The sequence below is a fragment of the Faunimonas sp. B44 genome, from assembly GCF_052655945.1.
In genome coordinates this window covers 57377-115047 of record NZ_JBQYEX010000006.1, presented here as the reverse complement: position 1 = coordinate 115047, position 57671 = coordinate 57377, and the positions used below count along the sequence as shown (strand labels likewise).

The 57671-nt window shown below is 70.4% G+C and carries 38 protein-coding genes (1 of these 38 cut by a window edge); 15 read left to right on the top strand and 23 right to left on the bottom strand.

The annotated features are described in order from the left end of the window. From ACUN0C_RS12955 to ACUN0C_RS12910, 10 genes are all read right to left on the bottom strand, one after another. On the bottom strand, positions 1-80 hold the 5' end (the start) of the coding sequence (locus ACUN0C_RS12955) for an amidase (protein WP_445466797.1). It extends 1315 nt beyond the left edge of the window; 80 of the gene's 1395 nt are visible here — the first part of the coding sequence; its start codon is at positions 78-80; its stop codon lies beyond the left edge, outside the window. Next, positions 70-1494 carry a TRAP transporter large permease gene (locus ACUN0C_RS12950; RefSeq protein WP_445466796.1) on the bottom strand — a complete coding sequence of 475 codons (1425 nt, stop codon included), beginning with the start codon at positions 1492-1494 and terminating at the stop codon, positions 70-72. The genes ACUN0C_RS12955 and ACUN0C_RS12950 overlap by 11 nt, the downstream gene beginning before the upstream one ends. After that, positions 1491-2150: a TRAP transporter small permease subunit gene (locus ACUN0C_RS12945; protein WP_445466795.1), complete on the bottom strand. Its 660-nt coding sequence runs from the start codon at positions 2148-2150 to the stop codon at positions 1491-1493. Before ACUN0C_RS12945 ends, ACUN0C_RS12950 begins: the two co-directional genes overlap by 4 nt. A 66-nt stretch (positions 2151-2216) precedes the next feature. Next, on the bottom strand, positions 2217-3350 hold the full coding sequence (locus ACUN0C_RS12940; protein WP_445466794.1) for a TRAP transporter substrate-binding protein: 1134 nt from the start codon (positions 3348-3350) through the stop codon (positions 2217-2219). A gap of 220 nt (positions 3351-3570) precedes the next feature. Continuing rightward, a complete protein-coding gene (gene cydB / locus ACUN0C_RS12935) occupies positions 3571-4569 on the bottom strand; it encodes a cytochrome d ubiquinol oxidase subunit II (RefSeq protein ID WP_445466793.1) in 999 nt (332 codons plus the stop codon). 10 nt (positions 4570-4579) lie between these two features. Continuing rightward, positions 4580-5977 (bottom strand): cytochrome ubiquinol oxidase subunit I, encoded by a 1398-nt coding sequence (locus tag ACUN0C_RS12930; RefSeq protein ID WP_445466792.1) that lies wholly within the window; start codon positions 5975-5977, stop codon positions 4580-4582. A gap of 167 nt (positions 5978-6144) precedes the next feature. Further along, entirely contained in the window at positions 6145-7383 is a 1239-nt protein-coding gene (locus tag ACUN0C_RS12925) for a DUF3618 domain-containing protein (protein WP_445466791.1), read from the bottom strand. Further along, positions 7380-7793 (bottom strand): phage holin family protein, encoded by a 414-nt coding sequence (locus tag ACUN0C_RS12920; protein WP_445466790.1) that lies wholly within the window; start codon positions 7791-7793, stop codon positions 7380-7382. The genes ACUN0C_RS12925 and ACUN0C_RS12920 overlap by 4 nt, the downstream gene beginning before the upstream one ends. After that, on the bottom strand, positions 7777-8946 hold the full coding sequence (locus ACUN0C_RS12915) for a hypothetical protein (protein ID WP_445466789.1): 1170 nt from the start codon (positions 8944-8946) through the stop codon (positions 7777-7779). The genes ACUN0C_RS12920 and ACUN0C_RS12915 overlap by 17 nt, the downstream gene beginning before the upstream one ends. 326 nt (positions 8947-9272) lie before the next feature. Beyond that, the gene (locus tag ACUN0C_RS12910) at positions 9273-9734 is read right to left on the bottom strand and encodes a MarR family winged helix-turn-helix transcriptional regulator (protein WP_445466788.1); all 462 of its coding nucleotides are present in this window, start codon (positions 9732-9734) and stop codon (positions 9273-9275) included. Positions 9735-10088: 354 nt separating this feature from the next. Here ACUN0C_RS12910 and ACUN0C_RS12905 point away from each other — a divergent pair, with 354 nt between their 5' ends. The 8 genes from ACUN0C_RS12905 (at position 10089) to treY (ending at position 27730) form a co-directional block, all read left to right on the top strand. Then, the gene (locus ACUN0C_RS12905) at positions 10089-11642 is read left to right on the top strand and encodes an alpha,alpha-trehalose-phosphate synthase (UDP-forming) (RefSeq protein WP_445466787.1); all 1554 of its coding nucleotides are present in this window, start codon (positions 10089-10091) and stop codon (positions 11640-11642) included. A 76-nt stretch (positions 11643-11718) separates the two neighbouring features. Then, positions 11719-13665, top strand: a complete 1947-nt coding sequence (locus ACUN0C_RS12900; protein ID WP_445466786.1) for an alpha-1,4-glucan--maltose-1-phosphate maltosyltransferase — start codon at positions 11719-11721, stop codon at positions 13663-13665. Then, the gene (gene treS / locus ACUN0C_RS12895; protein ID WP_445466785.1) at positions 13665-16985 is read left to right on the top strand and encodes a maltose alpha-D-glucosyltransferase; all 3321 of its coding nucleotides are present in this window, start codon (positions 13665-13667) and stop codon (positions 16983-16985) included. Before ACUN0C_RS12900 ends, treS begins: the two co-directional genes overlap by 1 nt. Continuing rightward, positions 16982-19204, top strand: coding sequence for a 1,4-alpha-glucan branching protein GlgB (gene glgB / locus ACUN0C_RS12890; RefSeq protein WP_445466784.1), 2223 nt, complete (start codon positions 16982-16984; stop codon positions 19202-19204). Before treS ends, glgB begins: the two co-directional genes overlap by 4 nt. Before the next feature lie 15 nt (positions 19205-19219). Then, positions 19220-21334, top strand: a complete 2115-nt coding sequence (gene glgX, locus ACUN0C_RS12885) for a glycogen debranching protein GlgX (RefSeq protein ID WP_445466783.1) — start codon at positions 19220-19222, stop codon at positions 21332-21334. Next, positions 21331-23175: a malto-oligosyltrehalose trehalohydrolase gene (gene treZ, locus ACUN0C_RS12880; RefSeq protein ID WP_445466782.1), complete on the top strand. Its 1845-nt coding sequence runs from the start codon at positions 21331-21333 to the stop codon at positions 23173-23175. The genes glgX and treZ overlap by 4 nt, the downstream gene beginning before the upstream one ends. Beyond that, on the top strand, positions 23172-25046 hold the full coding sequence (gene malQ, locus ACUN0C_RS12875) for a 4-alpha-glucanotransferase (RefSeq protein ID WP_445466781.1): 1875 nt from the start codon (positions 23172-23174) through the stop codon (positions 25044-25046). Before treZ ends, malQ begins: the two co-directional genes overlap by 4 nt. Then, positions 25043-27730, top strand: a complete 2688-nt coding sequence (gene treY, locus ACUN0C_RS12870; protein ID WP_445466780.1) for a malto-oligosyltrehalose synthase — start codon at positions 25043-25045, stop codon at positions 27728-27730. Before malQ ends, treY begins: the two co-directional genes overlap by 4 nt. Here treY and ACUN0C_RS12865 read toward each other — a convergent pair. The 6 genes from ACUN0C_RS12865 to ACUN0C_RS12840 form a co-directional block, all read right to left on the bottom strand. Next, entirely contained in the window at positions 27723-29042 is a 1320-nt protein-coding gene (locus ACUN0C_RS12865) for a TRAP transporter large permease (RefSeq protein ID WP_445466779.1), read from the bottom strand. The genes treY and ACUN0C_RS12865 overlap by 8 nt on opposite strands. Beyond that, positions 29039-29572: a TRAP transporter small permease gene (locus ACUN0C_RS12860; RefSeq protein ID WP_445466778.1), complete on the bottom strand. Its 534-nt coding sequence runs from the start codon at positions 29570-29572 to the stop codon at positions 29039-29041. Before ACUN0C_RS12860 ends, ACUN0C_RS12865 begins: the two co-directional genes overlap by 4 nt. Further along, on the bottom strand, positions 29569-30618 hold the full coding sequence (locus tag ACUN0C_RS12855; RefSeq protein WP_445466777.1) for a TRAP transporter substrate-binding protein: 1050 nt from the start codon (positions 30616-30618) through the stop codon (positions 29569-29571). Before ACUN0C_RS12855 ends, ACUN0C_RS12860 begins: the two co-directional genes overlap by 4 nt. Before the next feature lie 204 nt (positions 30619-30822). Further along, positions 30823-31293: a DUF1801 domain-containing protein gene (locus ACUN0C_RS12850; protein ID WP_445466776.1), complete on the bottom strand. Its 471-nt coding sequence runs from the start codon at positions 31291-31293 to the stop codon at positions 30823-30825. Positions 31294-31306: 13 nt separating this feature from the next. Then, positions 31307-31843: a DUF1801 domain-containing protein gene (locus tag ACUN0C_RS12845; protein WP_445466775.1), complete on the bottom strand. Its 537-nt coding sequence runs from the start codon at positions 31841-31843 to the stop codon at positions 31307-31309. Between the two features lie 83 nt (positions 31844-31926). Then, positions 31927-33804, bottom strand: coding sequence for an SLC13 family permease (locus ACUN0C_RS12840; RefSeq protein WP_445466774.1), 1878 nt, complete (start codon positions 33802-33804; stop codon positions 31927-31929). Between the two features lie 203 nt (positions 33805-34007). Between ACUN0C_RS12840 and ACUN0C_RS12835 the strand changes: the two genes are divergently transcribed. The 3 genes from ACUN0C_RS12835 to ACUN0C_RS12825 all read left to right on the top strand — a co-directional run bounded on the left by ACUN0C_RS12835 (position 34008) and on the right by ACUN0C_RS12825 (position 35923). Continuing rightward, positions 34008-34943, top strand: a complete 936-nt coding sequence (locus ACUN0C_RS12835; RefSeq protein WP_445466773.1) for a DUF5996 family protein — start codon at positions 34008-34010, stop codon at positions 34941-34943. A 30-nt stretch (positions 34944-34973) separates the two neighbouring features. After that, positions 34974-35279, top strand: a complete 306-nt coding sequence (locus ACUN0C_RS12830) for a GNAT family N-acetyltransferase (RefSeq protein WP_445466772.1) — start codon at positions 34974-34976, stop codon at positions 35277-35279. Positions 35280-35371: 92 nt separating this feature from the next. Next, positions 35372-35923 (top strand): NADPH-dependent FMN reductase, encoded by a 552-nt coding sequence (locus ACUN0C_RS12825; RefSeq protein WP_445466771.1) that lies wholly within the window; start codon positions 35372-35374, stop codon positions 35921-35923. A gap of 22 nt (positions 35924-35945) precedes the next feature. On the opposite strand, the gene ACUN0C_RS12820 is transcribed toward ACUN0C_RS12825, so the two are convergent. After that, positions 35946-36368: a YciI family protein gene (locus tag ACUN0C_RS12820; RefSeq protein ID WP_445466770.1), complete on the bottom strand. Its 423-nt coding sequence runs from the start codon at positions 36366-36368 to the stop codon at positions 35946-35948. Positions 36369-36584: 216 nt separating this feature from the next. Here ACUN0C_RS12820 and egtB point away from each other — a divergent pair, with 216 nt between their 5' ends. The 4 genes from egtB to pbpC all read left to right on the top strand — a co-directional run bounded on the left by egtB (position 36585) and on the right by pbpC (position 46500). Continuing rightward, positions 36585-37874, top strand: a complete 1290-nt coding sequence (gene egtB / locus ACUN0C_RS12815) for an ergothioneine biosynthesis protein EgtB (protein WP_445466769.1) — start codon at positions 36585-36587, stop codon at positions 37872-37874. Beyond that, on the top strand, positions 37871-38848 hold the full coding sequence (gene egtD, locus ACUN0C_RS12810) for an L-histidine N(alpha)-methyltransferase (RefSeq protein WP_445466768.1): 978 nt from the start codon (positions 37871-37873) through the stop codon (positions 38846-38848). Before egtB ends, egtD begins: the two co-directional genes overlap by 4 nt. Before the next feature lie 117 nt (positions 38849-38965). After that, positions 38966-44422: an alpha-2-macroglobulin family protein gene (locus tag ACUN0C_RS12805; protein WP_445466767.1), complete on the top strand. Its 5457-nt coding sequence runs from the start codon at positions 38966-38968 to the stop codon at positions 44420-44422. A gap of 8 nt (positions 44423-44430) precedes the next feature. Beyond that, on the top strand, positions 44431-46500 hold the full coding sequence (gene pbpC / locus ACUN0C_RS12800; protein WP_445466766.1) for a penicillin-binding protein 1C: 2070 nt from the start codon (positions 44431-44433) through the stop codon (positions 46498-46500). Positions 46501-46515: 15 nt separating this feature from the next. Here the strand turns inward: pbpC and ACUN0C_RS12795 are convergent, their stop codons facing one another. The 6 genes from ACUN0C_RS12795 to ACUN0C_RS12770 all read right to left on the bottom strand — a co-directional run bounded on the left by ACUN0C_RS12795 (position 46516) and on the right by ACUN0C_RS12770 (position 57617). Further along, entirely contained in the window at positions 46516-50808 is a 4293-nt protein-coding gene (locus tag ACUN0C_RS12795) for a translocation/assembly module TamB domain-containing protein (RefSeq protein ID WP_445466765.1), read from the bottom strand. A 1-nt stretch (position 50809) separates the two neighbouring features. Beyond that, positions 50810-52693, bottom strand: coding sequence for an autotransporter assembly complex protein TamA (locus tag ACUN0C_RS12790; protein WP_445466764.1), 1884 nt, complete (start codon positions 52691-52693; stop codon positions 50810-50812). A 253-nt stretch (positions 52694-52946) separates the two neighbouring features. Beyond that, the gene (locus ACUN0C_RS12785; RefSeq protein ID WP_445466763.1) at positions 52947-54467 is read right to left on the bottom strand and encodes a malonate--CoA ligase; all 1521 of its coding nucleotides are present in this window, start codon (positions 54465-54467) and stop codon (positions 52947-52949) included. Further along, positions 54464-55819 (bottom strand): malonyl-CoA decarboxylase, encoded by a 1356-nt coding sequence (locus ACUN0C_RS12780; protein WP_445466762.1) that lies wholly within the window; start codon positions 55817-55819, stop codon positions 54464-54466. Before ACUN0C_RS12780 ends, ACUN0C_RS12785 begins: the two co-directional genes overlap by 4 nt. Beyond that, complete coding sequence (locus tag ACUN0C_RS12775) at positions 55816-57135, bottom strand: TRAP transporter large permease (protein ID WP_445466761.1); 1320 nt, start codon at positions 57133-57135, stop codon at positions 55816-55818. The genes ACUN0C_RS12780 and ACUN0C_RS12775 overlap by 4 nt, the downstream gene beginning before the upstream one ends. Then, positions 57132-57617: a TRAP transporter small permease subunit gene (locus tag ACUN0C_RS12770; RefSeq protein WP_445466760.1), complete on the bottom strand. Its 486-nt coding sequence runs from the start codon at positions 57615-57617 to the stop codon at positions 57132-57134. Before ACUN0C_RS12770 ends, ACUN0C_RS12775 begins: the two co-directional genes overlap by 4 nt. Between the last annotated feature and the right edge of the window lie 54 nt (positions 57618-57671).

The following is a 57671-nucleotide window of genomic DNA, read 5'->3' as shown; positions in this document are numbered from 1 at the left end:
CCGATGCGGGCGCGCGCTTCCGAAGCGTCGAGGTCGGCGAGGGCGGCCTTCGCGGCCGGCCTTCTGCGGTCAGCGGCCATAGACAAGCGACGGCAGCCAATAGACCGTGGCGGGGAACACGTAGAGGATCACCATCGAGAAGATCACGAGGCCGAGATAGGGCATGCAGCCCTTGAAGATCTGCACGAGCTGCACGTGCGGTGGAGCTATCCCCTTGAGGTAGTAGGCCGACATCGCCATCGGCGGGGACAGGAACGAGGTCTGCAGGTTGAGCGCGATCAGGATGCCGAAGAAGAGCGGGTCGATGCCGAAATGGGCGACCAGCGGCAGGAAGATCGGCACGAAGATGATGATGATCTCCGACCATTCGAGCGGCCAGCCGAGCAGGAAGATGATGAGCTGCGCGATGATCAGGAACTGCAGCGGCGTGATGTCCATGCCGGTGACGAATTCCTTGATGAGGTGCTCGCCGCCGAGATAGGAGAACACGGACGCGAAGGTCCACGAGCCGACGAAGAGCCAGCAGACCATGGCCGAGGTGCGGACCGTCAGATAGACCGATTCCTGCAGCCGCTGCCAGGTGAGCGCGCGATACGCGGCGGCGAGGATGAGGCCGCCGAGCGCGCCGATGGCGGCGGCTTCCGAAGGCGTCGCCAGCCCGAACAGGATCGCGCCGAGCACCGACAGGATGAGCAGCGCGAGCGGGAAGAACGAGGTCAGCAGCATCATGAAGATCTGCCCGCCCGAGATCCCGGCCGTCTCCTCCTCCGAGATGGGCGGAGCGAGCTTCGGGTTCCGCCAGGCACGGAACACGACGTAGACCAGATAGAGCCCGGCGAGCATGAAGCCCGGGATCAGGGCACCGGCATAGAGGCGGACGATCGAGACGCCGGAGGTGGCGGCGTAGACGATCAGCATGATGGACGGCGGGATCAGGATGCCGAGCGTGCCGCCGGCGCAGATCACGCCTGCGGCGAAGCTCGTGTCGTAGCGGGCCCTCAGCATGGCCGGGAAGGCGAGGAGGCCCATGAGCGTGACGACCGCGCCGACGATGCCGGTCGCGGTGGCGAAGAGCGCGCAGGTGACGAGCGCGGCCACGGCGAGCGAGCCGGGCACCCGGCGGGAGGCGAGCTGCAGCGTGCTGAACAGCCGGCTGACGATGTTCGCGCGCTCGACCACGTAGCCCATGAACAGGAAGAGCGGCACCGCGGTCAGCACATCGTTCGCCATGACCGAATAGGTCTGGTTCACCAGGAGGTCGAAGACGCGGTTGTTGAGGAGCGCGCCGATCCAGGCGAACCAGTCCCCGAGGCTGCCGGGCTCGCTGTCGCCGAGCAGGCGCATGTAGATGCGGTTGGCGATCGCGGCGTCGTAATAGGCGTAGTAGCCGAAGCCCACCCCGAGCGCCATCAGCGTGAAGGCGATCGGAAAGCCGAGCATGATGATGAAGATGAAGATCCCCAGCATCATGATCGCGACCTGAGGATCTGTCATCGGGCAGGCCTCCGGCGCGGATCCGCGACAGGATCGTCGGGAAGGATGTCGGGAATTTCGACGTCGATCGCCTCGCCGCCATGGCCGAGGCGCTCACGCATGCCCTTCTCCAGCAGGAGCTTCTCGAGCTCCTGCACGTCCTGCGCATGGGGCGGCCACTCGCCGCTCCTGATGCAGATCACGCACCGGAAGACCTGCGCGATACCCTGCAGGAAGAGCAGAGCGCCGGCGACGACGATCACCGACTTGAACTGGAAGATCGGTATCCCGACCGGGCTCATGCTGCTGACTTCGAGATAGCGCCACGACCGCGAGGCATACTTCCAGCCCGCCACCATGAAGGCGATCACGCCGGGGAAGAAGAAGAGGAAATAGAGGACGAGCTCCACGGTCGCCTGCACGCGCGGGCGCCAGAGCCGGTAGACGACGTCGGCGCGCACATGGCCGTCGCGCGAAAGCGTGTAGGCGCCGGCCATCATGAACAGCGTGCCGTAGAGGATGTAGGTGAGGTCGAAGGCCCACACCGTCGGCCGGTTCAGCACGTAGCGGACGAAGACCTCGTAGCTCACGCCCAGCGTCATGATCATGATGCACCAGGCGAACGCCTTGCCCACCCAGGCGGACAGCTTGTCTGCAAAATTGATGTACGTGAGCATCCAAGCCTCGGCGCAGCCACTGCCAGGACCGGGCGCGAGCGCCCGGTCCGCAATCGGTCCCGCGGATCAGAACGTGATCTTGCCGGGGAAGTAGTGGTTGTAGGCCAGCTTGTAGTCCGGCGCGTTCATGAGGTCGAAGAAGACCACGCGCTCGGTCCACTCCTTCTGGCTGTCCATGATCTTCTGGTTGATCGAATCCTGGCCGAGCTGCTCGATCAGCTTGTCCCAGGCGGTGAGCTGGGCCTCGAGCACGGAAGTCGGCGTGCGGACGACGTTCACGCCGCCCTCCTGCAGCTTCTGCAGGTCCGAGGAGTACTGGTCCATGGCGAGCACGTAGTTCGACGTGCTCGCGGCCTCGACGGCGTACTGGAGGATCGCCTGGAGGTCGGGATCGAGGCTCTCGAAGCGGTCGCGGTTGAAGATGAACTCGAAGCTCTCGCTCGCCTGGTGGTACGAGGACAGCATGTAGTTTTTGGCCACGTCCTGCGCGCCGAAGCGCATGTCGGAGGTCGGGTTGTTGAACTCGAAGGCGTCGATCACACCGCGCTCCATCGCCGGCACGATCTCGCCGCCGGGAAGCTGGGTGACGCTCAGGCCCATGCTCTGCATGAGATCGGCGGCCAGCCCGACGGTGCGGTACTTGAGGCCGTTCATGTCCTGGGCGGACTTGACCTCGTTCTTGAACCAGCCGAGCGGCTGGGCCGGCATCGGGAAGCCGAAGAAGCCCACGATGTTGAGCCCGAGCACGTCCTGCGTCAGCTCGCGGTAGAGATCCGCGCCGCCGCCAGCATAGTACCAGGCCAGCATGTGCGCCGCGCTGCCGCCGAACACCGGTCCGGTGCCGAAGAAGGAGGCCGCCTTGTGCTTGCCGTACCAGTACACCGCCACCGTGTGGGCGCAGTCGATGATGCCGTCATGGCAGGCGTCCTGCACCTGGAAGGCGCCGACGACGGCGCCGGCCGGCAAGAGGTCGATGCGCAGCCGGTCGCCCGACATCTTGGCGACGCGGTCGCAATATTGCTGCGCCATCTCCTGGAAGACGTCCGACGCGGGCCAGGAGCTCTGCATCTTCAGCACGATCGGCGACTGCGCGGTGACGACGGCCGGAGCGGCGAGCGTGCCCGCGGCGGCGCCGGCGGCGAGCGCGCCGCCCTTCAGGAACTTGCGGCGGGATACACTCTGTGCGGTGTCTGACTTCACGGTTTCCTCCCTCAGGATTTGACTGCCCCCGACCGGCCGTTGGACCGGCCTGTTCATGCCCGGTCCGAAAACCTGAGCCTTGAAAGCAAGGGATCGCCTAGAACAGGCGGTTTGGCAAGAGCGACGACTTCAACTCAAATGAGCAATCCGCGATAGCGGCTTGGCGCGGCGCGGCACCATTCGCCTTTCGTAGCAGTCGCCCTGCCCGTGCCGATCCGGCTCAGTGATAGAAGTGCTGGTCCTCGACCTTGCCGCGGAAGACCCAATAGGAATAGGCGGTGTAGACGAGGATGATCGGGATCAGGATCGCCGTCCCGACCAGCAGGAAGCCGAGCGAGGCGTCCGGCGCCGCCGCCTGCCAGATCGTGACGGCGCCCGGCACGATGAAGGGGTAGAAGCTGATCCCGAGGCCGAGCAGCGAGAGGAAGAAGAGCGCCAGCGCGAGCAGGAAGGGCGGCCGCTCCTGGCGCTTGCCGAGCGCGGCGAGGAGCGCCACCGCAATGCCGATCACGAGCAGCGGGACCGGGGCGAGCAGCGCGAGGTTCGGCCAGGCGAACCACCGCTCCGCGACGAAGGGGCTCATCAGCGGCGTCCACAGGCTCACCACGCCGACGAAGGCGACCACGACGAGCGTCAGCGGGCGGGCGAAGCGGAACATGCGCTCCTGCAACTCGCCGCTCGTCTTGAGCAGGAGCCAGCAGGCCCCGAGCAGCGCATAGCCGGCGACGAGGGCGAGCCCGGTCGTCACGCTGAACGGCGAGAGCCAGTCCCACCAGCCGCCGGCATAGCTCCGGCCGGCGGTCTCGACGCCCTGCAGGATGGTCCCGAGCACGATCCCCTGCATGAAGGCCGCGACGTAGGAGCCGAGAACGAAGCCGGCGGTCCAGACCGGCCGGTGCCGCGGGTCGCGGTGGCGGAACTCGAAGGCGACGCCGCGGAAGATGAGCGCGAGGAGCATCGCGATGAGCGGCGCGTAGACGGCCGGCATCAGGATCGCGTAGGCGAGCGGGAAGGCCGCCATCAGCCCGCCGCCGCCGAGCACCAGCCAGGTCTCGTTGCCGTCCCACACTGGCGCGATCGATCCTATCATCCGCTCGCGCTCCTCGCTGGTGGCGACGAAGGGCGACAGGATGCCGACGCCGAGATCGAAGCCGTCGAGCACGACATAGGCGTAGACCGCGAAGGCGAGGATGAAGACCCAGACGAGGGCGAGATCCATCGCGGCCGCCTCAGTCGACGCCGTGGGTGGCCTGGACGGGCGTGATGCCCGCGGCGCGCTCGGGGCCCCTGATCTCCTCCTCCACAGCGATCTCCGGCGGCGTGGAGAACAGGCGGAGGAGGTACCAGATGCCCGCGCCGAACACGACGAAGTAGACCGCGACGAAGGCGAGGAGCGAGGCGCCGACCGCCGGCGCGGCGATCGGCGACACGGAATCGACCGTCCGCAGCAGCCCGTAGACCGTGAAGGGCTGCCGGCCGACCTCGGTGGTGATCCAGCCGGCGATGATCGCGACGAGCCCGCTCGGCCCCATGACCAGGCACCAGCGGTGGAAGCGCGGGGCCGCGAAGAGCGTGTGCTGCCAGCGCAGGTAAAGGCTGACGAGGCCCGTCGCCAGCATCAGGAAACCGATGCCGACCATCACGCGGAACCCCCAGAACACGTAAGGAAGGTTCGGCCAGTCCTCCTTCGGCCAGTGCTTCAGCCCGTTGAGCCTGCCGTCGAGCTCGTGGGTGAGGATCAGGCTGCCGAGCTTCGGCACGGCGAGCGCATAGCGGGTCGTCTCCGCCTCGGCATCGGGCCAGCCGAACAGATAGAGCGGCGCGCCCGTCACCTCGGCCTCGAAATGACCCTCCATCGCCGCCACCTTCGCCGGCTGGTGCTCGAGCGTATTCAGCCCGTGCAGGTCGCCGGCGACGATCTGGATCGGCGCCACGAGCGCCGCCATCCACATCGCCATCGAGAACATCGTGCGGACCTCCGGGCTCGCGCGGCCGCGCAGAAGGTGGAAGGCCGCCACCGCCGCGACCACGAACGCGGTCGCGAGATAGGTGGCGATCACCATGTGCACGAGGCGGTAGGGCATCGAGGGGTTGAAGATGATCGCGAGCCAGTCCTCGGGCACGAACTGGCCGAACTCGTTGATGGCGTGCCCCTGCGGCGTCTGCATCCAGCTGTTCACGACCAGGATCCAGAAGGCGGAGATCAGCGCGCCTGCGGCGACCAGCAGCGTGGCGGCGAAATGGACGAGCTTCGGCACGCGCCCGATCCCGAACAGCATGATGCCGAGGAAGCCCGCCTCCATGAAGAAGGCGGTCAGAACCTCGTAGCCCATGAGCGGCCCGATCACAGGACCGGCGCGGTCGGAAAAGGCGCTCCAGTTCGTCCCGAACTGGTAGCTCATCACGATGCCCGAGACGACGCCCATGCCGAAGGCCACGGCGAAGATCCTGACCCAGTAGCGGAAGAGGCGCATGTAGGCCTCCCGCCCCGTGACGAGCCAGAGGCCCTCCAGCACCGCGAGGTAGCTCCCGAGCCCGATGCTGAGGGCGGGGAACAGGATGTGGAAGGCCATCGTGAAGGCGAACTGGATGCGGGCGAGAACCACAGCGTCGAAGCCGTCGAACATCCCCGTCGCTCCCGCGTGAAGGCGCACCGCGCGGGCATGATGGACGCCTCACCGCCGCCTGCCAACCCCGCCGGCCGCGAGGTTGCGGCAGTACGCTCCGCCATCCGTGACCCGGACGTGCAAAAGGGTGCGCCCGCAAGCGCGCCCTCCTGTCTGGATTGGTCCGGTCAGGTCCGGCTGGTGCTGCCGAAGCCGCCGGCGCTTCCGGACGGGTTCGCACCGGAACCGGAAGCAGCGCTCGAGCCGGCCGAGGAGCCCGGCCCCGAGCCGCCGCTCGAATCGGAGGTCGGGGAGTCGGACGGCATGACCTTCTCCGCGGCGGCGCGCGCGGCACGCTCCGCCTTCTCGGCCAGCGTCAGGCCGGACTCGTCGTCCTTGCCGAACTCCGACTTCGCGGAGACGTAGGCCTCCTCCGCCATTTCCTTGCCGCGCTCCCATTGCTCGCGCGCCATGGCCTCGGCCTCGTGCTTCAGGTGATCCCGGTGCTCGCCGAGATACTCGTCCTCGACCTCGGTCGGCGGCAGGAGAGCGCCGATGGCCGCGCCGACGGCAACGCCGAGCGCGCCGACGACGAGCGGCTCCTGGTCGAGCACGTCGAGGAAGGTCCGGCGCGCGCGGCTGCCGTAATAGGCGGCGTTGCGGCTCGTCCAGTCATAGGCCTCATAGGCGGTGTCGCCGACATAGCGGCCGCCCGAAACCACGCCGTCACCGGCGTAGCGTGCGCCCGACGCGGCCGCACTGCCGGCCTGGTAGGCCCCGCTCGCCACCGTCTCTGCTGCGGAGCTCACGGCCTCGCCCACGCTGCTCGCAGCCGAGCCGACCGCCGAGGCGGCCGAGCCCACTGCGGAGGCCGCCGAACCGGCCGCCGAGCCGCCGGCGCGCAGGCCGGACTTCACGCCGCCGGTCACGCCCGAGGCGGCGGAGGACGCATGCTCGGCCACGGAGGACATCACGCCGCCACCGGCGCCGCGGCGCGACCCGTTGCCGTAACGGCGGTGATCCCCGTCGTCGGCGAAGGCTTCGGCATAGTCGCGGTAATCGACACCGCTCGGATAGGCGCCGCTGCCGCCGCCCGACTGGACGTAGTTCTTCGCGTAGCGCCGGCCCTGACGGTCGTCGCCGTCGTGCCGGAAGCGCCAATGCGGCACTTCCATGCTCGGCTGCCCGCGCCCCGACATCAGCCAAGCCAGGCCGACGCCCACCAGCATGAGCGGGATCGGATTCGCCTTCACCTGCGTGCCGAGATTGGACACCATCTCGCCGCCGCCGCTGTTCTGGAAGTAGCGTGCCGCCTCGTCCACCATCTGGCCGAGGGACATCTTGTCCTTGAGGGCCTCGACCGTGTCCTCGACATGAGCGCGGGTCATCTCGACCTCGCGTTCGATCTCTTCGGCTGACCTGTTCATCGTACCTGTTCCCTCACGAGCTCGGCATCCTTGCTAAGCTGATTTGCAGTCCGGTCGGGCGTGAGATTCGCGGCCTTCATCTGATCGGCGCCCTTCTTCAGGAGGACGACGCCGATGATTGCCACGACGACGCCGACGATGAGCGAGGCCCAGCCGGGATCCATGAGCTTGCTCAGGCCGATCACCAGCGCCTGCAGGAGGACCAGCAAGGCGGCCAGCAGGCAGATCCCGCCGGCGGCGAGCGAGCCCGCGCCGACCTGGACCTGCGTGATCTTGTCGGAGATCTCGGCTCGGATGAGCTGACCCTCCTTCCGGAACAGGGTCGACAGGTCCCGGGCGAGATCGCCCAGGAGCTGCGGGACCGAGCGCGGGTCGGAAAGGCCGGGCCGTGTCTCAGCGGGATGCGTCATTGGAGCCTCCGGTGGTCTTGCCCGGCGCGGTCGAACTGCTGCCGGTCGAACCGGACTTGTCCGGCGTCACGTTGGTGCCCGGCTCGCGAGCGACATCCGACCCGACGCCGCCCGCCTTGTGCGGGCCGGTCGCCGGGGACGATCCGGACGGCGGGCTGAAGCCGCCGGCGGAGCGCGACCCGCCGGCCGGGCTGTCGGAGCGGTGTGCGCCGCCGGCGCTGCTCGAGCCGGACAACCCGTCATTCACGCCCGTGGTCCGAGATCCGCTCGGCACGCTGCCGGCAGAGGACGACGAGGAGCCGAAGGACGAGGTGCCTTCACCGGTTCCGCCGCTCCGACCGGCGCCGCCGGAGAGCGGCGACCCCGAGGTTCCGGATGGCATGGAGGAGCCGGCGCCCATCGCGGGACCCAGTCCGGACCGCGCGGGCTGCAGGCTTCCGACGTGCGAGGACGAGCCCGCACCGCCGGAGCTGCTGCCCGAAGGCTGCGAATGGCCCGAGCTGGTGGCGCCCGCATAGGCCGCGCCCTCGCTGTAGTGCCGGGGCTGCGGGGTTCCGGCCATCCGGCCTCCGGCGGTGCCGTAGTCGAACTCGTGGCGCTGCTCCCGACGGCGACGCTCGCTCGACGCGACTGCGAAACGGCCGATCGCGACGCCGGCGAGCACCGCTCCGCCGATGAAGGCAGCCGGATTGCGGCGGCCGAAATCGCGCAGCGACCCGATCATGCCGTCGATGCTCCGGTCCGATAGCGAACGGGAGAGGCCCTCGACGCTCGACGCCGCTTCGCGGACGAGCCGCGACGCCATCGTCTGGTCGGCCTTGCTCAGCTCGTCGCTCGCCCGGCGGATCGCCGTGGCGAAGGTATCGAGCGTTCCGGCCGCGGCGTTCTTGTGCTCCTCGGCGGCGCCGAAAGCGCGCTCCTTGGCCGAGGACGCGAAGGAGGCCGCCTCTTCCGCGATGGCTTCCTTGCCGTGGCGCAGCCTGTCGCTGAGGACCTCGCCTTCGCGCCGGATCTGGCTGCGGACGGCATCGGCGTCGCGCTCGAACTCGCTCTTTCCACCGGCCCCGTGCGCGCCGCCCGCGCCGGATCCCTGCGTGCCCGCGCTTCCGGGCTTCGACCCGGAGGCGCCAGGCCCACCCATATTGCTAGCCATGTCTCACTCCCGGATTTCTGTTCTCAGCGAGCGCCAAGAAGCTGCAAGATAAAGAGGATGACGACCACGAGGCCGACCAAATAGATGATCGCGTGCAAAACCTGTCTCCCTGGACCCTCGTGTATCCGACGGAAACGTCTCTCGTCGGGAACCGGATTGTGAACAACACCGAGGCTGATCTGGTTCCGGCTAAACGCCGGGACCCGCAAAATAATCCGGGTCAACGGCCGGACGTGTCGGAACCTGGTCCGCTAAACTTTAGCTGTGTTTGAAGCATTGGGCGCGGGCACACGACAGACACGAGAGCACGCGCCGGCCGGCAGGACTCAGGCAGCGTCCGAATGCTCGATGTGCGCGTCCTGCAGAGCCCGTCCGTTCGGGCGGGACAGGTTGCGCGTGATGATCATCAGCTGCTCGGTCAGATCCCCGCGGAGCTCGACCTCCGCGAGCGCCTCCTCCTCCAGCCGCGACCAGATGCGTTCGATCTCGCGCACCTTCTCCTTCGCCTCGTCCGTCAGCGTGATGAAGGTCTTCCGGCGATCCGTGCTGGCGCCGTCGGTCTTGATCAGCCCGGAGGCGGAGAGACGGTTGACCATCTTCGTCACCGTCGGAGGTTGTATAGACAGGGCGGAAGCGGCCTCTCCCATGGTCAGGGAGCCCCGCTCGTCGAGCAGTTTGAGCAGATTGTCCTGGCCCGGGTAGAGCCCGACGCGAGACAACAGCTTCGCCGATCTCACCCTGTACGCTCGGGCAGCCTGCAGCAGTTCGAATGTGATCCTTGCGGTCATTCGCGGGACCTTGGCTTCAGCGATTTGCTGCTTTCCGTGGGATGGCTAACGGCCGATAAGCCGCGGGGTTCCGTTTCGGACCGGCGGACGAGGCCGCGGCGCGGGAGACGCCGCGGCGGACCCTCATGCCGCACGAAGAAGCGGTCGGCCGGGGTTATGCCGCCGGGCCATTGGCGCTATGGTGGCGCCGTGCCACCGCGAACCGACCATGGCCGCTCGCGGATCCGTTCTCCTCGCCAGGCGGCGGAGAATCGTTGAGCCGACGCAAGAGCGCGTGGAACTGAGGCGGCCCTGAATCTGTTCGCTCCTGAGGAGAACAAAGACACGCCACTCTAGGGGCGAGAGGGAGCGTCAATGTCTGCGCCGATGAAGCAGCCGCCGAACGGGCCGGCTTCGGACACCCAGAAGAAGCAGCGCCGGGGCCGGCTCGTCGTCGTTTCCAACCGTGTCGCCGACCTCTCTTCGGGGCTCCAGTCGGGCGGGCTCGCGGTCGCGGTCGGCGAAGCGCTCGCCAGTTCGGGCGGCGTGTGGTTCGGCTGGAGCGGCGAGCAGTACGAGGATGCCCGCCAGCGCGCGCCGGAAGTGACGCACTACGGCGACGTCCGCACCGCCACCGTCGCCCTCACCCCCGACGAGCACGAGGAGTACTATCTCGGCTTCGCCAACCGGTCGCTCTGGCCGCTGTTCCACTACCGGCTGGATCTCGCCGAGATGAGCGGCCATCTCGAGGCCTGCTATTTCTCCGTCAACAAGCGGTTCGCCGCGCAGCTCCGGCCCCTTCTGCAGGACGACGACATCCTGTGGGTGCACGACTACCATCTCATCCCGTTCGCGGCCTATCTCCGGCAGAAGCAGGTCGAGAACCTGATCGGCTTCTTCCTGCACATCCCGTTCCCGCCGCCGGAAATCATCGCGGCGCTGCCGCACCACAAGCAGTTCATGCGCACCTTCTTCGCCTACGACCTCGTGGGCTTCCAGACGGTCCGGGACCGGGAGAACTTCGCGCGCTATTGCGAGGAGCATCTCGACTGCCGGCGCTTGAACGACGGCCGGATCAAGGGCTTCGGCCGGACGATCTCGGTCGAGGCCTTCCCGATCGGCATCGACGCCGTGCAGTTCCGTGCGGAAGCGGAGAAGAACGCGCGCTCCGCCGACATGCGCGCGATGGCGCGCGGCACCGACAGCCGCAGCCTGATCATCGGCGTCGACCGGCTCGACTATTCCAAAGGTCTGCCGGAGCGGGTGCGCAGCGTCGAGGCATTGCTCGAGACCTATCCGCAATATCTCGGCAAGGTGCAGCTGGTGCAGATCGCGCCGCCGACCCGCGAAGGCGTCGACGCCTACGACAACATCCGGGAGGATCTGGAGCGCGCCGTCGGGCAGGTGAACGGCCGGTTCGGCGACCTCACCTGGTCGCCGGTCCGCTACATCCACCGCCCGGTGCCGCGGGCGGTGCTGGCGGGCCTCTTCCGCCGCAGCCGCGTCGGACTCGTCACGCCGCTGCGCGACGGCATGAACCTCGTCGCGAAGGAGTACGTAGCGGCGCAGGACCCCGACGATCCCGGCGTTCTCGTCCTGTCACAGTTCGCCGGCGCAGCCGAGCAGCTGGAAGAGGCGCTCATCATCAACCCGCACGACCCCCAGGATGTGGCGAATGCGATCAGGCGTGCACTCGAAATGCCGCTCGGCGAGCGGCGGGCCCGGCATGCGGCGCTGTGGGACAGCATCACCGCGCAGGACATCGGCTGGTGGCGCAACAGCTTCCTGGCAGCGCTCCGCTCCTCGCGAAGGCTGCCGGCAGCCGCGGCCAGACCCGCTCTGAGCGGCGACCCAATTGCCCCCGCCCGCTCCACCATCCGCTCCGAGACGATCCGATATGAAGATAAGCCCGACCCCGCAACCCTCTAGGACCGCCGACAGACCGACCACGCAAGACGCCGCAGACACCAGGAACCAGAGGCTGTTCGCGCTGGCCGCGAACAGGGTGGCGATCGAGTCGGTGGAGCCCGAGATCGACGGCGGGCGCTTCCCGGCCAAGGCGGTCGCCGGCGACCGCTTCGTCGTCGAGGCGGACATCTTCTGCGACGGCCACGACAAGATCGACGCCGCCCTCCTCCTCTGGCGCGAGGACCAGCAGGACTGGACCGAGGCGCCGATGGTCTTCGTGGACAACGACCGCTGGCGCGGCAGCGCCGTCCTCGAGGAGAACACCCGCTACCGCTACACGATCATCGCCTGGCGCGACCTCTTCGCCTCCTGGCGCGACGAGGTGTCGAAGAAGACGGCCGCGGGCCTCGATGTCACGCTCGAGCTCATCGAGGGCCGCGGGCTGATCGAGCGCACGCTCGAGGAGAGTGACCGGGTCGGCGAGCCGGACAGGCCCGTGCTGCAGCTGCTGCTGCGGCGGCTCACGCACGAGCTCGACGACGAATCGCTGCTCGCCGACCTGCTGGCGCCGGAGCTTGCCGCGATCATGAAGCGGGTCGGCCTGCGCACGAACCTCTCGCGCTATCCGAAGGAACTCGAGCTCGTCGTCGACCGGCGTGCGGCGGCCTTCAGCGCCTGGTACGAGCTGATGCCCCGCTCGATGTCCGACGATCCGGCCCGGCACGGCACCTTCGACGACGTCGTCGCCAAGCTTCCCTACGTCCGCGACCTCGGCTTCGACGTCCTCTATTTCCCGCCGATCCACCCGATCGGCCGCAAGAACCGGAAGGGCCGCAACAACAGCCTGACGGCGGCGGCCTCCGACCCGGGCAGCCCTTATGCGATCGGCTCGGATGAAGGCGGGCACGACGCCATCCATTCCGAGCTCGGCACGTTCGAGGACTTCGCGCGGCTCGTCTCGGCGGCACGCGAGCACGGCCTGGAGATCGCGCTCGACTTCGCGATCCAGTGCTCGCCGGACCATCCCTGGATCCGCGAGCACCCGGAATGGTTCGACTGGCGCCCCGACGGCACCATCAAGTTCGCCGAGAACCCGCCGAAGAAGTACGAGGACATCGTCAACGTCCACTTCTACCGCGGCGCGCTGCCCGGAATCTGGTACGCGCTGCGCGACGTGGTGCTGTTCTGGGTCGAGAGGGGCGTCCGGATCTTCCGCGTCGACAACCCGCATACCAAGCCGCTGCCGTTCTGGGAATGGATGATCCGCGACATCCAGGACCGCTATCCCGACGTCGTCTTCCTCGCCGAGGCGTTCACCCGCCCGAAGATGATGAAGCGGCTCGGCAAGGTCGGCTTCACCCAGTCCTATTCCTACTTCACCTGGCGCAACACGAAGCGGGAGCTGACGGAGTACCTGACCGAGCTGACGCGGACCGAGGCACGCCACGTCATGCGGCCGAACTTCTTCGTCAACACGCCGGACATCAACCCGTACTTCCTGCAGACGAGCGGCCGGGCCGGGTTCCGGACGCGCCTCGTGCTGGCCGCCTCGCTCGCCGGCAATTACGGCGTCTACAACGGCTTCGAGCTGTGCGAGGGGGAGGCCATTCCGGGCAAGGAAGAGTACCTCAATTCGGAGAAGTACGAGATCAAGGCCTGGGACTGGGACCGCCCGGGCCACATCCGCCCGGACATCCGCCTGATGAACCGGCTGCGGCGGCACCACCCCGCGCTGCAGCAGTTCGAGAACCTCACCTTCTACAACGCCTGGAACGACAACATTCTTTATTACGGCAAAATGACGCCGGCGAAGGACGACTTCCTGCTCTTCGCCGTCAACCTCGACCCGCACAATGCGCAGGGCGCGGACTTCGAGGTGCCGCTCTGGGAGTTCGGGCTTCCCGACGACGCCTCCATCACCGGCGAGGATCTCGTCACGGGCCAGCACTTCACCTGGCACGGCAAGGTCCAGCACGTTTGGCTCGACCCGCGCGAGCGGCCCTACGCGATCTGGCGTCTCGTCCCGCCGGGGGAGGCCGCCTGATGGACGTCAAGGCGAATGCGACAAGCGAGGCGGCCGAGGCCGCGGCGGCGGCCGGAGGGATCGAGCGCAGCGATCCCTACTGGTACAAGGACGCCGTCATCTACCAGCTGCACATCAAGGCGTTCTTCGACGGCAACAACGATGGAATTGGCGACTTCGAGGGCCTGTTCCAGAAGCTCGACTACGTCGAGAGCCTCGGCGTCAACACGATCTGGCTGCTGCCGTTCTATCCGTCGCCGCTGCGCGACGACGGCTACGACATCGCCGACTACCGCTCGATCAACCCGGCCTATGGCGACATGCGCGAATTCCGCCGCTTCGTCGCCGCCGCCCACAAGCGCGGCATCCGGGTGCTCACCGAGCTGGTCATCAATCACACCTCGGACCAGCATCCCTGGTTCCAGCGGGCGCGCACGGCCAAGCGCGGCTCCGCAGCGCGCAACTTCTACGTCTGGAGCGACACGGACGACCATTACCAGGGCACGCGGATCATCTTCCTCGACACCGAGAAGTCGAACTGGACCTGGGATCCGGTCGCGCAGCAATTCTTCTGGCACCGCTTCTATTCGCACCAGCCGGACCTGAACTTCGACAATCCGCGCGTGCTCGAGGAAGTCCTCAAGGTCATGCGCTACTGGCTGGACATGGGCGTCGACGGGCTGCGGCTGGACGCCATCCCCTACCTCGTCGAGCGCGACGGCACCAACAACGAGAACCTGCCGGAGACGCACGAGGTCCTGAAGAAGATCCGTGCCGAACTCGACGCCAAGTACCCGGACCGGATGCTGCTCGCCGAGGCCAACCAATGGCCGGAGGACACGCGCCCCTATTTCGGCGACGGCGACGAATGCCACATGGCGTTCCACTTCCCGCTGATGCCGCGCATGTACATGGCGGTCGCCCAGGAGGACCGCCATCCGATCACCGACATCATCCGCCAGACGCCGGAGATCCCCGACCCGGCGCAATGGGCGATCTTCCTGCGCAACCACGACGAGCTGACGCTCGAGATGGTGACGGAGGAGGAGCGGGACTATTTGTGGCGAACCTACGCCCGTGACGCCCGCGCCCGCATCAATCTCGGCATCCGCCGCCGGCTCGCGCCGCTCCTCGACAACGACCGGCGCAAGATCGAGCTGATGAACGCGCTGCTGATGTCGATGCCGGGCACGCCGGTCGTCTATTACGGCGACGAGCTCGGAATGGGCGACAATTACTATCTCGGCGACCGCGACGGCGTTCGGACCCCGATGCAATGGTCGGCAGACCGGAACGGCGGCTTCTCGCGCGCCAACCCGCAGCAGCTTTACCTGCCGCCGATCATGGATCCGGTCTACGGATTCGAGGCGGTCAACGTCGAGGCGCAACAGAACGAGGCCTCGTCGCTGCTCAACTGGATGCGGCGGCTCATTGCGGTCCGCAAGCAGCACAAGGCGTTCGGCCGCGGCACACTGTCCTTCCTCTACCCGCGCAACCGCAAGATCCTCGCCTATGTCCGCGAGTACCAGGACGAGCGCATCCTGTGCGTCTTCAACCTGGCCCGCTCGGCGCAGGCGGTCGAGCTCGACCTGTCGCAATGGCGCGGCGCCGTGCCGATCGAGCTTACGGGCCGGGCCGCGTTCCCGCCGCTCGGCGACCTGCCCTACATGCTGACGCTGCCGGCCTACGGCTTCTTCTGGTTCGTGCTGGCCGACGAGGCGGCGGCGCCCCGGTGGCACACGCCGGCGCCGGATCCGTTGCCCGAATTCGTGACCCTGACGGCGGCGGGCGGCAATCTCGACCGGGTGCTGGAGGGCCGCGAGCTCCGCCACCTGGAACAGGACGCGCTGCCCGAGTACCTCGCCCGCCAGCGCTGGTACGCCGGCAAGGGCGAGAAGATCGAGAGCGTGAAGGTGCGCTCGCTCGGCGAACTCGGCTCCGGCTACAGGCTCGGCCTCGTGGAGGTGGCGACCAGGCAGGGCGGCGCGCAGTGCTACTTCCTGCCCCTCACCGTCGGATGGGGGGAGAACCTGCTGCGGTTCGGCGCGCCGAAGCTCTCCTATACGCTCGCCAAGGTCCGCCACGGGCCGCGGATCGGCGCGCTCCTGGACGCCGCCAGCGACGAGGATTTCGCCCGCTGCGTCGTCACCGCCATGAAATGCGGGGCCGAGCACGCGGGGCCCGTCGGAACGATCCGCTGCGAGGGAACGGAGCGCCTGAGCACGATCGAGGATTTCGCTTCGGTGCGGCCGGTCGCCGTGGAGCAAAGCAACATCTCCATCATCCTCGGCGAGCAGGTGATGCTCAAGGTCTATCGCCGCATCCGCTACGGCGAGCAACCCGAACTGGAGATGGCGCGATTCCTGACGGAGGTGGCCGGCTTCCAGAACACGCCGGCCTATCTCGGCGCGGTGCACCATGTGCCCGGGGACGGGGAGCCGGCGGCGCTCGCATCGGCCTTCGCGTTCGTGCTCAACCAGGGCGATGCGTGGACGGTGATCGTCGAGGCGCTCGACCGGGAGCTCGACGATTTCGCCGTCAGAAGCGAGGGCGAAGGGGAGGCCGGAGCGCGGTTCTTCGGGTTCCCGCTCGATCTCGCGGGCATCCTCGGCCGGCGCACCGGCGAGATGCATGCGGCCCTCAGCACCGCGACGGACGATCCGGCCTTCGCGGCGGAGCCGGTGACGAAGGGCGACATCGAGCAATGGGTGGAGGATTCCCTCTGCGACGCGCGCGAGGCGCTCGACACGCTGGAGCGCGTGCGCACCAATCTGCCGGACTCCGCGCGCACCTTCGCGGAGCGGATCCTCGACGAACGGCTGGCCATCCTGGACGGCATAAACGCCCTGCGCGACATGGAGCCGGCCGGCAGCCGCATCCGCATCCACGGCGACTATCATCTCGGCCAGGTGCTCGTGGCGCAGGCCGACGTCATGATCATCGACTTCGAAGGGGAGCCGCAGCGCGGCCTCCACGAGCGCCGCGCGAAGTCGTCGCCGCTGCGCGACGTCGCCGGAATGCTGCGCTCGTTCGACTATGCGGCGTGGTCCACGCTCGACCGCTACCGCTCGCGCCACGGGGAGCCCAGCGAGGCGATCCGCAACCATGCCTTCGCCTGGCGCGACAAGGCCGTGCAGGACTTCCTGGCCGCCTATTGGACGAGCGTGGAAGGGGTGGCGACGGTGCCGCAGGACCAGGCGGCGCGGGAGCGGCTGCTCTCGCTCTTCCTGTCGCAGAAGGCCTTCTACGAGATCGCCTACGAGGCCGGGAACCGTCCCGGCTGGGTGTCCATTCCCGCCAGGGGTGTGCTCGACATCTACGAAACCAGGATGAACTCATGAGCGTTGCCGAAGCGACGACGGCGCTGTCGTGGAAGCCCGATCCACGGGGCATAGAGGCGCTCGTCCAGGGCCGCCACGGCGACCCGTTCGCTCTTCTCGGGATGCACGCGCGCGGCGGCGAGCCGCTCACGGTGCGCGTGTTCTGGCCGGGCGCGGAGACCGTGTGCGTCATCGACGCCAAGACGGGGAAGCAGTGCGCCGCGCTCGAGCTGCTGCACCCGTCGGGGTTCTTCGCCGGCCCCGTCTCCCGCCGCAGACAGGTGTTTCCGTACCGGCTGCGCCTCACGGCCGGCGACCGCACCTGGGAGGCGGAGGACCCTTACCGGTTCCCGCCGGTGCTCGGCGCGCTCGACGTCCACCTGATGGCCGAAGGCAGCCACCGGGAGATCTACGAGCGGCTCGGCGCCCATCCCATCACGCTCGAAGGCGTGCCGGGCGTCAGCTTCTCGGTCTGGGCCCCGAACGCCAAGCGCGTCAGCGTGGTCGGCGACTTCAACTTCTGGGACGGCCGCCGGCACCCGATGCGCAAGCGCGTCGAGGCCGGCGTCTGGGAGCTGTTCATCCCCGGCGTGGAGAAGGGCGCCCTCTACAAGTTCGAGATCCTCGGACCCGACGACCGGCTGCTGCCGCTCAAGGCGGACCCCGTGTCGTTCGCCCAGCAGCAGCCGCCCTCGACCGCCTCGATCGTCCACGGCCTCGTCGAGCGCGACTGGCAGGACAACGAATGGATGGCCGGCCGCCAGCGCCGGAACGCGCTGGACGCGCCGATCTCCATCTACGAGATCCATCTCGCCTCGTGGCGCCGCAAGGACGGCGACCGCATGATGAGCTACGACGAGATCGCGGACGAGCTGATCCCGTACCTCTGCGACATGGGTTTCACCCATGTCGAGTGCATGCCGGTCAGCGAATACCCGTTCTCCGGCTCCTGGGGCTACCAGCCGATCGGGCTCTTCGCGCCGACCAGCCGGCACGGCTCGCCCGAAGCCTTCGCGCGCTTCGTCGAGCGCCTGCACCAGGCCGGCATCGGCGTCATCATCGACTGGGTGCCGGCACATTTCCCGAGCGACGCCCACGGGCTCGCGAAGTTCGACGGCACGGCGCTCTACGAGCACGAGGATCCGCGGCTCGGGTTCCATCGCGACTGGAACACGCTGATCTACAATTTCGGCCGGCGCGAGGTCTCGAACTTCCTGCTGGCGAACGCGCTGTTCTGGCTGAAGCGCTTCCACGTCGACGCGCTGCGCGTCGATGCCGTCGCCTCCATGCTCTATCTCGACTACAGCCGCCAGCCGGGCGAATGGATCCCGAACGTCCACGGCGGCCGCGAGAACCTCGAGGCGATCGCGTTCCTGCGCAACCTGAACACGCGCGTCTTCGCCGATGCGCCCGGCTCCACCACGATGGCGGAGGAATCGACCGCCTGGCCGCAGGTGTCGCGGCCGGTCGACACGGGCGGGCTCGGCTTCGGCTACAAGTGGAACATGGGCTGGATGCACGACACGCTCCAGTACATGGAGAAGGAGCCGGTCCACCGCCGCTACCACCATCACCAGATGACGTTCGGCCTGCTCTACGCCTTCACGGAGAACTTCATCCTGCCGCTCAGCCACGACGAGGTCGTGCACGGCAAGGGCTCGCTCATCAACAAGATGCCGGGCGACCGCTGGCAGAAGTTCGCGAACCTGCGGGCCTATTACGCCTTCATGTGGACGCATCCCGGCAAGAAGCTGCTGTTCATGGGCGGCGAGTTCGGGCAGGAGCGGGAGTGGAGCCACGACCGTTCGCTCGACTGGCACCTCCTGTCCGACCCCTTCCATGCCGGGCTGAAGGGCCTCGTCGCCGATCTCAACAAGCTCTATCGCGGCAGCCGGGCGCTGCATGTCTTCGACACGGACGCGCGCGGCTTCGAGTGGATCGAGGCGAGCGATGCCGACCAGAGCGTCTTCGCCTATCTGCGCAAGGGCGGCCCGGAGGATCCGCCGGTGCTCGTCGTCTGCAACTTCACGCCGATCGTTCGCGAAGGCTTCCGGGTCGGCGTCCCGGCCGAGGGCGCGTGGATCGAGCGCCTCAACACCGATGCCTCGTTCTACGGCGGGTCCAATGTCGGGAACGGCGGGCTCGTCCACAGCGAGCCGGTGCCATGGCACGGGCGATCGCACTCGCTGAACCTCACCCTTCCCCCGCTCGCCACTCTCGTTCTAGAGCTCGCCCGCTAGGAGACGAAGCGCAGCATGGCGACCTATCGTGTCGAGCCGGGCTCGCCGCACCCGCTCGGGGCGACCTGGGACGGGTCGGGGGTGAACTTCGCGCTGTTCTCGGCCAATGCCGAGAAGGTCGAGCTCTGCCTCTTCGACCCGAAGGGAAAGCGCGAGATCGAGCGTATCGCGCTGCCCGAATATACGCACGAGGTCTGGCACGGCTACCTGCCGGACGTCGGGCCGGGCCAGCTCTACGGCTACCGCGTCCACGGCCCGTACGACCCGCGCCGCGGCCACCGCTTCAATCCGAACAAGCTGCTGATCGACCCCTACGCCAAGGAGCTCTACGGCGATCTGCGCTGGCATGACGCCCATTTCGGCTATCGCTTCGCCGCGCCGCGCGAGGACCTCACCTTCGACAAGCGCGATTCGGCTTTCGTCATGCCGAAGTCGGTGGTCATCGACACGGCCGTCACCTGGGGCGAGGACCGCAGGCCGCGCGTGCCCTGGTCGAAGACCATCATCTACGAGGCCCACGTGAAGGGCATGACGGCGCGCCATCCGGACCTGCCGGAGCAGGTGCGCGGTACGCTTGCGGGCCTAGCCGACCCGCGGGTCGTGGACCATCTCGTCAAGCTCGGGGTCACCGCAATCGAGCTCATGCCCGTCCAGGCCTTCTTCGACGACCGCTACCTCGTGAACCAGGGGCTCTCCAACTACTGGGGCTACAACACCATCAGCTATTTCTCGGTGGCGCCGCGCTACATCTCGCCGGGCGGCAACCTGCACGAGTTCAAGCTGATGGTGCGGCGCATGCACGCCGCCGGCATCGAGGTGTTCCTCGACGTCGTCTACAACCACACGGCGGAGGGCAACCATCTCGGGCCGACGCTCTCCTTCCGCGGCATCGACAATGCGAGCTACTACCTGCTCGGCCAGGACCCGCGCTTCTACTTCGACACGACGGGCTGCGGGAACACGGTGAACCTCCGCCATCCGCGCGTGCTGCAGATGGTGATGGATTCGCTGCGCTACTGGGTCGAGGAATGCCACGTCGACGGCTTCCGCTTCGACCTGGCGAGCTCGCTCGGGCGGGAGTACGACACCTTCGACCCGAACGCGGTGTTTCTCGACGCGCTGCGACAGGACCCGGTGCTCTCGCGCGCCAAGACGATCGCCGAGCCCTGGGACATCGGGCCGAACGGCTACCAGGTGGGCAATTTCCCGCCGGGCTGGGCGGAATGGAACGACCGCTACCGCGACGACGTCCGCAGCTACGTGAAGGGCGACCTCGGCCAGGTGCCCGCCTTCTCGCGGGCGCTGCTCGGCTCCTCCGACCTCTTCGAGAAGCGCGGGCGCAAGCCGTGGGCGAGCGTCAACTTCGTGACCGCCCATGACGGCTTCACGCTCAGCGACCTCTATGCCTACAACGAGAAGCACAACGAGGCGAACCTCGAGGCGAACCGCGACGGACACGACGACAACCGCAGCTGGAACTGCGGCGTCGAAGGGCCGACGGACGACGTCGCCATCCTCGACCTGCGCGACCGCATGCGGCGGAACGCGATGACGATCCTCATCGCCTCGCAGGGCACGCCGATGCTGCTGATGGGCGACGAGGTCGGCCGCACCCAATCCGGCAACAACAACGCCTATTGCCAGGACAACGAGATCGCCTGGCTGAAATGGGACGACCTCGACCCGCGCGACGAGGCGTTCTGCCGGTTCGTGCGCGGCCTCATCGCGATCAGGCGGGCGCAGCCGCTCCTGCGCCAGAACACGTATCTGCACGGCCAGCCGATCGACGCGCACGGCACGCGCAACGTGGTCTGGCTGAGGCCCGACGGCAAGGAGATGGACGTGCCGTCCTGGTCGAACCCGCATGCGCGGGTGATCGGCATGCTGCTTTGCGGCGAGACCGACCGCCTGCTCCTCGTGACCAACAGCTACCAGGGCGCGATACCGTTCCGGCTGCCGGGACCCGCGACCGCCGAAGCCTGGACGCTCCTCGTCGACACCGCCCGCGGCCTGATCGCGCCGGAGGAGGATGCCCGCCCGGCGGACAGTCAGATCACGCTCGAGGGCCGCTCCGTCCTCCTCTTCGGCGCCTCCGCTCCGACCCGCAGCATGGGATCATCCCTCCAATGACCGGATTCCGCTTCGAAACCAGCTGGGGTGCGCTTCCGCTCGATGGCGGCGGCGCGCGGTTCCGGATCTGGGCGCCGTCGCAGGCGACGATGGCGCTGCGCGCGGAGGAGCGCGGCGACGACCTGCCGATGCGCCGCGGCGAGGACGGCTGGTTCGAGATCGAGACCGACGCGGTGCCGGTCGACGGCGGCTACCGCTTCGTCCTGCCCGACGGCTTCGCCATTCCCGACCCGGCCGCGCGCGCGCAGATCGGCGACGTCCATGGCCCGAGCCGCCTCGTCGATCCGGCCGGCTACGCCTGGCGAAGCCCGGACTGGAAGGGCCGGCCGTGGGGGGAGACCGTCTTCTACGAGCTGCACACCGGCACCTTCACCGAGAAGGGCACCTTCGCGGGCATCGTCGAGAAGCTGGACCATCTCGCCGAGCTCGGCGTGACCGCGCTGGAAATCATGCCGATCGCCCAGTTCGGCGGCAACCGCGGCTGGGGCTATGACGGCGTCCTCCTCTACGCGCCGCATGTCGCCTATGGCGGGCCGGAGGGTCTGAAGGCGCTCGTCGACGCCGCGCACGAGCGCGGCCTGATGATGTTCCTCGACGTCGTCTACAACCATTTCGGGCCGGACGGCAGCTACCTGCACCTCTTCGCGCCCGAGTTCTTCCACCCCGAGCGGCAGACGCCCTGGGGCGGCGCGATCGCCTACGAGAAGCCGGCGGTGCGCAGCTTCTTCATCGAGAACGCGCTCTACTGGCTCGAGGAGTACCGTTTCGACGGCCTGCGGCTCGACGCCATCGACCAGATCGACGTGCACAGCGAGGAGCCGATCCTCGACGAGCTCGGCGCCGCGATCCGCGCCCGCGTCACCGACCGCCAGGTCCACCTCACGACGGAGGACGAACGCAACATCACCCGCCTCCATCAGCGCGACGAGGACGGCCGGCCGCGGCTCTACAGCGCGGAATGGAACGACGACTTCCACCACGTGGCGCACGTCATCGCGACCGGAGAGGGCGAGGGCTATTACGCCGACTACACGCGCGACCACGCCGCCAAGCTCGCCAGGGCGCTTTCGAGCGGCTTCGTCTACCAGGGCGAGCCGTCGGCCTACAAGGGCGGCGAGGCGCGCGGCGAGCCGAGCGCCTTCCTGCCGCCGACCGCCTTCGTGAACTTCCTCCAGAACCACGACCAGATCGGCAACCGCGCCTTCGCCGAGCGGCTCACCATGCTCGCGCCGGCGCGGGTGCTGGAGGTGCTCACCGCGATCCTGCTGCTCAGCCCCGCGATCCCCCTCCTCTACATGGGCGAGGAATGGGGCGAGACGCGCTCCTTCGCGTTCTTCACGGACTTCCACGGCGAGCTCGGCGACGCGGTCCGCGAGGGCCGCCGAAACGAGTTCAGGCAATGGCCGGAATTCGCCAGCGAGGAGAACCGCGCCCACATCCCGGACCCGAACGCGGAGAGCACGTTCCTGGCGTCGAAGATCGACTGGGATCTCCGCTTCGACCCGGCGCACGGGCGGCGGCTGGCCCTCTTCAAGCGCCTTCTGAAGCTGAGGCGCGAGGAGATCGCGCCCCGGCTCGCCGGCATCGCCGGCGAGTCCGGCGCCGCGACCATGCTGGGCGGCGACGCCTTCGCGGTGCGCTGGCGGATGGGCGACGGCTCCGTCCTGTCGCTCTACGCGAATTTCGAGCAGGAGCCCTGCGCGATCGCCGATCCGCCCGGCGGGCGCCTGCTCCACCAGTCCCGGCCCGGCACCGACGAGGCGCTTCGGGCGCGATCGCTGCCGCCCGTGTCCGCCGCATTCTACCTCGAACAGGGCGTGAAGGCGCTGCCCGGAACATGACTGCGCTGCTCGACCGCCTCGCAGAGCTCTACGGGATCGAGAGGACCTATCTCGGCATCGACGGAAGCCGGCACGAGGTGAGCGACGACGCCAGGCGGGCGACGCTCGAGGCGATGGGCGTTCCCGCCGGCACCGAAGCCGAGCTGCGCCGGGGGATCGACGAGGCCACGCCCGTCCATGTCGGCAGCATGGCAGCGCCGGAAGGGCCGCGGTGCTTCGTGCCGGACTGGCTGAAGGACGGCCGCACCTGGGGCATGACCTGCCAGCTCTACGCGCTGCGCTCCGACCGCAACTGGGGGATCGGCGATTTCGAGGATCTCGCGCGCCTCGCCGAGGCCGCGGCCCGCGAGGGTGCCGACCTGCTCGGCGTCAATCCGCTCCACGCGCTGTTCCTGTCCGAGGCGCGCCGCTGCAGCCCGTTCTCGCCCTCCAATCGCCAGTTCCTGAACCCGCTCTACATCGCCGTCGACAGGCTGGCGGGCGCAGAAGGGCTGGAGGTCGACGAGGCCGAGCTCGACGAGCTCCGCAGCGCGGACCACGTCCTCTACCCGCTCGTCGCGAAAGCGAAGCTGCGGGCGCTCGAGGAGCTCTTCGAGCGGTCGCAGGCGGATGCCTCGGCCGAGGAGGCATTCCAGGCCTTTCTCGCGCACCACGGGCAGTCCCTCTATCTCCACGCCCTGTTCGAGGCCATCTCGGAACGGATGGTGGCCGAGGGCCACTGGAGCGGCTGGCACACCTGGCCGGAGCCCTATCGCGACCATGCGGGCGAAACCGTCCGTGCCTTCGCGGAGGAGAACGCCGACCGGGTGACCTTCCATGCCTGGCTGCAGTTCGTCGCCGACCGGCAGCTCGCCGACGCGCAGCGCCGCGCGCGCGCCGCGGGCATGCGGATCGGCCTTTATGTCGACCTCGCGGTCGGCGTCGCGGCCGACGGATCGGCGACCTGGTCGGATCCCGAGCTCACGGTGCCGGACGCGCGGATCGGCGCCCCGCCCGACTATTTCAACGCCGCCGGCCAGGACTGGGGGATCGCGCCGCTTTCGCCGGCGACGCTGGAGAAGCGGCGCTTCGCGCCCTACCACGAGGCGCTCGACGACGTCGTGTGCCATGCCGGCGCGGTCCGCATCGACCACGCGATGAGCCTCTACCGGCTCTACTGGATCCCGGACCGGTTCTCCGCCAAGGACGGCGTCTATGTCCGCTACCCCTTCCCGGACCTCCTGCGCGGGCTCGCCGAAGTCTCCCAGGAGCGCCAAACCCTCGTCATCGGGGAGGACCTGGGCGTGGTGCCGGAGGGCTTCCGCGAGGTGATGGCGGCGATGGAGATCCACTCCTACCGGGTGTTCTTCTTCGAGCGCAGGAACGACCACTTCCTGCCGCCTTCCGCCTATCCCCAGGCCGCGATGGCCTGCATCTCGATCCACGACCTGCCGTCGCTCGCCGGCTGGTGGACCGGCAGGGATCTCGCCACGCGCGCCGAGATCGGCCTGATCGAACCCGCCAAGCTGCCGCGCGAGCGGGACGAGCGGGGGCACGACCGCCGGCGGGTCCTCGGCGCGCTCTCCGATGCCGGCCTGCTGCCCGAGGCGCTCGCCCCCGTCATGCGCGGCGAGGCCGAAGCGCCCGAAGAGCTGCCGCCCGAGCTCGCGGTCGCCCTCCATCGCTTCGTCGCCCGCACGCCTTCACGGCTCTTCGCCATTCCCGTCGACGACCTGATCGCCTCGCCGGACCAGGTGAACATCCCCGGCACCACGGACGAGCATCCGAACTGGCGGCAGAAGCTCCCCGTCCCGATCGAGCGGGTTGCCGACGTGCCGCTCTATCAGGCCATCTGCGCGGCCGTCCGAGAGGAAAGACCGAGAGCCGGATGAGCACGCCCACCGCGACCTACCGCCTGCAGTTCCGGAACGGCTTCGATTTCGAGAGGGCCGCCGGGCTCGCGCCCTATCTGGCGCGGCTCGGCGTCTCGCACGTCTACGCATCGCCCGTCTTCCGCGCGACGCCGGGCTCCACCCACGGCTACGACGTGGCGGATTTCGGCGAGATCGAGCCCGTCATCGGCGGAGAGCAGGGCTTCCGCGCCTTCGCCGCGGCCCTTCGGGCGGAGGGACTGGCGCTCATCCTCGACTTCGTCCCGAACCACATGGGCGCATCGTCCTTCAATCCCTGGTGGCGGGACGTGCTGGAATGGGGGCAGGCGAGCCGTTTCGCCGGCCATTTCGACATCGACTGGTCGGCCGCGAAGCTCGTCGTCCCGGCGCTCGGCGAGCCCTACGGAAAGGCGCTCGGCGACGGCCGGCTCGGCCTCGCGCTCGACCGCGCCGACGGCGGCATCTCCTTCTCCTATGACGACCTTCGCCTGCCCATCACGCCGCCCTCTTACGCGCGGGTGCTGGCCCGGCTCGACGCCGACTCCTTTCCGGAGCTCGCCCGCCGCTTCGCCATCGCCGATTCCGACACCGCGCCGGAATTGAAGGCCGAGCTCGCGCGCCTCGTCGGCGAAGGCCGCGCGGCGGCCGCGGTCGAGGAGGCGATCGAGGGCCTCGTCGCCGACCGCCAGGCGCTCCACGAGCTGCACGAGGCGCAGGCCTGGCGCCTCACCTACTGGCGCGCCGCGCGCGAGACCCTCACCTACCGCCGCTTCTTCGAGATCGCCGATCTCGTCGGCGTGAAGGTCGAGCGGCCGAAGGTGTTCGAGGACGTGCACGGGCTCCTGCTCGGCCTCGTCGCGGACGGATCGGTCGACGGCATCCGGCTCGACCACATCGACGGCCTCGCCGACCCGAAGTCGTACCTCGTCCGGCTGCAGGCCGCCATCGGGGCGGACGCGCCCTTCTGTCTCCTCGTCGAGAAGATCCTCGGCCCGGGCGAGACGCTGCGCGACGACTGGCCGGTTGCCGGTACGACGGGCTACGAGTTCATCACCGCGCTCGCCGGCCTCTTCGTCGAGCCGGCCAACCGGTCGGCAATGTCGGCCGCCTACGAGCGCTATCTCGACGCCCCGTGCGATTACGAGCGGATGGTGCTCGACACCAAGCGGCGCATCCTCGCCCGCAACCTCGCCGGCGAGCTGGAGTTCCTGCGCCAGCTCTGCGGCACGCTCGCCGCGCGCGATCCGGTCACCCGGGACATCGGCGGCGACAGCCTGCGCCGGGCGATCCTGGAGATCGCGGCCGCGCTGCCGGTCTACCGCACCTACGTCAATGTCGAGGGCGTCGCGCCGGAGGACGTTGCGCTGATCGAGAACGCGGTCGCGGCGGCCAAGGCGGGGCGCGAGGTCGAGGACGAGGGCGCGATCGACTTCATCGCCCGCATGCTCCGCCTCGACTTCGCCGATCCCGGCGACCAGGCGGCAGCGCTGGAATTCGCGGCGCGTTTCCAGCAGACGACCGGCCCGGTGATGGCGAAGGCGCTCGAGGACACCGTCTTCTACCGCTTCAACCGCCTAATCGCGCTCAACGAGGTCGGCGGCGAGCCCGACCATTTCGGCGCCGCGCCGGAAGCGTTTCACGCGGCCATGGCGACGCGGCTCGAGGACCAGCCGGGCGGGCTCAGCGCGACCGCCACCCACGATACCAAGCGCGGCGAGGATGCCCGCGCGCGGCTCTACGCGCTGAGCGAGATCCCGCAGCGCTGGTCCGCGGCGGCGGAGCGCTGGCGGATCGTGAACGCGGGGCTCCGCACCGCCTTCGACGACGGCACGGCGCCGGAGCCGGAGATGGAGTGGATGTTCTACCAGGCGCTTGCCGGCGCCTGGCCGTTCGGGCTGTCGCCTCGCGACGCGGAGGGCCTCGGCGCGCTCGCCGAGCGGATGGACGCCTACATGATCAAGGTCGTCCGCGAGGCGAAGCTGCGCACCAGCTGGACCACGCCCGCAATCGAGTACGAGGAGGCGGTGAGCCGCTTCGTTCGGCGCGCGCTCGATCCGGAACACTGGTTCGCCGCCGATTTCGTGACCGTCTGCGGCCCGATCTGGACGGCCGGGGCGCTGAACGGCCTTTCGCAGCTCGCGATGAAGCTCTGCGCGCCCGGCGTGCCGGACATCTACCAGGGGACGGAGATCTGGGACCTGAGCCTGGTCGACCCCGACAATCGCCGCCCGGTCGATTACGGCCTCCTCGAGCGCCGCCTGAACGCGATCGAGACGGATGCGACCGGCGGCAACCCGCTCGCCGACTGGCGCGACGGCACGCCGAAGCTCAGGCTGATGCGGCCCGGGCTGGCGCTGCGGCGCGAGAAGCCGTCGCTCTTCGCGGAAGGCGGCTACGTCCCGCTCGCGCTCGAGGGCGGGCATGCGGGCAAGGCGGTCGCCTTCGCACGGGTGTCCGGAGACGAGGCGGCGCTGGTCGTCGCGACGCGGCTCGCCTTCGACCTCCTCGCCGGGGCGGAGGAGCCGCTCGTGCCGCCGGAGGCGTGGGGCGACACCTGCGTGGTGCTGCCGGAGGGGCTCGCGGGCCGCGGCTTCCGCGACATCGTCACCGGCGCGGAGCATTCCGGCGACCGCCTGCGGCTCGCCGACGTGCTGGCGAGGATGCCCGCCGCGATCCTCAGGTGAGGAGCCGCACCAGCGCGAGCGAGAGGCCGGGGAAGAGGATCAGGATCGCGAGCCGGACGAAGTCGGCGGCGAGGAAGGGCATGACGCCGCGATAGATCCGCGTGATCGGGACGTCGCGGGCGATCGCGCTCACCACGAACACGTTGAGCCCGACCGGCGGGGCGGTCAGCCCGATGCCGACCACGACCAGCACCAGGATGCCGAACCAGATCGCCGTCTCGTCGCCGACGAGCCCGAAATCGAGCGCGGAGACGATCGGGAAGAACACCGGCAGGGTGAGCAGGATCATCGCCATCTCGTCCATCACCGCGCCGAGCACGATGTAGAAGAAGAGGAGCACCAGGAGCACGCCGTAGGCCGGCAGGCCGAGCCCGCTGACCCATTCCGCCGCCGCCGTCGGCAGCTGCGACAGGCCGAGGAAGCCGTTGAAGAACTCGGCGCCGAGCAGGACCAGGAAGATCATGCCGGAGGTCTCGGCGGTCTGGATCAGGCTGTCGCGGATTTCCCGCGGACCGAGCGTGCGCCGCAGGATTCCGACGAGGAGCGTCGACGCGGCGCCTACCGAGGCGCCCTCGGTCGGGGTGAAGATGCCGCCATAGATGCCGCCGACGACGAGCACCGCGATCAGCATGACCGGCCAGATCTCGGCGATCGCCGCAAGCGTCGCCCGGGCGCTTGCCCGCGCCGCCGCCGGCCCCGCCGAGGCGTCCCGGCGGACGACGATCGCCACCGTCGCGAGGTAGAGGCCGGTCGCGATCAGGCCGGGCACGAGCGCGGCCATGAAGAGCTTGGCGATGTTCTGCTCGGTCGAGATCGCATAGACGACGAGGATCACCGAGGGCGGGATCAGGATGCCGAGCGTGCCGCCGACGGCGCAGGTGCCGGTGGCGAGGCGGTCGGAATAGCCGTACTCCCTGAAGGCCGGCAGCGCGGCGCGGGACATGGTCGCGGTGGTCGCGACCGAGGAGCCGCAGATCGCGCCGAACATCGCCGACGCGACCACGGTCGCCATCGCGATGCCGCCGCGGAAATGCCCGACCAGCGCGTTCGCCGCGGCGAACAGCGAGCGCGACATGCCGGATCGCTCGGCGAAGGCGCCCATCAGGATGAAGAGCGGGATGACGGAGAGCGTGTAGTTGCTGAAGAGGTAGTAGGGCGTCGTCTTGACGAGATTGAGGAGCGGCATCGTGCCGGCGATCCACGCATAGCCGCCGGCTCCGACGACGAGCATGGCGAGCCCGACCGGCATGCGCAGCGCCATCAGCACGAGCATGGCGGCGAAGCCCCAGGCGGCGACGACCGGGCCGCTCACCGGCGCGGGTCCCGCGCGCGGCGGATCGCGACGAGCGCGGAGGCGAGCGCGAGGAAGCCGAGCGCGGCCGCGCCCGCCACCATCGCCCAGCCATAGGGGAGCTGCACCATCGGCGTCGTCATGCCGGAGCGGATCGTCTCGAAGGCGCCGATCGCGAGGCGCCAGGCGAGAAAGGCGGCGACGGCCGCGTAGACGAGCGCCCAGAAGGCGTCGATCAGCGCCACGGCCCGGCGCGAGGCGCGCGCGGTGAAGGCGTCGACCACGATGTTCTGGCCGTGGAGCTGGCAGAGCGGCAGGAACAGGAAGGCGGCGATCGCCGCCCCGACCTGCACCATCTCGAAATCGCCGTCGATCGCCCGGCCGAACAGCCAGCGCCCGAGCACGCTCGCGCTCACCATGAAGGCGACGGCGACGAGGACGAGCCCGCCGACCAGCGCGGCGGCGAAGGCGAGCGCCTCCACCCCGCGCTCGAGCGGCCGCCGGCGCCGGGGCGGCGGCGCGGAAGGCTCCGCGCCGGATCCCGCCCTCATGCGGCCTGGTCGTACTTGGCGACGAGCGCGCGCGCGTCCTCCAGCAGCGCCTCGCCCTCGATGCCCTTGCCCTTCACGTCGGCGAGCCAGGTGTCGATCACCGGCTTGGTGGCCTCGATCCACTTCGCCTTCTCGTCCTCGGCGAGCGTCAGGATGCGGTTGCCGCGCTGCTCCGCCATGGCGATCACCTCGGCGTTGAGGTCATCGAACATCTGGCCCGCCTTCTTCGCAGCCGCCTGGCCGGAATGCTCGTCGAGCACGGCGCGGAGATCGTCCGGCAGGCCCTCGTATTTCGGCTTGTTCATGGCGACGAGGAACGCCGTCGTGTAGAGCGTCGGCGTGCCGGGGATCTGGGTGTGGTTGCCGGTGAGCTCGTGGATCTTGACCGAGGGCACCACCTCCCACGGCACGACCGCGCCGTCGATGACGCCCTGGGCGAGCGCCTCGGGCACCTGCGGGACGGGCATGGAGACGACGGTGGCGCCGAGCGCCTTCAGCGCCTCGGCGGCGAGCCGGGTCGGCGAGCGGAGCTTCAGCCCCTTGAGGTCGGCCATCGTCTCGACCGGCCTCTTGGAATGGATGACGCCGTGATCCTGCGCCCAGACCACCAGCGGCCGGACCTCGCCGAGCTCGTCGGCGGCGCTCTTCTCGGCGAATTCCTGGATCGCCTGTGCGTTCACCACGCCGCGCTTCGCCGCCACGAAGGGCAGGTCGAAGGTCTCGAGCTTCGGGAAGCGCCCGGGCGTGTAGCCGGCCAGCGTCCAGACCATGTCGACGACGCCGTCGCGGGCCTGATCGAAGAGCTGCGGGGGCGCGCCGCCGAGCTGCATGGCCGGGAAGATCTGGATCTCGATGCGGCCGTCGGAGGCGGCCTTGAGCTCCTCGGCCCAGGGCGCGAGGAAGTGCTTGTGGACGTTGGAGACGGGCGGCAGGAAGTGGTGGAGCTTCAGCGTCACCTCGGCGGCGCGGGCGCGCGTCGCCTTCATGAGCGCGGGCGCGGCGAGCAGAGCGGCGCCTGACGCGAGGAACTTGCGGCGGTCGATCATCGGTCTCCTCCCCGGAGGTTCGTCTTCGGGCCCGGCGGCGACACGCATCCCCGGTTGCGGGGACATGCGACGTCCGGCCGCGCCTCCTGCCAGATAGCCGCGGGCCCGCTTGCTCCGCAACGCGATTCGCTTGACGCTTTTCGGGGGCGGGGGCGCGGCGGGATGGCGGCCGCAGCCGGGGCCGCAGCGCGCGGGCAGCCGCGGCTACGCTGCGCCTCCGGGCGCCTTGCGGGCGCGTGCCGGGCGGGCCGTCGCCCGCGCCTCGCGGTTGAGCGCCACCGCCGCACGGACGAGGACCTTCAGCGCCTCACCGTCGATCGTCTCGCCTTCGCGGATGTCGATTGCGCGGCGGGCATTGCCGTCGAGGCTCGCATTGAAGAGGCGCGCGGGATCGGGAAGCGAAGCGCCCCGGGCGAAGGTGAGCTTCACCTTGTCCCTGTAGACTTCGCCGGTGCAGACGATGCCGTCATGCTCCCAGACGGGCACGCCCGACGGGTTCGACGGCTTCCGCCACTTCACCGCTTCGACGATCTCCGGATCGGCTTCCCGGATCAGCCCGCGCACAAGCGCCAGCGCCTCGCCCCGCCAGTCGGGAAGCGAGGCAATGCGGGCATCGATGAGGGAGGTGGGAGAGGGATCCGCCGGCCCTTGCAATGCGTGTTCGTGCTGACTCATGTCGGAGAATTCCTCACATCCGCTCCCCCGGCAATTCGCTCGCCTGCTTCACCCAATCCGTGAAGCGCTCCTCGTCGAGCGGCTCGCCTTCGTGGAGGTGGAGGTAGCGCACGTCCTTCTGCCTGGAGCCTTCGGGCGGGAGGGGGTCGAGCGCCGCGCCGCGGAAGAAGGCGACCTTCACGTATTTCGCGAAGCAGTGGAAGCTCAGGAACCAGCCCTCGTCGTCGGCGCCGTAGAAGGGCGAGTTCCACTTCACGGCCTTGCGGACACCGGGGACGGCGCGGGTGACGAGCGCGTCGATGCGGCGCCCGACCTCCTGCTTCCAGCCGGGCATCGCGGCGATGTAGGCCGCGACCGGCGCGTCGCCGTAGCCCTTCGCGATCTGCGGATTGCCGCCGGAGAGGAGGACCGGGCCATCGCCTGCGGCGGCGGGCGGCGCCGATGCGGGCTTGCGCGGCCGGCGCGCCTTGGCGGCGCCGCCCTCCCCGGCCGCACCGCCCGCACCCCGCGCAGCGGCCTTCACCGGTTTCCCGGACTTCTCCCCGGCCATGTCTCCCTCCGCGCTTCGGCCCGCGAACCGTCGGAACGGATCATCGGCGATGCGGGCCGCGCGTCAACCCGGCGGCGACTGCCTCAGAGCGGCCAGACGAGGAGCAGCAGGGGGACGCTGACCACGACCACGACGATCTCGAGCGGCAGGCCGAGCTGCCAGTAATCGCCGAAGCGGAAGCCGCCGGGGCCGAGGATCAGCGTGTTGTTCTGGTGGCCGATTGGGGTCAGGAACGCGCAGGACGCGCCGACCGCCACCGCCATCAGGAAGGAATCGGCGTTGACGCCCAGCGCGGCGGCCGTGCCGATGGCGATCGGGCACATCACGGCGGCGGTCGCGGCGTTGTTCATCACGTCGGAGAGGAACATCGTCACCACCAGGATGAGGGTGAGCCCGGCGACGGCATGGCCCTGGACGACCGTATCGAGCAGGAAGCGCGCCACGAGGCCCGCGGCCCCGGTCGTCTCCATCGCGCCGGCGACCGGGATCAGCGCGCCGAGCAGGACGACCACCGACCAGTCGATCGCGTCGTAGACCCGGCGCGGCGGCACGGTCCCGAACGCCATGGAGGCGAGCGCGCCCATCGCGAAGGAGATCGCGGCCGGCACGAGGCCGAGGGCGGCGCCGCCCACCGCGCCGGCCATGATGAGGCTCGCAATGAGCGCCTTGCGTGGGTCCGGGATCCGCAGCGCGCGCTCGGCGAGCGGAACGCAGCCCATCTCCGCCGCGAACTCGGCAAGCGCCTCCGGCGGACCCTGCATGAGCAGCAGGTCGCCCGCCGCGATCCGGAGCGTGCGCAGCCGCGTCCGCACCCTCACGCCCTTGCGCGAGACCGCGAGGAGGTTGAGGCCGTAGCGGGTGCGCAGGCGCATGTCCGTCGCCGAGCGCCCGACGATGTCCGCCCGCGGCAGGACCACGAGCTCGCGCAGCACGATCTCCTCGGAAGCGGCGTTCCTCGCCTCCTTCGCGTCGCCGGCCTTCTTCTCACCGTTGCCGACCGGGGCCGTGGCACTTTCGGGTTCGGCCGGATCGGCCGCAAGCTCGCCCGCCGCCGCCACGGCCGCGGGCGTTTCCCGCTCCTCCTCGAGCTTGAGGTCGAGCGCGGAGAGCACCTCAGGGAGCGCGGCGGCCTCCGCCTCCAGCACGACGATGTCGCCGGCGGCGACCTGCCGCCCGCCATGCGGCGCGATCATCCGCACCTCGTTGCGCACCAGCCCGACGATCTGCGCGCGGGAATCGCCGATCGCGTCCTCGATCTCGCGGAGGGTCATGCCGACGGCGCGACTCTTCTCCGGCACCCGGGCCTCGGTGAAATAGGCGCCGGCCTCGAAGTCGCCGTCGGCCTGCTTGCGGGTGGCGGGCACCAGCCGCCAACCGATCAGCACGATGAAGGCGATGCCAGCCACCGCGACGGCGAGACCGACCGGGGTGAAGTCGAACATGCCGAAGCCGGCGACGCCGGTGCGGGCACGAAAGGCTGCCACGATGAGGTTCGGCGGCGTGCCGATCAGCGTCGTCATGCCGCCGAGGATCGTCCCGAAGGCGAGCGGCATCAGCACCCGCCCGGGCGGCAGGTCGAGCCGGCGCGCGAGCTGCACGGCGACCGGCATGAGGAGCGCCATCGCGCCGACATTGTTCATGAAGCCAGACATCGCGGCGCCGAGCCCGACCAGGGCGGCGAGGCTCAGCGTCGGGCCGGCCTCCTTCCTGAGGACGCGCCGGGCGATCGCATCGACGGCGCCGGAATTCTGCAGGCCCTGGCTCAGCACCAGCACGCAGGCGACCGTGATCACGGCGGGGTGGCCGAAGCCGGCGAAGGCCTCGCCGGGCTCCACCAGCCCGGCCAGCACGCAGGCGAGCAGCGCGCCGAGCGCGACCATGTCGTGGCGCCAGCGGCCCCACAGGAACATGGCGACGGTCGCTGCGAGGATGACAAGAATCAGGATCTGGGCGGTGCTCATCGACGCTCTTGATCATCCTGCCGGCGCGCAGGCAAGCGCAGGTTGCGGCAGGTCTGAAGCGCACCATGCTGCCGGCCGGACGCCGCCGTCAAAGGCGCGCGGCCGACGAAGGCGCATCCGCCCGAAGGGTGGCGCGGCCGCTCCGCCGATGGTGTAGGCTCGGGCTCGGGCTCGGTCGGGTCATTGGGGGAGCGGGAGGACGTATGGCGGATCACTGGCCCGAACTTCCCTATGGCGCGTGGCGGGAGACCTGTTCCGCGCTGCATCTCTACACGCAGATCCTCGGCAAGTACCGCCTCGCCCGCACGCCCTGGGTGAACCATTCCTGGCACGCCACCCTCTACGTCAACGCGCGCGGCTTCACCACGGGGCTCGTGCCGGACAAGGCGGCGGGGGTGGAGATCGTGCTCGACCTCGTCGGCCATGCCGTCACGGGGGCGACCACGGACGGCCGGACGGGCCGGTTCGACCTCGGGCCGATGTCCGTCGCCGCGTTCCACGCCCGCTTTCTCGATCTCCTGGCCACACTCGGGGCGACCACGGACTTCCACGGCCGGCCGAACGAGGTGGCGGACCCGATCCCGTTCGCGGCGGACACGGCGGAACGGCCCTACGACGCCGACGCTGCGAACCGCTTCTTCCGCGCCTGCGTCAGCGTGGAGCGGGTGCTCGCGCGATTCCGTACCGGCTTTCTCGGCAAGGTCAGCCCGGTCCACCTGTTCTGGGGCAGTTTCGACCTGGCGGTGACGCGCTTTTCGGGGCGGCGCGCGCCGCTTCATCCGGGCGGCATCCCGGCGCTGCCGGATGCGGTGACGTGCGAGGCCTACAGCCACGAGGTCTCCTCGGCCGGCTTCTGGCCGGGCGGGGGCCCCATCGACTACGCGGCCTTCTATTCCTACGCCTACCCGGCGCCGCCCGGCTTCGCCGAGGCGCGCGTCGCGCCCGAAGCGGCGCGCTTCGACACCGCGCTGGGCGAATTCCTGCTGCCCTACGACGCGGTGCGGCGGGCGAGCGACCCGGAGGCGGTGCTGACGGCGTTCCTGGAGAGCACGTACCACGCCGCCGCCGATCTCGGGCAATGGGACCGCGCGAGCCTCGAATGCGCGCCCGGCCTGCCGCGCCGGCCGCGGCCGTTGTGAGACGCAGCTGCCAACAGGAAGGCGGACATCATGGACATCGCCAAAGGCCAGGACCTCCCGATCGAGCGGGAGGAGGGCGAAAGCAAGGGCCGCTACGTGATGCGGCGCGACGGCGCCACGGCGGAACTGACCTATTCGCGGGCGGGCGCGCGCATGATCATCATCGATCATACGGGCGTCCCGGACGCCTTTCGCGGCCTCGGCGTCGGCGAGGCGCTGGTCCGCCGAGCGATCGAGGACGCCCGGGCGGAAGGGCGCACCGTCATCCCGCTCTGCCCGTTCGCGAAGGCACAGATCGAACGGCACCACGAATGGCAGGACGTGCTGCAGCGCTGACGCGCCGCGCCCGTTCCGGCCGCCCTCCCCGAGAGGCTGGCCGTCGGCGCCGACGGCCCTAAGGTAAGCGGACGGGCTGGAGAGGATATTCGATGACGACGATACTCGGCATTTCGGGAAGCCTCAGGAAGGCATCGCTGAACAGCGCCCTCCTGCGGGCGGCCGCGGAGCTGATGCCGGACGGCGCGACGCTCGACGCGGACGGGATCGCGGGCATCCCGCTCTATGACGGCGACGTTGAGGCGGCGGAGGGCATCCCGCCCGCCGTGGCGGCGCTGAAGGCGAAGCTCCGCGCCGCCGACGGGCTGCTCCTCGTCACGCCGGAATACAACAACTCGATTCCCGGACCCTTCAAGAACGCGATCGACTGGATGAGCCGCCCGCCGGGCGAGATCAAGGAGCATTTCGGCGACAAGCCGGTGGCCGTGATCGGCGCCTCGGGGGGATATTTCGGCACGACGCTGGCGCAGGCCGCCTGGCTCCCCGTGCTGCGCACGCTCGGCACCCGCCCCTGGTTCGGGGCCAAGCTGATGCTGCCGCGCGCGCAGACGCTCCTAAACGCGGAAGAGGAGCTCGCCGACCAGGCGACGCGCGAACGGCTCGCGGCGTTCCTGGCCGGCTTCGTCGCCTTCGCGAAGGGCTGACCGGCGGCGCCCGAGGCTCCGCCTAGCGGTTCTCGATGCGGCGGCGGAGACGCTCCTCATGCTCGGCGACTTCGGGCGTCACGGCGTCGCCGAAATCGGACATCTCGTAGAGCGGGCGGATCTCGATCTCGCTCGGGCCGGGCATCGGATTGGGGCAGCGCTTCACCCACTCGACCGCCTCGGCCATGTCCTTGACTTCCCAGAGCCAGTAGCCCGCGACGAGTTCCCGGGTCTCCGCGAACGGCCCGTCGATCACCGTGCGAGACGCGCCGTCGAAGGCGACGCGCTTGCCGTTCGACGAGGGCTTCAGGCCGTCGCCGGCGAGCATCACCCCGGCGTTCACCAGCTCCTCGTTGAACTTGCCCATCGCCTCGAACATTTCGGTCTCGGGCATCAGGCCGGCTTCCGAATCCTCGGTGGCCTTCACGAACACCATGACACGCATCGTCTCATCTCCTGTGCTTGACGGCAGGCCGAAGGGGCCTCCCTGCCACCACGACGAACGGACCCCCGCCGGATCGACATCGCTGCATCATTTTTTTCGGGCAGACATGCCCGGCGCGCCGGGAAGCAAATAACGACCATGTTCATGGACGTCGTGAGCCGGCGACATAGATTGCCAGACGGCGCGCATGTCCGCCGAGAGGCGAGGAGGAGCCGCATGAACACGCATACATCCGATTTCCGCAGCGTCTCGACCGCCGCCGCGGCGGAGGCGCTCGCCGCCCGCTTCGCGCGCGTGCGCGCCCAGTCCGAAGCCCTTGCCGCCCCGCTCGCTCCGGAAGACCAGGTCGTGCAGTCGATGCCCGACTGCAGCCCGACGAAATGGCACCTCGCCCATGTCAGCTGGTTCTTCGAAACCTTCCTGCTGGTGCCGCATCTCCCGGGCTACCAGGTCCGCCACCCGCAGTTCGCCTATCTCTTCAACTCCTATTACGAGGCGGCCGGGGCGCGCCACCCGCGCTTCGAGCGCGGGCTGGTCACCCGGCCGACCGTCGCCGAAGTGGCGCAGTACCGCGCCCATGTCACCGGGGCGATGGAGCGGCTCCTCGATCGCGTGGAGAGCGGCGCGGCCGCGGACCTCGTGCCGATCGTCGAGATCGGCATCAACCATGAGGAGCAGCACCAGGAGCTGATCCTCATGGACATCCTGAACCTCTTCTCGCGCAACCCGCTGAGGCCCGCCTATGCGGAGCGGAAGGAAGCGCCCGGCGCCGCGCCGCCCCTGCAATGGCACGCGTTCCCCGGCGGCATCCGGGAGATCGGGCATGACGGCAACGGCTTCGCCTATGACAATGAAGGGCCGCGGCACGAGGCCCTGCTCCGTCCGTTCCGGCTCGCCTCGCGCTGCGTGACCAACGCGGAGTGGCTCGCCTTCATGGAGGACGGCGGCTACCGCCGCCCCGATCTGTGGCTCGCGGACGGCTGGGCGACGGTGAACCGGGAAGGCTGGCGCGCGCCGCTCTATTGGGAGGAGGCGGACGGCGGCTGGCAGGCGATGACGCTCACCGGGCAGCATCCGGTCGAGCCCGACGCGCCGGTCTGCCACGTCTCCTTCTACGAGGCCGACGCCTATGCGCGCTGGGCCGGCAAGCGGCTTCCCTCGGAGGCGGAATGGGAAGTCGCCGCCGACGGCATCGCGGCGGCCGGCAACACGATGGGGAGCGGGTTCTTCCGCCCGCTTCCGGCGGGGCCGGTCGAAGGCGGGCCCGCGCAGATGTATGGCGACGTCTGGGAATGGACCGCGAGCTTCTACGGCGCCTATCCCGGCTACCGGCCCGCGCCGGGCGCGATCGGCGAGTACAACGGCAAGTTCATGTGCAACCAGATGGTGCTGCGCGGCGGCTGCTGCGCGACGCCCGACGGCCATGTCCGGCCGACCTACCGCAACTTCTTCTACCCGCACCAGCGCTGGCCCTTCGCCGGGCTGCGGCTCGCGGAGGACGCATGAGCGCCGCAGCACAGCGCGCGTACCGGCAAGCCGCCCGGGCGCCGGACGAACCCGACAACCGTTTTCTCCGCGACGTGCTCGACGGGCTCGCCCGACAGCAGAAGGCGATCCCGCCGAAATATTTCTACGACGCGGAAGGCTCGCGGCTCTTCGACGCGATCTGCGCGCTCGAGGAATATTATCCGACCCGGACGGAGATCGGCATCCTGTCGCGGCACGCTCGCGAGATCGCGGGGGCGATCGGACCCGGCGCCGTGCTCGTGGAGTTCGGGGCCGGATCGGCCGTGAAGGTCCGGCACATCCTCGACGCCGCGCGCGATCTCAGGGCGTTCGTGCCGATCGACATTTCGGGCGAGCACCTCATCGAGGCGAGCGGAGCGCTTGCGGCCGACTATCCCGGCCTCACCGTGCTGCCGGTCGTGGCCGACTTCACCGGCCCGCTCGCGCTCGACAGCATGCTGCCGGCAGGCCGCCGCGTCGGCTTCTTTCCCGGATCGACGATCGGCAATTTCGACCCGCCGGAGGCAAGCGCGCTCCTCGGGCGCTTCGCGGCCGCGCTCGGGCCGGGCGCCGGCCTCGTCATCGGCGTCGATCTCGAGAAGCCGGTGCCGGTGCTCGAGGCCGCCTATGACGACGCACGCGGCGTGACCGCCGCTTTCAATCTGAACCTGCTTGGGCGCATCAACCGGGAGCTCGGGGCCGACTTCGACCTGTCCGCCTTCGCGCATCGTGCCGTCTGGAACCCCGAAAGCCGGGCCGTCGAGATGCACCTCGTCGCCAGCCGCGCGCAGCGGGTGACGGTCGCCGGCCAGACGTTCGACTTCGCCGCCGGCGACACGATCCACACCGAGAGCTCCTACAAATACACCGTGCCCCGGTTCCATCGCATTGCAGAGGCGGCCGGCTGGCGCGCAGACCGCCTCTGGACCGATCCGGACCGCCTCTTCAGCCTGCACTACCTCACCACTTCGTAGTCCCTCCCGCGCCCGCCGGCGGAGCCCGGGCGCGCGTGCGGGCGCGCTTTACCGCCCAATGCGGCAGGCATAGAGTCCCTGCACAAGTCACGGTGCGCAGCGCCGAAGGGGGACGTCATGCCGGGTTTCGTCCGCGCGCTCATGGGCGCCATCGCGCTCGCCGCCGTCGTCGCGCTCCCCGCGAACGCCCAGGACCGCCGGATCGTGCTGACCGAGGGCGCGGACTACTTCGGCTCCGACTACGACGTCCGGAAGGGCATCAGCCTGGAGGATTGCCAAGCGGTCTGCATCGCCGAGAGCGAGTGCCAGGCCTTCACCTTCAACGCGCGCGCGGGCTGGTGCTTCCTCAAGAACGGCGTCGGCGAGCTGCGCGCGGTCACCGGGGCGGTCTCGGGTCGGATCGCGACGCCGCAGCCCTCCACGGTCGACCGCGAGGCGGTGCGCATCGCCGAGCTGAAGTTTCTGCCGCAAGCCTATGTCGACGAGGCCCGCCGGTTCCTCGGCGAGGACGCAGCCCACGCGCAGGGTCCGTTCGATGCCCTGGTCGCGAACGCCCGCAATGCGAGCGCCTCCGGCGACCAGGCGCGCGCGGCAACGCTCTACAGGGGCGCGCTGGCGCTCCAGCCGGAGCGGGTCGATCTCTGGATCGCCTATACGCGCGCCATGGCCGGCCAGCGCTCGCCCTTCTACGAGGCGCAGCAGGAGATCCTGCGGAACCGGACGGCCGGGGCAGTGAACGCCTACCTGCGCACCGAAACCGCTGCGGATCGGGGCGAGATCCTCGTCCTTCTCTCCGAGGCGCTGGCGGCGCGCGAGGCCTGGCGCCCCGCCATCGCGGCGCTTCGCGCGAGCCTTTCGCTCCGCGGCGACGCGAACCTCGCATCGCGGCTCGACGAGATGGTCGCGCAGCACGGCTTCCGCATCACCGAGCACCGCATCGAATCCGACGCGGCCGCTCCGCGCATCTGCCTCGTCTTCTCCGACGCCCTGCCTGCCGGCCGCGCCGATCTCCCGGATTTCATCCAGGTCGAGGGCGGAAGCGGGATCGCGGTCGAGGCCGAGGGCCAGCAGATCTGCATGGACGGCGTCGAGCACGGCGCCCGCTACCGGATCACCGCGCGGGCCGGCCTGCCCGCCGCCGACGGCGAGACGCTGTCGAAGACCGTCAGCCTCGACATCTACGTCCGCGACCGCGCGCCCGCCGTCCGCTTCCTCGGCAACGCCTACGTGCTGCCGGCCGGCGGCGACCCGACGATCCCCGTCGCCTCCGTCAACACGGACCGGATCGAGGCGACGCTCTACCGGATCGGCGACCGACAGCTCGCCCGCACCGTGGGCGACGGCCAGTTCCTCCGCCAGCTCTCCCGCTGGGAGGGCGACGAGCTCGCCGCGCGCACCGGCGCGGAGGTCTGGAAGGGCACCGTCGAGGTCCGCCGCGAGCTGAACCGGGAGGTGACGACCGCGATCCCCGTCGGCGACATCGCTCACGACCTCGAGAAGGGCGCCTACGTGCTGATCGCGCGCGCCGCCGAGGCCGCCGAGGAATGGGGCCCCGAGGCGACGCAATGGTTCATCGTCACCGATCTCGGCATCACCACGCTCGCCGGCAATGACGGTCTTCACGTCTTCGTCCGCTCGCTCGGCTCCGCGGCCGCGGCCGGGCAGGCGAAGATCCGGCTCGTCGCGCTCAACAACGAGATCCTCGGCGAGGCGGAAACCGACGCGGAAGGCCACGCCCGGCTGCCGCCCGGCCTCATGCGGGGCACCGGCGGCATGGCGCCCGCGCTCGTCGTGGCGGAGACCGGCGCCGGCGACTACAGCGTGCTCGACCTGACGCGGCCGGGCTTCGACCTGACCGACCGCGGCGTGGAGGGCCGGCCGCCGCCCGAGCCGCTCGACGTGTTCCTCGCCACCGAGCGCGGCGTCTACCGCGCCGGTGAGACGGTCCATGCGACGGCGCTCGTCCGCGACCCGCGCGCGGATGCCGTGACCGGGATTCCCCTCACCCTCGTCGTGACCCGCCCCGACGGCAAGGAGCAGCAGCGCATCGCACTCGCCGACCAGGGGCTCGGCGGCGCGCTGGCCGAGATCGGGCTTGCCCCGAACGCCATGCGCGGCGCGTGGCGGCTCGCCGTCCACGCCGATCCGAAGGCGAAGGCGCTGGCCGAGACGAGCGTGCTCGTCGAGGACTTCCAGCCCGAGCGGCTCGCCTTCGAACTCGCTTCGGATGCGGCCGTCCTCGATCCCGCCTCCCCGCCGGCGATCGAGCTCGACGCGCGCTTCCTCTACGGCGCGCCGGCCTCCGACCTCGAGGTCGAGGGCGAGACGCAGATCAAGGCGGGCGCGGCGCTCGCCGCCTTCCCCGGCTATCGGTTCGGGCTCGCCGGCGAGACGTTCGATCCCGTGACCGAGCCGTTCGAGGCAACGAGCACCGACGAGGACGGCCGCGCCGAAATCGAGCCGGCGATCCCGGCGATCCCCCGGACGAGCCGGCCGCTCGAAGCGGTCGTGAACGTCCGCGTGCTCGATCCGGGCGGCCGCCCGGTCGAGCGCTCGCTGACGCTGCCGGTGGCGAGCGGGGCGCCGCGCGTCGGCGTGCGCCCGCTTTTCGAGGACGCCGTCGAGGAGAACGCCACGGCGGGGTTCGACGCGATCCTGGTCGGGGCGGACGGCAACAGGGCCGCCGGCGAGGTCCGCTGGGAGCTGTTCCGGGTGCGCACCGACTTCCAGTGGTTCCGCACCGACGGGCGCTGGGACTACGAGACGACGAAGACCCGCACGCGCGCCGCGACAGGAACGGCCGAGACCGGGCCGGACGCGCCGGCGCGGATCGCGGCGGCCGTGGAATGGGGCGAGTACGAGATCGAGGTCTCCACGGCGGAAGGCGCGTTGCCCGCCTCCGTGAGCTTCGAGGCCGGCTGGTACGTGGCGCCGAAGGCGCTCGACACGCCCGAAGGGCTGAAGGTCTCGCTCGACCGGAGCGCCTACCGCGTCGGCGACACCGCGAAGGTGCACGTCGAATCGCGTGCGCCCGGGATGGGCCTCGTCATGGTGGTCGACGACCGCCTGATCGCCACAAGGGCCGTCACGCTCGGCGAGGGCGGCACGGAGGTCGAGCTGCCCGTCACGCGCGACTGGGGGCCGGGCGCCTACGTCACGGCGGTGCAGTACCGCGCGATGGACATCGACCAGCGGCGGATGCCGGCGCGCGCGCTCGGGCTCGCCTGGGCGGGCGTCGATCCCGGCGACCGCCGCCTCGACGTGCGTCTTTCGGCGGCCGAGACGGCGCGCCCGCGCCAGCCATTGGAGGTGGACCTCTCGATCCCGAACCTGGCCGCGGGAGAGGAGGCCTATGTCACGCTCGCCGCCGTCGACCTCGGCATCCTGAACCTGACCCGGTTCGAGACCCCTGCCCCGGACGCCTGGTATTTCGGGCAGCGGCGGCTCGGCGTGGCCTTCCGCGATCTCTACGGCCAGCTCATCGACCGCATGCAGGGCGCGCGCGGAACGGTCCGCAGCGGCGGGGACGGCGGCTTCCCCGCGCTGCAGGGCCCGCCCCCGACCGAGGCGCTGCTCGCCTGGCATTCCGGGATCGTGCGTGTCGGCGCCGACGGCCGCACCCGGTTCAGCGTGCCCGTCCCGGATTTCAACGGCACCGTGCGCCTGATGGCGATGGCCTGGACGAAGAGCGGGGTCGGCCACGGCGCGCGCGACGCGGTGCTGCGCGATCCGATCGTCGTTTCCGCCAGCTTGCCGCGCATCCTCGCGCCCGGCGACCGTTCGCGGCTCGCGCTCGACCTTCACGCCGTCGAGGACGTCGCCGGCGACGTCCGCGTCGCGGTGCGCGCCGAGGGCGACGCCGTGCGCCTCGACCCGGCGCATGCGAGCCGCGACCTGACGCTCGCCGCCGGCCAGCGCAGCACCGTTCTCGTGCCGCTCGCCGGGGCAGCCGCGGGCGACGCGGCGCTCACCGTCGCGCTCACTCTGCCGGACGGGCAAGTCCTGGAGAAGGCGCTGACCCTGCCGGTGCGCTACGGCGAGCCGCCGGTCGTGCGGGTCAGCCAGGCGCGGCTGGCGGACGATGCCCGCTTCAGCCTCGGCATGGACCTCTTTGACGGGCTCGTGCCTGAGACCGCCTCGGTGTTCCTTTCGGCGAGCGGAGCGGGCCCGCTCAACGTGCCCGCCATCGTGCGCGCGCTCGACCGCTACCCCTACGGATGCACCGAGCAGATCGCGAGCCGCGCGCTGCCGCTCCTCTATCTCGACGCGGTTTCGCTGAGGGTCGGCCTCGGGGGGGACCCGAACGCGCGCGGCCGGATCGAGCGCGCCATCGCCGGTATCCTCGCGAACCAGGCTTCTACCGGCGGGTTCGGGCTGTGGGGGCCGTCGTCTGACGATTTCTGGCTCGACGCCTATGTCACGGATTTCCTGACGCGGGCCAGGCAGGCGGCGTTCGCGGTGCCGGAGGAGGCGTTCGGCCTCGCCCTGGACAATCTGCGCAACCGCCTCGCCTACGCGCCCGATTTCGAAGCGGGCGGCGAGGACATCGCCTACGGGCTCTACGTGCTCGCTCGCAACGGCCGCGCGTCGATCGGCGACCTGCGCTATTACGCCGATACCAAGCTCGATGCCTTCGCGACGCCGCTCGCAAAGGCGCAGATCGGCGCGGCGCTCGCGCTCTACGGCGACCGGCTGCGCGCGGACACGGCGTTCCGCGCGGCGCTCGGCAGCCTCGATAGGGATCCGGCGAACGGCGGCTTTCGCGCCGATTACGGCACGCGCCTGCGCGACCGGGCGGCGGTGCTCACCCTCGCCTCCGAGGCGCAGAGCACGGTCGTCGACCTCGCTCGCCTTGCCGAGCAGGTCGGCGCCGAACGCGCCCGGGCCGCCCGCACCAGCACCCAGGAGGATGCCTGGTCGCTGCTCGCCGCCCACGCGCTTATGGATCGGGCCGTGCCGCTCCGCTTCCTGATCGACGGGCGCGAGGAAGAGGGCCCGCTCTTCCGGTCCATCCCGGCGGAGGCTGCCAGGGCGGAGCCCGTCGCCCTTGAGAACCGCTCCGGCCGCGCGGTCGATCTGGCGCTCGCGGTGCGCGGCGTACCGGCCCGCCCCGAGCCGGCCGGCGGGAACGGCTATGCCATCGAGCGCGCCTATTTCACGCTCGAAGGCGAGCCGGCGGACCCGGCGACGGTCGAACAGGGCGCGCGGCTCGTGACGGTCCTCACCGTCACCTCCAGCGAGGCGGGCGGCGCGCGCCTCCTCGTCGAGGATCCGCTGCCGGGCGGCTTCGAGATCGACAACCCGAACCTCATCGCGGCCGGCCAGGTGCCCTCCCTCGACGCCTTCGACGCGCCGGCGGAGACGAGCCACGTCGAGTTCCGCGCCGACCGCTTCGTCGCCGCCCTCGACAGCGCGCCGGACGGCCCGACCCGGTTCCAGCTCGCCTATGTCGTGCGTGCCGTCTCGCCGGGCCTGTTCGCCCACCCCGCCGCCCATGTCGAGGACATGTACCGGCCGGAGCGGCGGGCGCGGAGCGCGAGCGACATGGTCGAGGTGGTCGGGCCGCTGCGCTGAGCGGGCCCATGCGTTCGCCCGCCATCGGACCGACGATTCTTGCGGCCCTGACGCTCGCGGCGGGGCTGGCGGTCGGGGCGCCGCTCATGCTGAAGGCGCAGGTCGCCTCAATGCCGCTTCCCGCGGTCGCGCCGGCGGTCTCGACGGTCGTCCTCGACCGCTCCGGCCGCCTGCTCAGGCCGTTCGCCGTCGCCGACGGGCGCTGGCGTCTGCCGGTCGAGGCGGAGGACGTCGACCCCGGCTTCGTGCGCATGCTCCTCGCCTACGAGGATCGCCGGTTCGAACGCCATCGCGGCGTCGACCTGCGCGCGCTCGCCCGCGCCGGCTGGCAGCTCGCCACGCGCGGGCGGATCGTCTCGGGCGGCTCCACGCTCACGATGCAGGTAGCGCGGCTGCTGGACGGCGGCCCGACCCGGAGCGCCGCCGCCAAGCTCCGCCAGATCGTGACGGCGCTGGCGCTGGAGCGACGGCTCGGCAAGGCCGAGGTGCTGCGGCTCTACCTGACGCTCGCCCCCTATGGCGGAAACATCGAGGGGATCCGCGCCGCGTCCCTCGCCTGGCTCGGCAAGGAGCCGAAGCGGCTCACCCCGGCCGAGGCGGCGCTCCTGGTCGCCATCCCGCAGGCGCCGGAGGCACGCCGGCCCGACCGCGGCGCCGACGCGATCCGCGCCGCGCGGGACCGCGTCCTCGCCCGCGCCGCCGCGCTCGGCGCGATCGACACGGGCGATCTCGCCACCGCGCGCACCGAAGCCGTGCCGCAGCGACGCCGCCCCTTCCCCATGCTCGCCGCCCATGCCGCCGAACGCGCATTGCGGGAACGCCCCGGAGAACCGGTCCACCACCTCACGATCGAGGCGGGGCTGCAGGGCCGGCTGGAGGGGCTCGCGCGCGATCGTGCGGCCGCACTCTCCGACAGGGTGTCGGTCGCGATCCTCGCCGCCGACCACAGGACCGGCGAGATCCGCGCCTCGGTCGGCTCGTCCGACCTGCTCGACCTCGACCGCGGCGGCTTCCTCGACATGACACGGGCGGTACGCTCGCCGGGGTCGGCGCTGAAGCCGCTCATCTACGGACTGGCCTTCGAGCAGGGCATCGCGCATCCGGAGAGCCTCATCGAGGATCGCTCCACCGCCTTCGCAGGCTATGTCCCGGCGAATTTCGACCGCACGTTCCTCGGCACCGTCACCGTCCGGCGCGCGCTCCAGCTTTCGCTCAACGTGCCGGCCGTGCAATTGCTGGACGCGGTCGGACCCGCGCGGCTCGCGGCGCGCATGAGGCGGGCGGGCGCGGCGCCGGTCCTGTCCGATCTGTCCCCGCCCGGGCTCGCCATCGGCCTCGGCGGCGTCGGCGTGACGCTCACCGACCTCGTCGCGATCCATGCCGCGATTGCGCGCGGCGGCGAAGCCGTGGCCCTGCGCATCAGGCCCGACGAGGACCCGCTCCCGCCGGGCCGGCGCGTGCTCGAGGCGCGGGCGGCCTGGCAGGTCGGCTCGATCCTCGCCGGCGTTCCCCAACCCGGCGGCGCAAGCGGCGCCATCGCCTTCAAGACCGGGACGTCCTACGGCTACCGCGATGCCTGGGCGATCGGCTTCGACGGGCGCTACGTGGTGGGCGTCTGGGTCGGCCGGCCCGACGGCGAGCCGGTGCCGGGCCTCGTCGGCATCGACGCGGCCGCTCCCATCCTGATGGACGCCTTCGCCCGGATCGGCCAGCCGGCGCCGCTCCCGGCTGCGCCGCCCGGCGTGCTGGCGGCCAGCTCGGCCGGCCTGCCAGCGCCGCTCCGGCGCGTACGCGTGCCGCGCGGCGGCGGCCCCGCCTTGGTGCAGGGCCCGCAGATCGCATACCCGCCGGCCGGCGCAGAGATCGACCTCGGCGCCGGGCGAGGCGCTGCCGCCCCGCTCGCGCTGAAGGTGCGCGAGGGGCGCCCGCCCTATCTCTGGTTCGCCGACGGCACGCCGATCGGGACTTCCGATTTCGGGCGTGCCGTGACGTTCACGCCGCGCGAGCGCGGCTTCGTGGAACTGATGGTGATCGACGGCGCGGGCGCGGCCGCGCGCAGCCGGGTGTTCATCGACTGAACCCGCCGGCCGCGCTCAGTATTCCCGCTCGTAATAGATGCCGATCTTGGAGTTGCCCTCCGCACCCACCTGCGCGCGCGCCTTGATCTCGTCGGTGATCTCGAGGTCGACCGTCGCACGGCTCGATTCGGACGTCGTGCCCTGCTCCACGCCGAAATAAAGGTTCTCGCCGATATAGCGCCCGGCGCGCAGCGCCACGCCGCCCTGGGCATCGGTGACGACGTCGAGATCGTCGAGGCCCGTCGCGCTGCGCAGCCGGTCGAGGATGCCTGGACCACCGCTTCCCGCGAACTGCGCGGCCGCCGCGGCAAGCCGCGCAAGCTGGAACGGCGAGAGCTGGTCGACGCCGCGGCCGAACAGGACATAGGCGAGCACCTCGTCCTCCGGCAGCTCGGGAACCGAGGAGAACTGAACCTCCGGATCCGAGGCGACGCCGGTCACCGAGATGGTGACGGCGACCTCGCCGGCCTGCGTGGTGGCGGTGAAATCGAGCATCGGGTCGAAGTCCCCGGCGAAGGTCAGCGTGCCGCGGTCGAAGGTCAGGCGCTGCGTGAAGATATCGAACCGCCCGCGCCGAAGCGTGAAGGCGCCGTCGGTCCTGAGCGCCGACATCGGGCCGACGACCCGGAGCCGCCCGCCGAGCTCGGCGTCGAGGCCGCGCCCGCGCACGAAGATGCGCGCCGGCGCGTCGATCGTCAGATCGAGGTTCATGCCGCCGCCGGGGCTGCCGCTCGACGTGCCCTGCACGCGCTGCGCCCGCTCCAGCGTCGCCTCCACCGGCGGCGGCGCGTAGAGATGGATGACGTCGATGGCGACCGACCCGGCCGGCAGCTTCTCCGGGACGGTGATCTCGGCGCGCGCCACCCGCACGGTGCCGCCGACCGTCGGCCCCGCCGCGACCGTGCCCGTGACGGTCAGGTCGGCGTCGAAGGTCGCGACGACGAGGTTTTCGTCGACATAGCGGACGTTGCGCATCGTCGCGCTGATATCGACCGGGAAACCCGATCCCGCCGCGATGCCGACGGACCCGGAAGCCGTCAGCGTGCCGGCCGGCCCGCTCTGGGCGGTGAGCTGCCGGATCGTGATCTGGTTGCCCGTCAGCGCGGCGTCGAGGCTCAGGTTCCGAAGCACGATGCCGGTGTCGGGGTCCACGAAGCCGGCGCCGGCGGTGCGGATCGAGCCGGTGATCTCTGGCGCCGCGGCGGTGCCGCGCACGGCGACATCGACGGCGAGCGTGCCGGAAAGCTGCGCGCCGCGGTCGGCGAGCTGCTGGTTTGCGAGCGCGAGCGGCGCCGAACCGGTCACGGAAAGGTCGAGGCGGTTTCCGGCGGCGACGTCGACGCTGCCGGCGACGGCGAGCTCGATCCCGCCCGCGCCGGCGATCCGGCTGCGGAGCGCGAGGGCGCCGTCGGCGAAGCGGCCGTCCGCCGTCACGGCGAGCGGGCCGAGGCCCGCGTTCCGCGTCGCCGCGAGCGCCGCGGACTGCCAGTTCGCCTCGAAGGTGGCGACCGGGGCGGCGGGCGTCCCGGCGACCGTCACCGTGCCGGAGATCGCGCCCTCGGCCCCGAGGTCGCTGACGAAGCCGTTCGCGAGCGCCGCCGGCAGCGACTGGATCGCGACGGTGAGCGCCATCTGCCGGCCGTCCGCGCGCCCGTCGATGCGCAGGCTTCCGCCGCCCACCCGGAGCGTCGCCTGGTCGAACCGCGCGCCGCCGTCCTGTACGAGCACCGTTGTCGGCGCGGCGAGCATCGCCTGCAGCCCGGCGCCCTCGAAGCTGAAGGCGTCGAGCCGGATCGCGAGCGCCTCGCCCTGCGGCTCGAGCCTGGCGCGAAGCCTTGCCGAGCCGTCGGCGAGCGCGGCGTCCGCCTCGATCGCGGTGGCATTGCCCTCGCGCCGGGCGGTGCCGGAGAGGGTGCGGATCTCGGTCCCGCCGGCGACGACGTCACGGGCCGAGAAGCGCGCGTCGATGAGCGGCACGCCGAAGAGGTCCTCGGCGCTGCCGGAAATGTCCGCCGATCCGATCCGAGCCGTCTCGTACGTGACGTTGCGCATCGTGCCCTCGAAGCGGGCGGACTGCCGGCCTCCTTCCGCGGAGAGGTCGACCGCGAGCCGCACAGCCCCGCGGGCGTCGACGAGCAGGAGAGGCGCCACCTGAGCGATATCGGGTGAATCGACCGAGAGGCTGCCGGTCACCTCGCCCGAGGCGGCGAGCAGGAGGTCGCCCGCGATGCGGGTGCTGCCGGCGGTGACCCGGAGGTTCTCGATGCGGCGCGCACCGTTCTGCGCGGCGGCGAGCGTCGCGGCACCGTCGATGGCGACGCCGTCGAGATTGCCGGAAAGCGTCGCTGCGCCGTTCGTCTGCGGGCCGGCGACGACGCCGCGGAAGGTGGCGCGCGGATCCGCCAGCCGCCGTCCCATGAGCACGACGGACTCGCCGGTCAGCGTCGCGTCGACCGAGGGCGCCTCCGTCGTGCCGGTGACGCGGGCCGACAATGCGGCGGCGCCGGAAGCGCGGTCGCTGAGGGTGGCGAGATCGGCGACCCGGGCGTCGACCGTCAGGTCGAGCGCGGGATCCGCGACGGTGCCGGTCAGCGTCGCCGTTCCCGCGCCGCTCGCGACCGTGAAGGTCTGGAAGGTGAGCTTGCCGTCCTCGCCGCGGGCGATTCCGCCGGTCAGGGTGACGGTGCCCGCGACCAAGGGGTCGAGCGCGGCAATGCCGAGGTCCAGGTTGCTCGCCTCGCCTTCGAGGTTCAGCCCGAAGAGGCCGCCGGCCGGCCGCACGGTCCCGGTGCCCGCGATCCGTGCGGACCCGGCGAGGTCGCGGCCGGCGAGGCCGGAGAAGCGCGAAAGGTCCGTCGCCGAGAGCGTGTAGCGCCCGTCGAGCGCGGCGGCCGTCGCCGTTCCCGCGAAGCCTGCGGTGGCGCCGTCGAGGACGAGATCGAAGGCGGCGATGTCGACGGGCTGCCCCGACCGCCATGACCCTTGCGCGGTGAGGGTAAGGTCGTCGCCGAGCGCCTCCGCCACAGCCGGATCGGCCGGCGCCACGCCGCCGAGCGAGGCGTTCAGCCTGAAGGTGGCGGAGCGGCCGGCCGGGTTGGCGATGTCTGTCACCTGGCCGGTGCCGCTCGCCTGGAGCGAGGCGACGGAGCCGTACGCGGTGCGGACGTCGGCGCCGTCGAGGGAGAGCGTCCAGGGCGCCGTCCCGCCCGGTTCGAGGGAGGCGGCGAGCTGCAGGCGGCCGACGGTCGGCTCGCCGGGCAGGAACGGGATCGTGGTCGCACCCTGTGCGCCGATGTCGAGGCGCACCTCGCCCGCCTCCGGCACGTAATCGGCGGTGAGGCGGCCCTGCGCAGAGGCGCTGAGGCCCGGCGTCGTCAGGTCGGCGCGCGCGACGTCGAGACCGCCGCCTTCGCGGAGCAGAGCGTCGAGGCCGAGCCGGCTCTCGCCCTGCAGCAACGACGCGTACTCGGCCGGGGCGAAGGTGCCGAGCCGGCCGGTCACGTCCGCGACGAGGCGGTGCCCGCCATCGGCGGCCGCCACCCGGATGTCGCCGCCGAGGATGGGGCTGCCGTCCGATTCGAGCGACAGCCGGCCGCTCCAGTCGCTGAGCGGCCCCTCCCCGTCGAGCGAGAGCCCGATCGCCGGCCTGCCCGGCAGGTTGAGAAGGGTGGCGACGATGCCGCCCTGCGGCTCGGCGAGATCGAGCTCCGCGGTGAGCTCGTTCGCGTTCGGGTCGAGCCGCAGGTCCGCGGTCAGCATGCCGCCCGGGGAATCGTTGCGGGTGACGGCGAGCGAGGCCGCGATCACGTTCGATTCGATGTTGGCCGAGCCCTGCGCCGAGAGCACGGCCGACGTGCCGATCACGGGCTCGGAGACGACGATGTCCGGCAGCGACAGCGCGTCGACGCGCACGGAAACGGGCAGCGAGAACTCGCCGCCCGCGGCCGCTTCGGCTTCGCCCGGGGCGGGCCGGCGCAGCACCCTGACCGTCTCCGCCTCGAGCCGGTCGATGTCGACGATGCGCCGGAAGAGCGCGAGCCGGTTCCAGGTGACGGTGACGTTCTCGATCTCGATCCAGGAGCCCTGCGGATCGGAGAACGTCACCTCCGCGATGCGGACGGTCGAGGACAGCACGCCGTCGATGCCGCGGATGCGCACCTGCCGCTCGGGCGTCGAGAGCGAGCTCTCGAGGAAGCGCTCGAGCCGGGTCGTCTCCTCCTCCTCGGTCCCTTGCGCGAGCGCGACGGTGGCGGCGATCCCGCCGGCTGCGGCAAGAGCGAGGGTGGCGCGGAGAAGTCTGCCGGTCATGTCAGAACGCCTGCCCGAGGCCGAGATAGATCGCGAAGGCCGGATCGTCCTTGCCGCGATTCAATCCGCGCGCGACGTCGAGGCGGATCGGCCCGATCGAGGTGTGGTAGCGCAGGCCGAGGCCCGCCCCGATCACGGTCTGCTCGCCGAAATCCGGAAACGGGTCCTGGTAGGCGGCGCCGGCATCGACGAAGGGCACGATGCCGATCGTCTCGGTGATGCGCGCCCGCAGCTCGAGCGACGCCTCCCAGTAGGAGAGCCCGCCGGTCACCTCGTTGCCGAGCTTCGGCCCGACATTGCGGTAGGCGTAGCCGCGGATGGAGCCGCCGCCGCCGAGGAAGAACCGGCGGTCGGCCGGCACCTCGCGGATGTCCGCGCCGGGAATCGCGCCGAGCCCGACCCGGCCGGCAAGGATGAAGCGGTCGTCCTCGTCGAGCGAGAGGTAGGAGGCCGCGGTCGCGTTCAGCACGACGGCGGTGGCGTCGTTCCGGAGGTCGTGGAACGGCTCGACGGCGAAGCGCGCATGGACGCCCTCGGTCGGGTTCAGCTTGTCGTCGCGGCTGTCCCAGGTGAGGTGGGACGGCAGGCTGACGAGAAGGTAGTTGTTGATGCCGAAGGCGTCCTTGATCCGCGACCGCTCGACGAGGAGGCCCGTCTCTGCGGACAGCGGGTCGCTGAAGCGGTGCGACAGGGCGACCCGGCCGCTCACGCTGCGGCGTTCGTATGGATCGACATTGTCCTGCTGCGCGAGCGCGGCGAGCGTGACGTCGGTATCCGGCGTGAAGACTCCCGGCTTCACGAAGGTGGCGCCGACGCGGTAGGTGAGCTCGTCGTAGTCGCGGCTGCCGATCCGGCCGACCTGCGCGTCGAGGCGCAGCCGCTCGGCGCGGCCGAACAGGTTCCGGTGCATCCAGTAGGCTTCCACCGCGGCGCCGTCGACGGTCGAGTAGGACGCGCCGCCGCCGATCACGCGGCGCTTGCGCTCCGCCAGCGCGAACGTCACGGGCAGCCTGCCCATGGCGTCGAGGAACTCGCCCTCGCGGATCGAGACGCTGGAGAAGACCTGCAGGCGAAGGAGCCGGTCGCGGGCGTCCTGCAGCGTGTCGGGGTCGTATTCCTCGCCGGGCGTGAGACCGGTCTGCCGGACCACGAATTCCGGGTTCATGCGCTCGGTGCCGGTGACCGCGACCGTGCCGATCGGAGCCTCCGGACCGGGCCGGGCGACGATGGTCACGTCGACGATGTTGGTCGCATGGTCGGCGACAACCTCTCGGCTCTCGATCGCCGCCTTGGGGTGGCCGCGCTGCCGCCAGACGGTGACGATGCGCTGCTCTGCCGCGATGATCCGGCCCGAGCGCGCCGGGGCGCCGGGAACGAGCTCGAGATCGGCGAGGTCGAGATTCGCCTCTTCCTCGTCCGGGTCGAACGTCTCCGGCGCGCCCTGGATGCGGACCTGCCCGAAGGTGAAGAGCGGACCGGGATCGACGCTCACCGTGACGTCGACGGGATCCGGCAGCGGCTCGTCGAGCGCGATCGCCTCCGGCGCCCTGCCGCCGATCGTGATGCGGATCACGCCGCCATAGCGGGCCTCGCGGTAGAGCGCGGCGAGGATCCGGGCATAGTCGCCGCGCGCCCTCGCCAGGAGACCCGGCGTGCCCGGCGGCGCCCGGTCGCGCTCGGCGTAGAGGTTCGAGGCCGCCTGGAGCGAATTCCTGAGCGCCTCGTCGGTGACCTGGAAGTCGAGCGTGTAGGGCTGCGCATCGGGGACGGGCTCCGGCGCCTCCCGCCCGAAGAGCCGGCTGAAGAAGCCCTGGGCGGACGCCGAGCCGGGTGCGAGCGCCAGCCCCAGGCCGAGCGCCGCCATCGCAACGAGGCCCGCACGCATGACCGCCGCGCCGTTCTTGCACGGACTGCGGAAAGGGGAACGGCTGCCGGCCGGTCGGCGAGATGGGGTACGCTTCACTTCACCGCCTGTCTTCGACGCCGATTGGACGGCCGGCCGCCAGGGCAGCCGGCGCCGAGTATCGGATCGGGAAGCTTAACGGCTTCCTAGCGCCCGACCAACCGGTGGCCCCGTACGGTGGACGACCCGAGCGGAGGCTGTGCCCTTTCTGCACGTGCTGCGCCGGCTGTCGAAGTCACTCGCCCGCATAGAGGTCGCGATACGAGTCCCGCAGCGTGTTCTTCTGGATCTTGCCCATCGCGTTCCGCGGCAGCGCATCCACGATCAGCACGCGCTTCGGCACCTTGAACTTGGCGAGGACGGCGCCGAGCTGCGTCTGGATCGCCTTCTCGTCGAGCGCAGCGCCGGGCCGTGCCGCGACAACGCCGGTGACGCCCTCGCCGAAATCGCGGTGCGGCACGCCGATCACCGCCGATTCCGCGATGCCGGGGACGGCGTCGAGCGCGGCCTCGACCTCGGCCGGATAGACGTTGAAGCCGCCGGAAATGATGAGGTCCTTCGCCCGGCCGACGATCGTGACGTAGCCGTCGGGATCGACGAGTGCGAGGTCCCCGGTGACGAAGAAGCCGTCGTCGCGGAACTCCTCCTTCGTCTTCTCGGGGTTGCGCCAGTAGCCCTTGAAGACGTTCGGCCCGCGCACCTCGATCACGCCGACCGAGCCCTGCGGCAGCACCGCTCCGGTGTCCGGGTCGGCGATGCGGAGCTCGACGCCCGGCAGCGGAAACCCGACGGTGCCGGGCCGGCGCTCGCCGTCATAGGGGTTGGAGGTGTTCATCCCCGTCTCGGTCATGCCGTAGCGCTCGAGGATCGCATGGCCCGTTCGCTCGAAGAACTCCTTGTGCACCTCGGCCGAGAGCGGCGCGGAGCCGGAGATGAAGAGCCGCATGTGGCGGACGAGGTCGCGGTCGAAATCGGGGCGCGAGAGGAGGCGCGAGTAGAAGGTCGGCACGCCCATCATCGCGGTGGCCCGCGGCAGCAGCGCGACGACCTTCTCGAGATCGAAGCGCGGCAGGTAGATCATCGAGCCGCCGGCCAGCAGCAGCGTGTTGCTGGCGACGAAGAGGCCGTGCGTGTGGAAGATCGGAAGGGCGTGCAGGAGCACGTCGCCGGCGCTGAAGCGCCACGTCTCCACCAGCGCCTCCGCGTTCGAGTAGAGGTTCTCGTGCGTGAGCATCGCCCCCTTGGAGCGCCCGGTCGTACCGGAGGTGTAGAGGATCGCCGCAAGCTCGTCGCACGCGGCCTCGACATCGGCGAACGCCGCCGGCGCCGCCTCGACCGCGTCGGTGAGCGTGCCCTTGCCGTCCGGCCCGAGGGTCACGACCCGGGCGACGCCGGCGCCTTCGGCGATCGGGGCGAGCGCCGCCAGCCTGCCCGGATCGCAGACGAACACGGCAGGCTCGGCGTCGCGCAGGAAGTAATCGATCTCCGCGGGCGTATAGGCCGTGTTGAGCGGCAGGTAGACCGCGCCGGCGCGTACGGCGCCGAAATAGGCGAAGAGCGCCTCGACCGATTTCTCCGTCTGGACGGCGACGCGGTCGCCCTTGCCGACCCCCATCGCCCGGAGGGCGTTCGCCGCGCGCGCCGTGGCGGCGAGCATGTCGCCATAGCTGATCTGCGCGCCGTCGGCCGTGACGATGAAGGTCTTTTCGGGATCCGGGATGTTCCGGGTGAGGCGGGTGAAGAGATTGTCGCTCATGCCGTGACTGTCTGGGCTTCCATCGGGTTCCTGCTGCGCGCGAGGCGCGTGACGGGAGGGGACGCGGCCACCGTGCCGCTGTTGGCGTAGGATTCGTGGTTCCGCTCGATGTCCTCGAGCTTGTAGAGGTAATTGACCAGGAAGCCGTGGGCGCGGCGCAGGCCGTCGCGGCCGCGGTCGCCCATGAAGTTGATGCGTTCGAGCCGGGCCCCGTTGCCGAGATGGAACCGCGCCACCGGGTCGAGCGGCTTGCCGGCGCCGTTCCGCGCACGGGCGAGGTAATAGGCGGCGAGCTCGGTCAGGACGGGCTCCAGCCGCCGCAGGAGCGCCTCGTCCTGCCACCAGGTCTCGGCATCGAGCGCTGCGAGGAGATCGCCCGCCTCCGCGTCCACCAGCCCGTTCTCGCGCTGCCGCTCTCCGGCGAGCCAGGAAGCGAAGCCCGGCACCGGCGACAGCGTGACGAAGGTGCGGAGGTTCGGCAGCTCGCGCCGCAGGTCCTCGACGACCTGCTTGATGAGGAAGTTGCCGAACGAGACGCCGCGCAGCCCGGCCTGGCAATTCGAGATCGAATAGAACACGGCGGTGCGGGCGTCGGCGGGGCTCGTCGGCTCGCGCTCGGGCGACAGGATGGAGGCGATCGTCGCGGGCATGTCGACCGTCAGCGCCACCTCGACGAAGATCAGCGGCTCGTCCGCGAGCCGCGGATGGAAGAAGGCGTAGAGGCGCCGGTCGGGCGGATCGATCCGCCGGCGCAGGTCCTCCCAGTCGGAGATCTCGTGGACCGCCTCGTAGCGGATGATCTTGTCGAGGATCGCCGCCGGCGTCTGCCAGTCGATGCGGCGGGCCTCCAGGAAGCCGCGGTTGAACCACGACTGGAAGAGGTGCCGGAAGTCCATGTCGAGCCCGCGCAGATCCGGGTGGCTGCGCAGCGCCGCAAGGACATCCTCGCGCATACGGACAAGCTTGGCGGTGCCGCCAGGGGCGAGGTTCAGGCGGCGGATGAGTTCCTGCCGGCGCGGCTCGGCGGCGAGGTGCAGGCGCTCCAGCGCTTCCGGAGAGGGCGCCTCCCGGTATGCCTCCGCCGCCGCGACCGCCTCGTCGGCGTCGATGCCGAAGCGGTCGCAGAGCAGCCTGAAGAAGGCCACCCTGCCCTCCGGGTCGCGCGCCTCGTAGGCGCGCAGCATGCGGTCGGCGATGGCGACGCCCGAGGCCTCGCCGAGGCTCGAGTAGAGCGCCTCCGCCAGCTCCGCCAGATCGGCGCTGCCGTCGCCTTCCCCGCCGAAATCGAGCAGCCGGCGGCCGCGCTCGGCGATTGAGGCGAAGAGGTCCTGCAGGAATCCGGCCTGGTTCATCGCGCCGCCCCCATCATCGCGTTCGGCAGCCAGGTCGCGATCTCCGGGAAGATGCAGAGGATCACGATGCCGAGGATCATGCAGAAGACATAGGGCAGCGAACCCCTGAGGATCTGCCCGAGCGAGATGTCGGGCGCGATCCCGTTGATGACGTAGAGGTTCAGGCCGATCGGCGGCGTGATGAGGCCGATCTCCATGTTGATCGTCAGGATCACGGCGAACCAGTACGGGTCGAACCCGGCCTGCAGGATGATCGGCAGGAGGATTGGCGCGGTCATCAGAATGATGGCGACCGGGGGCAGGAAGCAGCCGGCCACCAGCAGGAAGACGTTGATGATCCCCAGCAGCACCCACCGGTTGATGTCGAGCGCCGCGATCCAGCCGGCGACCGACTGCGTGATGAAGAACGAGGAGAGGGTGAACGCGAAGAGCTCGGAGGCCGCGATGATCATCATGATCATCACGCTCTCCCTGAGCGAGTCGCCGAAGACCTTGCCGAGCGGACGCGGGTTCCACATGCGGTAGATGACGACGACGAGGATGATGCAGAGCACCGCGCCGACGCCGGCCGCCTCCGACGGCGTGGCGACGCCGCCGTAGAGCACCCAGAGCACGGCGACGATGATCGCCAGGAAGGGGAGCACCCGCGGCAGGGCCGCCATTTTCTCCCTGAGCGAGAAACGGCGCCGCATGTCGCCGAACCGGAAGCCGCGGCGCCGGCAGTCGATGATCGTCCAGGCCATGAAGATGGCCGTCAGCATGAAGCCCGGCAGGATGCCGGCCATGAAGAGCCGGCCGATCGAGGTCTCCGTCGCGATGCCGTAGATGATCATCGTCACCGACGGCGGGATGAGGATGCCGAGCGTGCCGCCGGCCGCGATGGAGCCGGCGGCGATCTCCTTCGGGTAGCCCCGGTTCACCATCTCCGGGATGCCCATCTTGCCGATGGCGGCGCATGTGGCGGGCGAGGAGCCGGAAAGCGCGGCGAAGATGGAGCAGGCGCCGAGATTGGAGAGGACGAGACCGCCCGGCACGCGGTTCAGCCAGCGGTCGAGCGCTTCGTAGAGGTCGCGCCCGGCCGGGCTGGAGGCGACGGCGGCGCCCATGACGATGAACATCGGGATCGACACCAGGCTGAAGCTCGCCAGCCCGGCGAAGAAGGTCTCGCCCAGTATGCCGAGCATGCCGGGGCCGAAGCCGAACAGGAGCGCGCCGATCGAGACGAGGCCGAGCGCGAAGGCGATCGGCATGCCGATCGCGATCCCCGCCAGAAGGGCACCGACGATGACCAGGCCGGCGACGAGAGGATCGTTCATCTGAGCTCGTCCCGCAGCTTGATCAGTTCGGCGACGTATTGCAGCGACAGGAGCCCGATGCCGAGCGGGAGCGGCAGAAGCGGGATCCAGAGCGGCAGCGCCCAGACCGTCGCGGTGGTCCAGTTGCGCGACCAGGCCTCCTCGAAGTGCACCCAGCCCGACCACGCCAGGAGCGCACAGAACACCAGGCTGAGGAAGCCCGAGAGCGCCTCCAGCGCGACCCGACCGCGGGTGCCGAGCGCGTTCGGCAGGAGATCGACGTTCACGTGCCCCTTCTGCAGGAGCACATAGGACGAGCCGAGGAAGGTGGCCGCGACGATCGAATAGACCACGAACTCCGTCTGCCAGACCGTCGAGGCGCGGAGGAAGTAGCGCATCGCGACCATCTGGCAGACGACCAGGAGAGCCGCGACGAGCAGCCCGACCGAAACGAGGCCGGCCGCGCGGGACAATGCGCTTACGACGCGAACATAGGTGTGCATGAAGCCGAAGCCCCCGCCGGCGGCACCGGCCAGACGACGATGTGGGACCGCCCG

Bases quoted from the DNA above. Each gene is read 5' to 3' on its own strand.
- ACUN0C_RS12950 (WP_445466796.1), bottom strand. From the start codon at position 1,494: ATGACAGATCCTCAGGTCGCGATCATGATGCTGGGGATCTTCATCTTC.
- ACUN0C_RS12945 (WP_445466795.1), bottom strand. From the start codon at position 2,150: ATGCTCACGTACATCAATTTTGCAGACAAGCTGTCCGCCTGGGTGGGC.
- cydB (WP_445466793.1), bottom strand. From the start codon at position 4,569: ATGGATCTCGCCCTCGTCTGGGTCTTCATCCTCGCCTTCGCGGTCTAC.
- ACUN0C_RS12930 (WP_445466792.1), bottom strand. From the start codon at position 5,977: ATGTTCGACGGCTTCGACGCTGTGGTTCTCGCCCGCATCCAGTTCGCC.
- ACUN0C_RS12925 (WP_445466791.1), bottom strand. From the start codon at position 7,383: ATGAACAGGTCAGCCGAAGAGATCGAACGCGAGGTCGAGATGACCCGC.
- ACUN0C_RS12920 (WP_445466790.1), bottom strand. From the start codon at position 7,793: ATGACGCATCCCGCTGAGACACGGCCCGGCCTTTCCGACCCGCGCTCG.
- ACUN0C_RS12915 (WP_445466789.1), bottom strand. From the start codon at position 8,946: ATGGCTAGCAATATGGGTGGGCCTGGCGCCTCCGGGTCGAAGCCCGGA.
- ACUN0C_RS12910 (WP_445466788.1), bottom strand. From the start codon at position 9,734: ATGACCGCAAGGATCACATTCGAACTGCTGCAGGCTGCCCGAGCGTAC.
- ACUN0C_RS12905 (WP_445466787.1), top strand. From the start codon at position 10,089: ATGTCTGCGCCGATGAAGCAGCCGCCGAACGGGCCGGCTTCGGACACC.
- treS (WP_445466785.1), top strand. From the start codon at position 13,665: ATGGACGTCAAGGCGAATGCGACAAGCGAGGCGGCCGAGGCCGCGGCG.
- glgB (WP_445466784.1), top strand. From the start codon at position 16,982: ATGAGCGTTGCCGAAGCGACGACGGCGCTGTCGTGGAAGCCCGATCCA.
- glgX (WP_445466783.1), top strand. From the start codon at position 19,220: ATGGCGACCTATCGTGTCGAGCCGGGCTCGCCGCACCCGCTCGGGGCG.
- treZ (WP_445466782.1), top strand. From the start codon at position 21,331: ATGACCGGATTCCGCTTCGAAACCAGCTGGGGTGCGCTTCCGCTCGAT.
- malQ (WP_445466781.1), top strand. From the start codon at position 23,172: ATGACTGCGCTGCTCGACCGCCTCGCAGAGCTCTACGGGATCGAGAGG.
- treY (WP_445466780.1), top strand. From the start codon at position 25,043: ATGAGCACGCCCACCGCGACCTACCGCCTGCAGTTCCGGAACGGCTTC.
- ACUN0C_RS12860 (WP_445466778.1), bottom strand. From the start codon at position 29,572: ATGAGGGCGGGATCCGGCGCGGAGCCTTCCGCGCCGCCGCCCCGGCGC.
- ACUN0C_RS12855 (WP_445466777.1), bottom strand. From the start codon at position 30,618: ATGATCGACCGCCGCAAGTTCCTCGCGTCAGGCGCCGCTCTGCTCGCC.
- ACUN0C_RS12850 (WP_445466776.1), bottom strand. From the start codon at position 31,293: ATGAGTCAGCACGAACACGCATTGCAAGGGCCGGCGGATCCCTCTCCC.
- ACUN0C_RS12845 (WP_445466775.1), bottom strand. From the start codon at position 31,843: ATGGCCGGGGAGAAGTCCGGGAAACCGGTGAAGGCCGCTGCGCGGGGT.
- ACUN0C_RS12840 (WP_445466774.1), bottom strand. From the start codon at position 33,804: ATGAGCACCGCCCAGATCCTGATTCTTGTCATCCTCGCAGCGACCGTC.
- ACUN0C_RS12835 (WP_445466773.1), top strand. From the start codon at position 34,008: ATGGCGGATCACTGGCCCGAACTTCCCTATGGCGCGTGGCGGGAGACC.
- ACUN0C_RS12830 (WP_445466772.1), top strand. From the start codon at position 34,974: ATGGACATCGCCAAAGGCCAGGACCTCCCGATCGAGCGGGAGGAGGGC.
- ACUN0C_RS12825 (WP_445466771.1), top strand. From the start codon at position 35,372: ATGACGACGATACTCGGCATTTCGGGAAGCCTCAGGAAGGCATCGCTG.
- ACUN0C_RS12820 (WP_445466770.1), bottom strand. From the start codon at position 36,368: ATGCGTGTCATGGTGTTCGTGAAGGCCACCGAGGATTCGGAAGCCGGC.
- egtB (WP_445466769.1), top strand. From the start codon at position 36,585: ATGAACACGCATACATCCGATTTCCGCAGCGTCTCGACCGCCGCCGCG.
- egtD (WP_445466768.1), top strand. From the start codon at position 37,871: ATGAGCGCCGCAGCACAGCGCGCGTACCGGCAAGCCGCCCGGGCGCCG.
- ACUN0C_RS12805 (WP_445466767.1), top strand. From the start codon at position 38,966: ATGCCGGGTTTCGTCCGCGCGCTCATGGGCGCCATCGCGCTCGCCGCC.
- pbpC (WP_445466766.1), top strand. From the start codon at position 44,431: ATGCGTTCGCCCGCCATCGGACCGACGATTCTTGCGGCCCTGACGCTC.
- ACUN0C_RS12795 (WP_445466765.1), bottom strand. From the start codon at position 50,808: ATGACCGGCAGACTTCTCCGCGCCACCCTCGCTCTTGCCGCAGCCGGC.
- ACUN0C_RS12790 (WP_445466764.1), bottom strand. From the start codon at position 52,693: ATGCGTGCGGGCCTCGTTGCGATGGCGGCGCTCGGCCTGGGGCTGGCG.
- ACUN0C_RS12785 (WP_445466763.1), bottom strand. From the start codon at position 54,467: ATGAGCGACAATCTCTTCACCCGCCTCACCCGGAACATCCCGGATCCC.
- ACUN0C_RS12780 (WP_445466762.1), bottom strand. From the start codon at position 55,819: ATGAACCAGGCCGGATTCCTGCAGGACCTCTTCGCCTCAATCGCCGAG.
- ACUN0C_RS12775 (WP_445466761.1), bottom strand. From the start codon at position 57,135: ATGAACGATCCTCTCGTCGCCGGCCTGGTCATCGTCGGTGCCCTTCTG.
- ACUN0C_RS12770 (WP_445466760.1), bottom strand. From the start codon at position 57,617: ATGCACACCTATGTTCGCGTCGTAAGCGCATTGTCCCGCGCGGCCGGC.